General features: G+C 74.1%; 49 protein-coding genes (2 of these 49 running past the window's edge). 26 read left to right on the top strand and 23 right to left on the bottom strand.

All coding sequences use genetic code 11. From position 1 onward, the window contains the following. Together ACFVSN_RS10035 and ACFVSN_RS10030 are read right to left on the bottom strand one after the other, a co-directional pair. On the bottom strand, positions 1-837 hold the start of the coding sequence (locus ACFVSN_RS10035) for a cholesterol oxidase substrate-binding domain-containing protein (protein WP_387954691.1). Its footprint begins 972 nt before the window's first position; the window shows 837 of its 1,809 coding nt (coding positions 1-837); it begins with the start codon at positions 835-837; its stop codon lies beyond the left edge, outside the window. A gap of 325 nt (positions 838-1,162) precedes the next feature. Beyond that, the gene (locus tag ACFVSN_RS10030) at positions 1,163-1,486 is read right to left on the bottom strand and encodes a hypothetical protein (protein ID WP_387954411.1); all 324 of its coding nucleotides are present in this window, start codon (positions 1,484-1,486) and stop codon (positions 1,163-1,165) included. Between the two features lie 170 nt (positions 1,487-1,656). On the opposite strand from ACFVSN_RS10030, the gene ACFVSN_RS10025 reads away from it, so the two are divergent. Both ACFVSN_RS10025 and ACFVSN_RS10020 read left to right on the top strand, forming a co-directional pair. Next, positions 1,657-2,376 (top strand): carbon-nitrogen hydrolase family protein, encoded by a 720-nt coding sequence (locus ACFVSN_RS10025; protein WP_380445577.1) that lies wholly within the window; start codon positions 1,657-1,659, stop codon positions 2,374-2,376. Between the two features lie 115 nt (positions 2,377-2,491). Next, the gene (locus ACFVSN_RS10020) at positions 2,492-3,955 is read left to right on the top strand and encodes a class II fumarate hydratase (RefSeq protein WP_380445576.1); all 1,464 of its coding nucleotides are present in this window, start codon (positions 2,492-2,494) and stop codon (positions 3,953-3,955) included. Between the two features lie 151 nt (positions 3,956-4,106). Here the strand turns inward: ACFVSN_RS10020 and ACFVSN_RS10015 are convergent, their stop codons facing one another. After that, complete coding sequence (locus ACFVSN_RS10015) at positions 4,107-4,577, bottom strand: SPW repeat protein (RefSeq protein ID WP_329930749.1); 471 nt, start codon at positions 4,575-4,577, stop codon at positions 4,107-4,109. A 186-nt stretch (positions 4,578-4,763) separates the two neighbouring features. Between ACFVSN_RS10015 and ACFVSN_RS10010 the strand changes: the two genes are divergently transcribed. Together ACFVSN_RS10010 and ACFVSN_RS10005 are read left to right on the top strand one after the other, a co-directional pair. Beyond that, complete coding sequence (locus ACFVSN_RS10010; protein ID WP_380445575.1) at positions 4,764-5,363, top strand: PadR family transcriptional regulator; 600 nt, start codon at positions 4,764-4,766, stop codon at positions 5,361-5,363. A gap of 167 nt (positions 5,364-5,530) precedes the next feature. After that, positions 5,531-7,231 carry an acyl-CoA dehydrogenase family protein gene (locus ACFVSN_RS10005; protein WP_387954409.1) on the top strand — a complete coding sequence of 567 codons (1,701 nt, stop codon included), beginning with the start codon at positions 5,531-5,533 and terminating at the stop codon, positions 7,229-7,231. A gap of 79 nt (positions 7,232-7,310) precedes the next feature. Here the strand turns inward: ACFVSN_RS10005 and ACFVSN_RS10000 are convergent, their stop codons facing one another. Both ACFVSN_RS10000 and ACFVSN_RS09995 read right to left on the bottom strand, forming a co-directional pair. Then, positions 7,311-8,138, bottom strand: a complete 828-nt coding sequence (locus tag ACFVSN_RS10000; protein WP_387954408.1) for a M28 family metallopeptidase — start codon at positions 8,136-8,138, stop codon at positions 7,311-7,313. Positions 8,139-8,589: 451 nt separating this feature from the next. Beyond that, positions 8,590-9,468 (bottom strand): response regulator, encoded by an 879-nt coding sequence (locus ACFVSN_RS09995; RefSeq protein ID WP_387954407.1) that lies wholly within the window; start codon positions 9,466-9,468, stop codon positions 8,590-8,592. 267 nt (positions 9,469-9,735) lie between these two features. Between ACFVSN_RS09995 and ACFVSN_RS09990 the strand changes: the two genes are divergently transcribed. After that, entirely contained in the window at positions 9,736-11,955 is a 2,220-nt protein-coding gene (locus ACFVSN_RS09990; RefSeq protein WP_387954405.1) for a sensor histidine kinase, read from the top strand. 146 nt (positions 11,956-12,101) lie between these two features. Here the strand turns inward: ACFVSN_RS09990 and ACFVSN_RS09985 are convergent, their stop codons facing one another. The 4 genes from ACFVSN_RS09985 to ACFVSN_RS09970 form a co-directional block, all read right to left on the bottom strand. Next, on the bottom strand, positions 12,102-12,293 hold the full coding sequence (locus tag ACFVSN_RS09985; RefSeq protein WP_387954403.1) for a hypothetical protein: 192 nt from the start codon (positions 12,291-12,293) through the stop codon (positions 12,102-12,104). Between the two features lie 153 nt (positions 12,294-12,446). Continuing rightward, positions 12,447-13,109, bottom strand: a complete 663-nt coding sequence (locus tag ACFVSN_RS09980) for a cupin domain-containing protein (protein WP_387954401.1) — start codon at positions 13,107-13,109, stop codon at positions 12,447-12,449. Positions 13,110-13,153: 44 nt separating this feature from the next. Next, positions 13,154-13,576: a hypothetical protein gene (locus ACFVSN_RS09975; RefSeq protein WP_387954400.1), complete on the bottom strand. Its 423-nt coding sequence runs from the start codon at positions 13,574-13,576 to the stop codon at positions 13,154-13,156. Then, a complete protein-coding gene (locus tag ACFVSN_RS09970; RefSeq protein ID WP_380499971.1) occupies positions 13,573-13,932 on the bottom strand; it encodes a hypothetical protein in 360 nt (119 codons plus the stop codon). The genes ACFVSN_RS09975 and ACFVSN_RS09970 overlap by 4 nt, the downstream gene beginning before the upstream one ends. A 335-nt stretch (positions 13,933-14,267) precedes the next feature. Between ACFVSN_RS09970 and ACFVSN_RS09965 the strand changes: the two genes are divergently transcribed. The 7 genes from ACFVSN_RS09965 to ACFVSN_RS09935 all read left to right on the top strand — a co-directional run bounded on the left by ACFVSN_RS09965 (position 14,268) and on the right by ACFVSN_RS09935 (position 22,563). Beyond that, positions 14,268-15,611, top strand: a complete 1,344-nt coding sequence (locus ACFVSN_RS09965) for a phosphoribosyltransferase family protein (protein WP_387954398.1) — start codon at positions 14,268-14,270, stop codon at positions 15,609-15,611. A 208-nt stretch (positions 15,612-15,819) separates the two neighbouring features. Continuing rightward, positions 15,820-17,034, top strand: a complete 1,215-nt coding sequence (gene hppD / locus ACFVSN_RS09960; RefSeq protein WP_380445566.1) for a 4-hydroxyphenylpyruvate dioxygenase — start codon at positions 15,820-15,822, stop codon at positions 17,032-17,034. A gap of 95 nt (positions 17,035-17,129) precedes the next feature. Continuing rightward, positions 17,130-18,332, top strand: a complete 1,203-nt coding sequence (locus ACFVSN_RS09955; RefSeq protein ID WP_380445565.1) for a homogentisate 1,2-dioxygenase — start codon at positions 17,130-17,132, stop codon at positions 18,330-18,332. After that, positions 18,299-19,183, top strand: a complete 885-nt coding sequence (locus ACFVSN_RS09950; protein ID WP_380445564.1) for a hypothetical protein — start codon at positions 18,299-18,301, stop codon at positions 19,181-19,183. The genes ACFVSN_RS09955 and ACFVSN_RS09950 overlap by 34 nt, the downstream gene beginning before the upstream one ends. Continuing rightward, complete coding sequence (gene fahA, locus ACFVSN_RS09945) at positions 19,180-20,400, top strand: fumarylacetoacetase (RefSeq protein WP_387954397.1); 1,221 nt, start codon at positions 19,180-19,182, stop codon at positions 20,398-20,400. The genes ACFVSN_RS09950 and fahA overlap by 4 nt, the downstream gene beginning before the upstream one ends. Before the next feature lie 176 nt (positions 20,401-20,576). Then, positions 20,577-21,623: an enoyl-CoA hydratase/isomerase family protein gene (locus ACFVSN_RS09940; protein WP_387954396.1), complete on the top strand. Its 1,047-nt coding sequence runs from the start codon at positions 20,577-20,579 to the stop codon at positions 21,621-21,623. 154 nt (positions 21,624-21,777) lie between these two features. Next, positions 21,778-22,563, top strand: a complete 786-nt coding sequence (locus tag ACFVSN_RS09935; RefSeq protein ID WP_329930762.1) for an enoyl-CoA hydratase — start codon at positions 21,778-21,780, stop codon at positions 22,561-22,563. Between the two features lie 126 nt (positions 22,564-22,689). On the opposite strand, the gene ACFVSN_RS09930 is transcribed toward ACFVSN_RS09935, so the two are convergent. Continuing rightward, the gene (locus tag ACFVSN_RS09930; protein ID WP_387954395.1) at positions 22,690-24,609 is read right to left on the bottom strand and encodes an NAD-binding protein; all 1,920 of its coding nucleotides are present in this window, start codon (positions 24,607-24,609) and stop codon (positions 22,690-22,692) included. A 184-nt stretch (positions 24,610-24,793) separates the two neighbouring features. Here ACFVSN_RS09930 and ACFVSN_RS09925 point away from each other — a divergent pair, with 184 nt between their 5' ends. Beyond that, entirely contained in the window at positions 24,794-25,393 is a 600-nt protein-coding gene (locus tag ACFVSN_RS09925) for an HdeD family acid-resistance protein (RefSeq protein ID WP_380490029.1), read from the top strand. 70 nt (positions 25,394-25,463) lie between these two features. Here ACFVSN_RS09925 and ACFVSN_RS09920 read toward each other — a convergent pair whose 3' ends face one another. Both ACFVSN_RS09920 and ACFVSN_RS09915 read right to left on the bottom strand, forming a co-directional pair. Then, the gene (locus tag ACFVSN_RS09920; RefSeq protein ID WP_387954394.1) at positions 25,464-26,183 is read right to left on the bottom strand and encodes a DUF6461 domain-containing protein; all 720 of its coding nucleotides are present in this window, start codon (positions 26,181-26,183) and stop codon (positions 25,464-25,466) included. A gap of 31 nt (positions 26,184-26,214) precedes the next feature. Further along, on the bottom strand, positions 26,215-27,723 hold the full coding sequence (locus ACFVSN_RS09915; RefSeq protein WP_387954392.1) for a CoA transferase: 1,509 nt from the start codon (positions 27,721-27,723) through the stop codon (positions 26,215-26,217). Between the two features lie 167 nt (positions 27,724-27,890). Between ACFVSN_RS09915 and ACFVSN_RS09910 the strand changes: the two genes are divergently transcribed. Next, positions 27,891-28,586, top strand: a complete 696-nt coding sequence (locus ACFVSN_RS09910) for an N-acyl homoserine lactonase family protein (RefSeq protein ID WP_380499983.1) — start codon at positions 27,891-27,893, stop codon at positions 28,584-28,586. An 87-nt stretch (positions 28,587-28,673) separates the two neighbouring features. On the opposite strand, the gene ACFVSN_RS09905 is transcribed toward ACFVSN_RS09910, so the two are convergent. Beyond that, on the bottom strand, positions 28,674-29,981 hold the full coding sequence (locus ACFVSN_RS09905; RefSeq protein ID WP_387954390.1) for a cytochrome P450: 1,308 nt from the start codon (positions 29,979-29,981) through the stop codon (positions 28,674-28,676). A 302-nt stretch (positions 29,982-30,283) separates the two neighbouring features. On the opposite strand from ACFVSN_RS09905, the gene ACFVSN_RS09900 reads away from it, so the two are divergent. Beyond that, the gene (locus tag ACFVSN_RS09900; RefSeq protein WP_387954388.1) at positions 30,284-31,234 is read left to right on the top strand and encodes a hypothetical protein; all 951 of its coding nucleotides are present in this window, start codon (positions 30,284-30,286) and stop codon (positions 31,232-31,234) included. Positions 31,235-31,517: 283 nt separating this feature from the next. Here the strand turns inward: ACFVSN_RS09900 and ACFVSN_RS09895 are convergent, their stop codons facing one another. Continuing rightward, positions 31,518-31,760, bottom strand: a complete 243-nt coding sequence (locus ACFVSN_RS09895) for a zf-HC2 domain-containing protein (RefSeq protein WP_387954386.1) — start codon at positions 31,758-31,760, stop codon at positions 31,518-31,520. A 100-nt stretch (positions 31,761-31,860) separates the two neighbouring features. Here ACFVSN_RS09895 and ACFVSN_RS09890 point away from each other — a divergent pair, with 100 nt between their 5' ends. The 4 genes from ACFVSN_RS09890 (at position 31,861) to ACFVSN_RS09875 (ending at position 36,766) form a co-directional block, all read left to right on the top strand. Next, positions 31,861-32,424: a sigma-70 family RNA polymerase sigma factor gene (locus tag ACFVSN_RS09890; protein WP_380490044.1), complete on the top strand. Its 564-nt coding sequence runs from the start codon at positions 31,861-31,863 to the stop codon at positions 32,422-32,424. Positions 32,425-32,740: 316 nt separating this feature from the next. After that, the gene (locus tag ACFVSN_RS09885; RefSeq protein WP_387954385.1) at positions 32,741-34,135 is read left to right on the top strand and encodes an MFS transporter; all 1,395 of its coding nucleotides are present in this window, start codon (positions 32,741-32,743) and stop codon (positions 34,133-34,135) included. A 62-nt stretch (positions 34,136-34,197) separates the two neighbouring features. After that, positions 34,198-35,667 carry a cytochrome P450 gene (locus tag ACFVSN_RS09880; RefSeq protein WP_387954383.1) on the top strand — a complete coding sequence of 490 codons (1,470 nt, stop codon included), beginning with the start codon at positions 34,198-34,200 and terminating at the stop codon, positions 35,665-35,667. Between the two features lie 136 nt (positions 35,668-35,803). After that, complete coding sequence (locus ACFVSN_RS09875; protein WP_387954381.1) at positions 35,804-36,766, top strand: L-tyrosine/L-tryptophan isonitrile synthase family protein; 963 nt, start codon at positions 35,804-35,806, stop codon at positions 36,764-36,766. On the opposite strand, the gene ACFVSN_RS09870 is transcribed toward ACFVSN_RS09875, so the two are convergent. The 3 genes from ACFVSN_RS09870 to ACFVSN_RS09860 form a co-directional block, all read right to left on the bottom strand. Then, positions 36,751-37,578: an ABC transporter ATP-binding protein gene (locus ACFVSN_RS09870; RefSeq protein WP_387954380.1), complete on the bottom strand. Its 828-nt coding sequence runs from the start codon at positions 37,576-37,578 to the stop codon at positions 36,751-36,753. The genes ACFVSN_RS09875 and ACFVSN_RS09870 overlap by 16 nt on opposite strands. Beyond that, positions 37,575-38,609, bottom strand: a complete 1,035-nt coding sequence (locus ACFVSN_RS09865) for a FecCD family ABC transporter permease (protein WP_387954689.1) — start codon at positions 38,607-38,609, stop codon at positions 37,575-37,577. The genes ACFVSN_RS09870 and ACFVSN_RS09865 overlap by 4 nt, the downstream gene beginning before the upstream one ends. 96 nt (positions 38,610-38,705) lie before the next feature. Then, positions 38,706-39,800: an ABC transporter substrate-binding protein gene (locus ACFVSN_RS09860; RefSeq protein ID WP_387954378.1), complete on the bottom strand. Its 1,095-nt coding sequence runs from the start codon at positions 39,798-39,800 to the stop codon at positions 38,706-38,708. A 227-nt stretch (positions 39,801-40,027) separates the two neighbouring features. Here ACFVSN_RS09860 and ACFVSN_RS09855 point away from each other — a divergent pair, with 227 nt between their 5' ends. Both ACFVSN_RS09855 and ACFVSN_RS09850 read left to right on the top strand, forming a co-directional pair. Beyond that, entirely contained in the window at positions 40,028-40,876 is an 849-nt protein-coding gene (locus ACFVSN_RS09855) for a helical backbone metal receptor (RefSeq protein ID WP_380436191.1), read from the top strand. Between the two features lie 50 nt (positions 40,877-40,926). Then, positions 40,927-41,967, top strand: a complete 1,041-nt coding sequence (locus tag ACFVSN_RS09850; RefSeq protein ID WP_387954377.1) for a transglycosylase SLT domain-containing protein — start codon at positions 40,927-40,929, stop codon at positions 41,965-41,967. Between the two features lie 72 nt (positions 41,968-42,039). Here ACFVSN_RS09850 and ACFVSN_RS09845 read toward each other — a convergent pair whose 3' ends face one another. The 3 genes from ACFVSN_RS09845 to ACFVSN_RS09835 form a co-directional block, all read right to left on the bottom strand. Then, positions 42,040-44,277 carry a hypothetical protein gene (locus ACFVSN_RS09845; RefSeq protein ID WP_387954375.1) on the bottom strand — a complete coding sequence of 746 codons (2,238 nt, stop codon included), beginning with the start codon at positions 44,275-44,277 and terminating at the stop codon, positions 42,040-42,042. A gap of 204 nt (positions 44,278-44,481) precedes the next feature. Further along, a complete protein-coding gene (locus ACFVSN_RS09840) occupies positions 44,482-46,053 on the bottom strand; it encodes a lipase maturation factor family protein (RefSeq protein WP_387954687.1) in 1,572 nt (523 codons plus the stop codon). Positions 46,054-46,308: 255 nt separating this feature from the next. After that, a complete protein-coding gene (locus tag ACFVSN_RS09835) occupies positions 46,309-47,373 on the bottom strand; it encodes a GAF domain-containing protein (RefSeq protein ID WP_380500494.1) in 1,065 nt (354 codons plus the stop codon). A gap of 423 nt (positions 47,374-47,796) precedes the next feature. Here ACFVSN_RS09835 and ACFVSN_RS09830 point away from each other — a divergent pair, with 423 nt between their 5' ends. The 5 genes from ACFVSN_RS09830 (at position 47,797) to ACFVSN_RS09810 (ending at position 53,368) form a co-directional block, all read left to right on the top strand. Next, complete coding sequence (locus ACFVSN_RS09830; protein ID WP_380436183.1) at positions 47,797-49,074, top strand: acyl-CoA dehydrogenase family protein; 1,278 nt, start codon at positions 47,797-47,799, stop codon at positions 49,072-49,074. 540 nt (positions 49,075-49,614) lie between these two features. Next, positions 49,615-51,933 (top strand): sensor histidine kinase, encoded by a 2,319-nt coding sequence (locus tag ACFVSN_RS09825; protein ID WP_387954374.1) that lies wholly within the window; start codon positions 49,615-49,617, stop codon positions 51,931-51,933. Beyond that, positions 51,933-52,364 carry a roadblock/LC7 domain-containing protein gene (locus tag ACFVSN_RS09820; protein WP_359957272.1) on the top strand — a complete coding sequence of 144 codons (432 nt, stop codon included), beginning with the start codon at positions 51,933-51,935 and terminating at the stop codon, positions 52,362-52,364. The genes ACFVSN_RS09825 and ACFVSN_RS09820 overlap by 1 nt, the downstream gene beginning before the upstream one ends. Then, a complete protein-coding gene (locus tag ACFVSN_RS09815) occupies positions 52,361-52,741 on the top strand; it encodes a DUF742 domain-containing protein (protein WP_380436179.1) in 381 nt (126 codons plus the stop codon). Before ACFVSN_RS09820 ends, ACFVSN_RS09815 begins: the two co-directional genes overlap by 4 nt. A gap of 54 nt (positions 52,742-52,795) precedes the next feature. Continuing rightward, on the top strand, positions 52,796-53,368 hold the full coding sequence (locus ACFVSN_RS09810; RefSeq protein WP_380436177.1) for an ATP/GTP-binding protein: 573 nt from the start codon (positions 52,796-52,798) through the stop codon (positions 53,366-53,368). 53 nt (positions 53,369-53,421) lie between these two features. On the opposite strand, the gene ACFVSN_RS09805 is transcribed toward ACFVSN_RS09810, so the two are convergent. The 3 genes from ACFVSN_RS09805 to ACFVSN_RS09795 form a co-directional block, all read right to left on the bottom strand. After that, entirely contained in the window at positions 53,422-53,877 is a 456-nt protein-coding gene (locus ACFVSN_RS09805; RefSeq protein WP_380436175.1) for a MarR family winged helix-turn-helix transcriptional regulator, read from the bottom strand. A gap of 187 nt (positions 53,878-54,064) precedes the next feature. Then, entirely contained in the window at positions 54,065-56,071 is a 2,007-nt protein-coding gene (locus tag ACFVSN_RS09800) for a hypothetical protein (protein WP_387954372.1), read from the bottom strand. Next, positions 56,068-56,645 carry the 3' end of a DUF5682 family protein gene (locus tag ACFVSN_RS09795; RefSeq protein WP_387954371.1) on the bottom strand. The gene runs 3,412 nt beyond the window's last position, so only the last 578 of its 3,990 coding nucleotides appear in the window; the start codon falls outside the window, past its right edge — the gene reads right to left on this strand; the stop codon is at positions 56,068-56,070. Before ACFVSN_RS09795 ends, ACFVSN_RS09800 begins: the two co-directional genes overlap by 4 nt.

Below are 56,645 nucleotides of genomic sequence, written 5' to 3'. Positions count from 1 at the left end.
CGGTGGGCCGCCGCCGAGCAGGCCGCCCAGGAGTCCGCCGCCGCCGGTGTCGCCGGGACGGGCGAAGAGTTCGCTCGCCGGGATGTCGAGGCGGCTGACACAGCGCAGCGGCCGGTCGGCGCCGGCCCGCAGGACGACCTCGGTGAGGAACGCCCGGCCGAGGTGGACCAGGAAGGCGGCGCTGTCGGCCTCGGAGCGGTCGAACGTGCGCAGGGCGTAGCGGCCGGTGGCCGGGTCGAGGACGACGGCGGTGAGCCGGGTGACCTGGTTGCTGACCGATCCGTAGCCGTGCCCGTCCTGGCGGGTCTCCCCGACTGCCGGGACGGCGGTGCCGTGGCCGCCGATGGCGAGGACGCCGCCGACGGTGAGCTCGCCGGGCGCCGGGCAGGCGGTGAGGCCGAGGCCCCGGCCGGCCAGGTGGGCGAGCAGGTCCTCCATGGTGGCGCCGGTCTGGACGCGCACGGTGGTCGGTGAGTCGGCCGTGATCGCGGTGAGGTGGCGGCTCGTGTCGACCAGGAGGACGCGGGCGCTGTCGGGGGTGCCGTTGGCGACGGTGAGCGGCGCCCAGGTGTGGCGGTAGCCGGTGGCGCGCAGGCGCCAGCCGTTGGCGTGCGCCCAGTCGGCGAGGGCGGGGACCTCCTCCGGGGTGCGGGGGGCGCACGTCCACAGCTGGTCGGTGCGGATCTCTCCGGACCAGTTCTGGAAGACCCGCTGGTACAGCTCGGTGCCGGCGGGCAGCCCGGGCGGGACGGGCGTGGCGGCATCGGCGCTGTCCGGGCCGACGGTGCCGCGCAGCAGCCAGGCCCCCGCGCCGAGCGCCGCGGACGCGCCGAGCATCTGCCGCCTGGTCAGGCCGCCGCCGTGCGCTCGTGCCCCGTCGGCGGAGCCCGGATCCGCCGCCCGCACCGCTTCGCCGTCCCGACCGCCGCCGGCTCCGCGCCACCGTCCTGTGGTCAACCGTCCCGCCCCCTGAGCTCGTCGCCCGGGTGTCCGTCGTCGGCCCCGGGTCCGGGCAGGAGCGTACGAAGTGGCGGACGGCCGTTTGAAGCGTTCCAGCCGATCATTCACCCGTACGAGTGATCATGGCTCATGCCGATGCGCGGCCGGGGCCGCCGGAGTGGCCCGGGGCCCGTCAGCGCGGCGAGGGCGGGCCCGGGGCCCGTCAGCGCGGCGCGGCGAGGGCGGCCTCCGCGTAGCGCTGCCACTGCCCGGCCGCCGATTCGGGAAGGCAGACCCAGTCCTTCATCGGCCGCCCGTCCGCCGGGTCGAAGAGGTGCGCCCCCTGCGTCGCGAGGGCCTCCGCGTGCTCGGCCGAGTCGCGGCCGAGGCGGCAGACCAGTTCGCCGCTGTGCAGTCCGGCGAAGGCCTTGCCGTTGACGTCCTTCAGGCAGGGCATGCCGAACATCTTGCTCCGGTGGGCGCCGCGCGGCGCCAGTTCGTCGGCGATGGCCTCGTAGCGGGCGGTGGCGCCCTGGTCGTTGGTCATGCGGCTCATAGTGGCGTGCCGGCGTGCGGCTGACCAGCCGTGCCGGAGCGCGACCCCGGTTCCGTCCTGCCTAGCCCTCTACCTGGATGGCCGCCCGCCGAAGCCTCTTGTCGGGCCATCGGACGACCGCATACGTTGATCTTTTCCGCCTCGCGCCCGGGAGCACCGCCATGCCCGCATCCCTGACCGTCGCCGTCGCCCAACCCGTCTGCGAGGAGCCCGGCCGGCCGGACACCGTCTCCGGCAACGCCGCCCGGCACGCCGCGGCCGTCCAGGAGGCCGGAGCGCGGCTCGTGGTGTTCCCCGAGCTGTCGCTGACCGGCTACGACCTCACCGCCCCGGCCCTCGACCCGGCGGACGCGCGGCTCGCACCGCTGATCGCCGCCTGCGCCGAGACCGGCGCCACCGCGCTGGCCGGGGCCCCGGCCGCGGACGCCGACGGGCGCGAATACATCGTGACCATGGCGGTCACCGGCGAGGGGGTCTCCGTCGTCTACCGGAAGATGCGGCTGCACGGCGAGGAGCTGAACCGTTTCACCGCCGGGGACGCACCCGTCGTCCTGGAGCTGGACGGGGTCAGGCTCGGCCTCGCGATCTGCGCGGACGCCGCCGATCCCACGCACGCCGAGGAGACGGCGGCCCTCGGCATCGACGCCTACGTCGCGTCCACCCTCTACGGCCCCTCACCCGAATCCGCAGCCCGCCGCGACGAGCACCTCGGGGCCAGGGCCGCCGCCCACGGCGTCTGGAGCGTCCTCTCCACCAGCGCCGGGGCCAGCGGCGACTTCCCGGCCACCTCGGGCGGCTCGGGCTTCTGGGCACCGGGCGGCGCACCGGTCGCCCAGGCCGGCACCGCGCCCGGCGGCCTGGTCCGCGCCGAACTGCCGTAACCCCCGGGGGTGAACGCGCGGGCCACCGGAAATACCCGGGGCCCGCGCGCGGCTGTCAAGATCGGAGACCGGGACGGGGACGCCGTTCGGGACCGTTCAGGAGGTGCAGCACGCGATGGGTGATCAGCAGGGCCACGGACAGCGGGCCGACCAGAACCACCGGGGCCACCAGGCCGGCCAGGTCCACGAGGCCGGGCAGGAGTACCGCGTCGAGCACGACTCGATGGGCGAGGTCCGCGTGCCCGCGGCCGCCAAGTGGCAGGCGCAGACGCAGCGAGCGGTGGAGAACTTCCCGGTGTCCGGGCAGCGCCTGGAGCGCGCGCACATCGCCGCGCTGGCCCGGATCAAGGCCGCGGCGGCACGGGTGAACGCCCGGCTCGGCGTGCTGGACGAGGAGACGGCGGCGGCCATCGCGGCGGCGGCCGAGGAGGTCGCGGAGGGCCGCTGGGACGGCGAGTTCCCGGTGGACGTCTTCCAGACCGGCTCGGGCACCTCGTCCAACATGAACGCGAACGAGGTCATCGCGACCCTCGCCGCCGAGCGGCTGGGCCGGCCGGTGCACCCGAACGACCACGTCAACGCCAGCCAGTCGTCCAACGACGTGTTCCCGTCCTCGATCCACATCGCCGCCACCGCCGCCGTCACGCACGACCTGATCCCCGCGCTGGAGCACCTGGCCGAGGCGCTGGAGCGCAAGGCCGCCGAGTTCGCGCAGGTGGTCAAGTCGGGCCGCACGCACCTGATGGACGCCACGCCCGTCACGCTGGGCCAGGAGTTCGGCGGCTACGCCGCCCAGGTGCGGCACGGTCGCGAGCGGCTGCTGGCCACGCTCCCCCGGGTCGCCGAACTCCCCCTCGGCGGCACGGCGGTGGGCACGGGCATCAACACCCCGCCCGGCTTCCCGGCTGCCGTGATCGAGGAGGTGGCCCGCGCCACCGACCTGCCGCTGACCGAGGCCCGCGACCACTTCGAGGCACAGGGCGCGCGCGACGCCCTGGTCGAGCTGAGCGGTCAGCTGCGCACCGTCGCGGTCGGGTTCACCAAGATCGCGAACGACCTGCGGTGGATGGGCTCGGGCCCGCGCACCGGCCTCGGCGAGATCAACCTGCCGGACCTCCAGCCCGGTTCGTCGATCATGCCGGGCAAGGTGAACCCGGTGCTGCCCGAGGTGGTGCTGATGGTCGCGGCACAGGTGGTCGGCAACGACGCGACGGTCACGCTGGCCGGCGCGAGCGGCAACTTCGAGCTGAACGTCATGCTCCCCGTCATCGCCCGCAACGTGCTGGAGTCGGTGCGGCTGCTCGCCAACAGCGCCCGGCTGCTGGCCGACCGCACGGTGGACGGCATCACCGCCAACGTCGAACGGGCCCGGGAGTACGCCGAGTCGTCGCCGTCGGTGGTCACCCCGCTGAACCGGTACATCGGGTACGAGGAGGCGGCGAAGGTCGCCAAGCAGGCCCTGGCGGAGCGCAAGACCATCCGTCAGGTGGTGCTGGAGCGCGGGTACGTGGAGGAGGGGAAGCTCACCAAGGAGCAGCTGGACGAGGCGCTGGACGTGCTGCGGATGACGCGTCCGTAGCGGGGGCCGTCACGGACGGGTGCGGCGACGGGCTCGGCGGCGCTTGCCCGTACGGCGGGCGTGCGGCCGGTGTACGTGCGGCCGGTGTGCGCCGGGGCGCGGAGGGCGGCGGGCCGCCGGTCCGTGCCCCGGACGCGGGCTGCGGGGAAGGTCAGCCCTTGGCGCGGCCGGCCCGGCCGAGTCGCATCGCTGCTCCGTTCGACGTGATCGTGGCCATCGAGATCGCCGCGAGGCCGAGCAGGAACATCACGGCGCCGACGATGACGCAGGTGACGATGTTCTTGCCGTGCGCGACCGATCCGGAGACGGCCCAGGGGGAGATGATCGTCCAGATGCCGAGCGCCGCGGCCGCCCAGGCCCGCGCGTGGGTGCGCTCGTAGGCCGACCCGTAGCCCGCCATCAGCAGGGTGTAGGCCAGACCCACGATCAGGCAGGTCACGGTGAGGGTGCTGAAGGCGGTGAAGCCGACGATCCAGGGCGATGCGGCCAGGAACAGGCCCGCCAGCACGGCCAGGGCCTCGATGCCCTGGGCGCGCGGGGTCGAGGTGACCCGCTCGTAGTGTTCGCGTAGTTCGACGATGTCCGGATGGTGCTCCATGCCCATCGGGGTGTGGGTTGACACCGATACCACCTCCTGTGGTTCGGATCGTGGAAGGCGCTTGCCCCGTACCCATTCTGGCGCTTCTCGAACGTTTTGCACCTAATAGTCCGAAAAGGTCGATAACCATCCGATCACGGCGGTGACCTGCGTCTCACCGCTCCGGCGCGCCATTGCCTATGCAACTCGTTGCATAGCAGGATGCGGGGCATGGCACTGGAGCACGCGATCCTCGTCTCACTGCTGGAGCAGCCCGGCTCCGGCTACGAGCTGGCCCGGCGCTTCGACCGCTCGATCGGCCGCTTCTGGACCGCCACCCACCAGCAGATCTACCGGGTGCTGCGGCGCATGGAGGCGGACGGCTGGATCGCCGCCGAGGAGATCGCCCAGGACGGCCGGCCGGACAAGAAGGTCTACTCGGCGGCCGGGCCCGGCCGGGCCGCGCTCGCGGACTGGCTGCGCGAACCGGTCGAGCCGGAGACCGTCCGGCACGAGCTCGCGGTGAAGATCCGCGCCGCCGCCTTCGACGACCCGGCCGCGCTGATCTCCGAGGTCGAGCGCCACCGCGACGGCCACGCCGCCCTGCTCACCCGCTACCTGCACGGCGAGCAGCGCGACTTCCCCGACCTCACCTCGCTCGACACCGCTCAGGAACTCCAGCACGTGGTGCTGCGCGGCGGCATCGAGTACGAGCGGATGACCCTCGCCTGGCTGGACGACGTGCTCACCACCCTGCACCGCCTCGTCGCCGACGGCACCGGCCCTGACGACGCGACAGGCAACGGGGAGCGGACGGCGGCGAACAGATGACGGCCGACAGATGACAGAAGACAGATAACAGAGTTTGAAATCTGTTATCTGTTATCTGTCCGTCGTCGGCCGTCGACCGCCCTCCCGCGCCGCCCCTGGCCCCACCCCACAGCCACCCCACAGCCACCCCACAGTCACTCCACACCCTCGACCCCCGGGAGCCCGTGATGCTCTTCAACCCGCGTACCTACGACCCCGCGCAGTTCGACGAGCCGACCCGCCGGCTGCTGCGCGCGACCGTCGACTGGTTCGAGTCGCGCGGCAAGAAGGCGCTCATCGACACCTACATCGACCGCACCTGGTACGGCGACTTCCTCGAATTCGCCGCCAAGGAGGGCCTGTTCGCGGAGTTCCTGACCCCCTCCGCCGCCGACCCGGACAAGCGCTGGGACACCTCCCGGATCGCCGAGCTGAACGAGATCCTCGGCTTCTACGGCCTCGGCTACTGGTACACCTGGCAGGTCACCATCCTCGGCCTCGGCCCGGTGTGGCAGAGCGAGAACGAGGCCGTCCGCGCCCGCGCCGCCCGCCTCCTGGCGGAGGGTCACGTCATGGCCTTCGGCCTCTCCGAGCGCACCCACGGCGCCGACATCTACTCCACCGACATGATCCTCACCCCGGACGGCGAGGGCGGCTTCACCGCGACGGGCCCGAAGTACTACATCGGCAACGGCAACGTCGCCGGCCTGGTCTCGGTGTTCGGCCGCCGCTCGGACGTCGAGGGCCCCGAGGGCTACGTCTTCTTCGCCGCCGACAGCCGCCACGAGGCGTACCACCTGGTCAAGAACGTCGTGAACAGCCAGATGTACGTCAGCGAGTTCCGGCTGGAGGACTACCCGGTGCGCGCCGAGGACGTGCTGCACACCGGCCAGGCCGCGTTCGACGCCGCGCTGAACACCGTCAACGTCGGCAAGTTCAACCTGTGCACGGCGTCGGTCGGCATCTGCGAGCACGCCATGTACGAGGCGGTCACGCACGCCCACAACCGCGTCCTGTACGGCCGCAAGGTCACCGACTTCCCGCACGTGCGCCGCGAGTTGACCGACGCGTACGCCCGCCTCGTGGCGATGAAGCTGTTCAGCGCGCGGGCCGTGGACTACTTCCGCACCGCCTCCCCCGAGGACCGCCGCTACCTGCTCTTCAACCCGATGACCAAGATGAAGGTCACCACCGAGGGCGAGAAGGTCATCGACCTCATGTGGGACGTCATCGCGGCCAAGGGCTTCGAGGCGGACACCTACTTCGACAAGGCCGCCAAGGACATCCGCGGCCTGCCGAAGCTGGAGGGCACCGTCCACGTCAACCTGGCGCTGATCCTCAAGTTCATGGCCAACTACCTGTTCGCCCCGGCCGATTACGCGCCCGTGCCGACCCGCAAGGACGCCGCCGACGACGTCTTCCTGTTCCACCAGGGCCCCGCCCGCGGCCTCGGCGCGATCCGCTTCCACGACTGGCGCACCGCCTACGACCGGCACGCACACCTGCCGAACGTCGCCCGCTTCCGCGAGCAGGCCGACGGCTTCTGCGAGCTGCTGCTCACGCACGCACCGAGCAAGGAGCAGCAGGCGGACCTCGACTTCCTGCTGGAGATCGGCCAGTTGTTCGCGCTGATCGTCTACGGCCAGCTGGTGCTGGAGCAGGCCGAGTTGACCGGCCTGGAGGCGGACGTGCTGGACCAGGTCTTCGACGCGCTGGTCCGCGACTTCTCCGCGCACGCGACCGAGCTGCAGGGCAAGGCCTCGGCCACGGAGGAGCAGGCCGCCTGGGCGCTCGCGCACGTGCGTCGGCCGGTGGCCGACGCCGAGCGGGCCGCGAAGGTGTGGGCGCGCGTCGAGGCGCTGTCGGGCGCGTACGAGATGCAGCCGTAGTCCTGCGGACGGCTACGCAGGGCCCGGGGGTGCCGGTCGGCGGACCGGCACCCCCGGGTGCCCTCGCGGGCCGGCGGGGTCAACTCCCGTCGGCCGAGAGCGTCCAGAGCGCGTGGGCGATGGCGTCGGTCATCCGCCCCAGCGCGGTGTCGTCGATGTTGGCGCTGGTGTCGCACGCGGCGTGGTAGCAGGCGTCGAACGCCTGGCCCGCGGTGCCGCCCCACTTGGCGGCCTGGTCGGCCGTCTTGATGTAGTCGGCGCCGCTGAACAGCCCTCCGACACGGATGCCCGCATCCTGGAAGGGCGCGTGGTCGGAGCGGCCGTCGCCCTCGAAGTCCTGCTCGGTGGCGATGCCGCGGGCGGCGAACCAGTCGTGGAACAGGGCGTCCAGCGCCGGGTCCTGGCGGTAGGTGAAGTAGCCGGGGTTCGGCGAGCCGATCATGTCGAAGTTCAGGTACGTGTCGATCGACGAACGGTCGGCGGGGGAAAGGCCGTTGGCGTAGCTCCGGGAGCCGACCATGCCGTTCTCCTCGGCTCCCCACCATGCGAACCGGAGGTGCTTGGCGGGCTTGAGCCCGGCCCGCGAGACGGCCAGGGCGGTCTCCAGGATGCCCGCCGTGCCGGAGCCGTCGTCGTTGACGCCGGGGCCGGCCTGGACCGAGTCGAGGTGGGCTCCGGCCATCACGACGTGCGCGGAGTCGCCGGACGGCCAGTCGGCGATCAGGTTGGCACCGCCCGCGCCCCCGTCGTCGAACTGCTGGACGGCGGTGGTGAATCCGGCCGCGTCCAGCTGCGCCTTCACGTAGTCGAGCGAGGCCTGGTAACCGGAGGTGCCGTGGGCGCGGTTCCCGCCGTTGGCGTCGGCTATGGACTGCAGTTGCGCGAGGTGGGCCTTGACGTTGGCCACGGGTATGGCGGGGGCGCCCTGAAGTTCCTTGAGACCAGCTGGTTTTACCCAGACGGCCGGGGCAGCGGGGGCGGCTGCGGTGGCCGGGGCGGCAGGGGCATAGAGGGCGGCGGCAACCAGGCCGGCCAGTGCGGTAGGCAGAACGGCGCCGCGAAGGGCTGCACGGCGGAGGACTGTACGACGAGGGACAGCACGTCGAAGGACAGCACGGACGCCGTGCGGGGTGGGCTCGGTCACGGGAGGCTCCAGGTTCCGGTGGGGCAGAACGGGAAGGCGTAACCTCGCGGACGCGCACCGGGGTTGGGGACTCCGGGCGGAACACCTGATGTGGGGTCGGGACGAGTCACGATCGCAAGGTTGACGCGTTCATGAGGATCCGGCCGGGCCCCGGGGTCGTCAAGGGGTGGCGCAGCGGTCGGCCGTCGGCCAAGGCCTGGACCGGCCGGGACGGTCAGCCGTCGCCGAGGCCCATGTCGCGGGCGCGGGCCACCGCCTCGGCGCGCGTGCCGACGTGCAGCTTCTCGAAGATGTGGGTCACGTGGTTGCGCACCGTCTTCTCCGCCACGACCAGCTCACGCGCGATCCGCCGGTTGTCCAGTCCCCGCGCGACCAGGTCCAGCACCTCGGCCTCGCGGGCGGTCAGTTCGGGGAACAGCTGTCCCGCCTCGCGCATCCGCGCACCCGCCAGCAACTCGGCGATCCGCCCCGCGACCTCGCCCCCGAAGACCGCGCCGCCCGCCGCGACCGTCCGCACCGCGTGCAGCACCTCCTCCCGGCCGGCCCCCTTGATCAGGTAGCCGCGGGCCCCCGCCTGGAGGGCGGCGAGAAGGTTCCCGTCGTCGTCCGACATGGTCAGCATCAGCACGGGCGGGGCCTGCTCGCGCCCCGCCAGTGTCCGGAGGGCTTCCAGACCGGAGCCGTCGGGCAGCGAGAGGTCCATGATCACGACGTCCGGCGCGGACCGCTCGACGGCCCCCGGCACCTCGGCGATCCGCTCGGCCTGCGCCACGACGGAGATGCCCTCGGCGCTCTCCAGTGCCGCCTTGAGGCCCTCGCGGAACAGCGGGTGGTCGTCGACGACCAGGACACGGACGGGCCTGACTCCCTGCGGCTCGCCAGACCCCGACTCCGCGGGCTTCGGCTCTGCAAGTTTCGGCTCCGCGGGCATCGGGTCCTCGGGCAGCGGGTCCTCGGGTTTCGGCTCATCACGCCTCGGCTCATCACGCCTCGGCTCATCACGCCTCGGGCCCTCGGGTCGCAGCGTGCCGGGCTGCGACAGGTCCGGCTCCGGCGCGTTGGGCTGCGGTTCGTCCACCCGGTGTTCGTTCACCCGGCCGACGCTACCAGCGACGATCACGTGACTTTCCGTGACATGCTCCGGGGTCATCCGGGCGGCTGACCGGCCGGGCCGGAGCAACGGGACACCGGCGGTGACCCGCTGCGGGCCGCGGACGAGACCCCTGCCCCATGCGCCCGGGACACCGGGCCGCCGAGACTGGAACGCGGCCCACGGAACGGCGGCCACCCCTCGCCGTCCCGGGCCGGAGCCCCGAGTACCCGAAGCCCACGTCCACCTTCGAGCCTCCGAGGCGGTGCCATGACCACGGCGTCCTCCCCCCGGCCCCGGACGGCGGCACGGCAGCAGCTCACGGCGGCGGCGGTCGTCACGGCGGTCTGCCTGGTCGTCGCCACCGCCTGGATCTGCTACGTACTCGTCCACCTGGGGGACCCGAGCGTCGTCACGCCCAGGAACGAGCTCGGCATCCTCATCTACGCCCTGCCGACCGCCGGTGCCGGGATGCTGCTCCACGCCCACCGCCCCGGCAACCCGCTCGGCTGGGTCATGCTGGTCTACGCGGTCACGCTCGTCCTGCCCAACGCCGCCGCGGCGCCGGTCACCGTCCAGGTCGCCGACCCCGGCGTCGTGGGCGCCGCGGCGGTGTTCCAGGTCCTCTGCGACACGGTCAACTCCACGCTCTTCTACGTTCTTCCGCTCTGGCTGCCCACCGGCCGCCTGACCACGCGCCGCTGGTGGTGGTACATCGCCGCGGTCGCGCTCTGGGTGCTGCCGGGCTCGCTGTCGTTCCTCGCCAGGCCCGAGGTGTTCGACCGCCCCGACCCGCTCGCGGACAGTCCGCCCGCCCGGTTCTTCGGAGCGCTCGGGGAGCACGTGTACGGGTACTCGGACGCCGTCAACTACCTGCTCGTCGGCATCGCCGCCGTCGTCCTGCTGGCGCGGATCCTCCGGCCGGCCGCCCCGGCGGCGGGGCAGCGGCAACCCGTCGCGCGGCACCGCGCGAACGTCGCGGCGATGCTCGCCGCCTACCTGTTCTGGGCCGGCATGCAGGACTTCTACCGGCGGATGTACCGGGAGGCGTTCTGGCTCAGCTACGCGCTCTTCGCGGCGGCCGGGCTCGCCTGGGCGGTCGCCGTCGGGTACCTGGTCGTCCGGGACCGCGGCTGGCGGCTCGACCGCGCCGCGCGCAGCGTCCTCAGCGGGCTGCTGCTGGCCACCGGGATCACCGCACTGTTCGTGGCGCTCGCGGCCGTCCTGTCCGGCCGGCTGGCGCCCGGGCACAGTGGGCCGGCGCTGGTGCTGATCGCCCTCGTGTTCACGCTCGGTGCCGGACTGCCGCGGGCCACCCGGTGGGCCGTCTCGCTCGTGGACCGGCTGTACTACGGCGAGCGGGCGCAGCCGTACCAGGTGCTGCGGCGCCTGGCGGGGCGGGTGCGGCAGGTCGTCGACCCTGCGGAGTTGCCCGCCGCGCTGTGTGCGACGGTCGCGGAGGAACTGCGACTGCCCGGGGTCGCGCTCACCGTCAGTACGCGGGCCGGGCGGCGCCCGCTCGCCTCGGTGGGGCGGTTGGACGGGCGGCGGGAGCAGGGCTTCGCGCTGGTCCACCACGGCGAGCAGATCGGCGAGTTGACGGTCGGGCTGCGGGACGGCGAGGAGCGGCTGGACCCGAGCGACATCGACATCCTGCGCTCGCTGGCCGACCAGGCCTCGCCCGCAGTCGCGTCGCTGCGGCTGCAGGAGGACCTGCAGGCGAGCCGGGAGCAACTCGTCGCGGCGCGGGAGGAGGAGCGGCGCCGGCTGCGCCGGGACATCCACGACGGGCTCGGTCCGGCGCTCGCGGGGCTTCGGCTGCGGGTGGACAACGCGGCGTCGGCTCCCGCGGCGTCGGCTCCTGCGGGATCAGGAGGTGCAGGGATTCCGGCGGCGTCCGTCCTGGACGGCGGCCTCGGCGGGACGCTGCGGGGGATCTCCGCCGACCTCGGGATGGCGATCAAGGAGGTGCGGCGGATCACCGAACGCCTCGGGCCCGCGCCGCTGGGCGAGTTCGGGCTCACGCGGGCCGTGCGGCAGCTGGCCGGGACGTTCAGCGGTGCGGGGCTGAGGGTGACGGCCGACGTGTCGCCGGACCCGCTGCCCGACCTGCCCGCGGCGGTCGAGGTCGCGGTGTACCGGATCGCCGCCGAGGCCCTCAACAACGTGCTGCGGCATGCCCGGGCGCGCCACGCCAGGGTGACGGTCCGGGTGGACGCAGAGGCCGTCACCCTGGCCGTGAGGGACGACGGGGTGGGGCTGGTCGGGGACACGGCCCGGGAGGCCGGCCGGGCCGGAGGGGACAGAGGGGACGGAGAGGCCGGCGGGGTCGGGCTGCGGTCGATGGCGGACCGGGCCGCCGAGGTCGGGGGCAGGTGCACCGTCGGGCCCCTGCCGGAGCATGCGGGGACGGAGGTGCGGGCGACGCTGCCGCGGTCGCCCTCCCGAGAGCACGGCACGGACGGCTCGGGTTCCGCGCCCGGGGTGTGAGACGTCGGGGTGTGAGACGTCGAGGCGTGAGCCGTCGGGGTGTGCGCCGTCGCGGCCGGTCGGCAGGCCACCCGCCACCCCACGGCACGGCCCTCGGCGCGGGGGGCGCCGAGGGCCATCAGGGGGATCGGGGACAGGGCCGACTGTCAGGTGTGGCCGGGCCTGCACTTCTGGCCGAGCTGGCAGCCCTGCGGCGACTCCCCGATGCCCGGCGCCGAGCCGGTGCCGGACGCCGACGCCGACGATGAGCACGCGCTCTTCAGCGCGACCGCTGCCGCGATCGCGCCGACGGCGGCGCCGGCCACACAGAGCGCCTTCGTGGTGGTGTTCGTTGCCATGAGTGGTACTCCCGCTTCTTCCGAACGGCCGAGTCGATCGATCGGTCACCCCCCACTGTGCGCACGAGTGAGCCCCGGCCGCATGGGACCGCCGTCCCGTTCCGGTCCCAGAGGGGTGGTCCCGGCCCGGGGCGGCGGAAGGACGGCGATGGCTCAGTGCGACCGGCAGGGGCGCGGCCGGTCGCTGTCGGCGAGGTGGTCGGTGGGCGGGTCCGGGCATCCGACACGGCCCAGAAGCGCCGTGACCGGCCCTTGCGGACCGGCCCGGAGGCCGTGCCGCTCCCCCGCCCGGACGTATGCCAAGTCACCGGGGAAGAGGGAGACTTCGCCGTACTCGCCGAGAAGCACGCCGGTGCCCGACATGACGACGATGAACGCATCGGACGCCGGGTAGCGGAGGAGCTCGTGGCCTTCACCTGCGGCGAGGGTCATCGATGTGACAGCAACCCTCCGCCAGGCCATCCGTTCCGAAGAACTCCTGGGCTGGGAAGGGATGTTGACCGACTCTTCGGCCCCCACCGGCTGGACGGTGAGGATGGCGGTCGGTGCACCCCGGAGGGCGGTGAGGCGGCAGACGCTGTCGGGCGCGTGGTGGAGCGCCTCGCCCGGACCGAGGATCCGGCCTGCCGCGGCGAGGCGGCCCGCGAGCACCACGGTCACCGATTCGGCGCCTGCCGGCGGGCGTTGCTCGATGTGGGCACCGGGCGGCAGCGTCTCGATGGTCAGGCCGGCGAGTACGGGCGAGCGGCGGCTCGCGTCGATCGGACGTTGGAGGGCGGGCGCGGTGCGGGGCACGGCGGCGGGGACGACAATCACGCGGATGACCTCCGAGGGTCATGTGCAGGTGAACGGCACTGGGGTCAAGGGCGGTTGTGGCACACGTGGCGCCGTTCGGCACGGCGGCGGGCGAGACTCTCTCGCGTCCCCGCGGTGCGGCGGGGAACGGCGAGGGTGAGGCAGAGCAGCTCCGCGCCGAGCGGGCCGGCTTCGAGATGGAGCGTGCGACCGCTCACGGCCAGGAGGAGGTCGCCGTCTGATGCCAAGTGGCCTGGCTCGTCGGCCTGTTGGCCGATGGTGGCGGTGCCGCGCAGGACGTGGAGCACGGTCTCGGCGTCGGCGCGTCCCGACAGGACGTGGTGGGCGCCGGGGCTCAGGCGCAGGTGGTCGAAGGACTCGCAGGCGCTCGTGAGCATGTCGCGACGGGCGAGGCAGCGGACGCGGACGCGTTCGCCGTTCGGGCCGAGGATGACGGCGGCGGAGGCCGTCGCACTGGAGACGATCACCGGGGTTCGCCTTCTTTCGGGGCTTGGGCGGGATGCGGGACGGCGAGGACCGCGTGGAAGTACTCCATCCCGGCGGTGCCGGCGGTGAGGACGGTCCGCGCGCCGATCGGGAGGGTGAGCGCGGTGCCCTCGACGAGCGGGATGCCCGCGTCGGGGGCGCCGGCCTCCCCGGGTTCACCGGCCAGGCCGGACCCGGCGGTGACGTAGAGCATGTGCTCGACGGTGTCGGCGCCCACCTCCGCGCTGCGGCCCGGGTCGAGCCACTGCAGGCCGACACCGCGGAGGGGGCCGGCGAGCAGGCGGCCGGGGTCGACGGCGCCGTGTCGGCGCAGGTCGGTGAGGACGGTGCCCGGCATCTCGGGGCTCCTTCGGGTCGCGGCGGGCCCCGGCGGCCCGCCTTCGACATCACGGTCCGCCGCCCGCCGTCCCGGCCGCACGGGGGCTGGGTCCCGTGCGGTTCCCGGCTCGCGCCCGGGCCGTGCCCGTCCCCCGCCCGGGCGGCGAGCGGGACTCGGCCAGGACGGGGGCGGGACAGGTGGGACGGGTGGGACGACGGATAGCCGACAGCCGACGGCTGGCGACGAACAGATAACAGCTGACAGATAACAGATTTCGAAATCTGTTATCTGTCAGCTGTTCGCCCACCCCCGCCCCGCCCACCCGACGTACCGTGGAACTCGGAGGCTGCGCGATGCACGTCACCGGTACCCACTTCACCGACCGCACCGACGCGGGCCGCCGGCTGGCCGCCCGCCTGGGGCACCTGAGCGGGTCGGACGCGGTCGTGGTCGCCCTGCCGCGCGGCGGGGTGCCCGTGGCCGCGGAGGTCGCCGCGGCGCTCGGCGCGCCCCTGGACATCTGTGTGATCCGCAAGCTCGGCGTGCCCTACCAGCCCGAGCTCGGCATGGGCGCCATCGGCGAGGACGGCGTCCGGGTCCTGAACGACGAGGTGATGCGCCTCGGCGGGATCGCCCCCGACCAACTGGCCGACGTGGAGCGGCGCGAGCGCGCCGAGCTGGAGCGCCGCGCCCGCCGCTACCGGGGCGACCGCCCGCCCGCCGACCTGCGCGGCCGGACCGTCATCGTCGTCGACGACGGCATCGCCACCGGCTCCACCGCCCGGGCCGCCTGCCGGATCGTGCGCGCCCGCGGCGCGGCCCGCGTGGTCCTGGCCGTCCCCGTCGCCCCCCGGGACTGGACGGACCGCCTGGCCGACGTCGCCGACGAACTGGTCTGCGTCGCCACGCCGTCCCCGTTCTTCGCGATCGGCGAGTTCTACGGCGACTTCTCCCAGACCGGCGACGACGAGGTCCTGAGCCTGCTGGCCGAGGCCCGCGGCGAGCGCCCGCCCGCGCCCGTCGCCCTCGACCGCGAGGTGGAGCTCTCCGCCGCCGGCGTCCGCCTGCCCGGCCACCTGACCGTCCCCGCCGACGCCCGCGGCATCGTCGTCTTCGCACACGGCAGCGGCAGCAGCCGCCACAGCCCCCGCAACCGGCACGTCGCCCGCCACCTCAACCGGTCCGGCCTGGCCACGCTGCTGTTCGACCTGCTCACCGAGGCCGAGGAGCCGGACCGGAGCAAGGTGTTCGACGTCGGCCTGCTCGGCTCCCGCCTGACCGCCGTCGCCGAGCGGCTGACCGCCCTGGAAGCGACCCGGGCCCTGCCGCTCGGCCTGTTCGGCGCGAGCACGGGCGCCGCCGCCGCGCTGCACACCGCCGCCGACCTCGGACCCGGGGTCGGCGCCGTGGTGTCACGCGGCGGCCGCCCCGATCTGGCCGGGCCGGACGCCCTGGGCCGGGTCACCGCCCCGACCCTGCTCGTCGTCGGCGGCCTCGACGGCACGGTGATCGACCTCAACCGGCGGGCGCGGGCCCGGCTGCGCTGCGAGAGTGAACTCGCGGTGGTCCCCCGAGCGGGCCACCTGTTCGAGGAGCCGGGCGCGTTGGACCAGGTCGCCGAGCTGGCCGGGGACTGGTTCCGGCACCACCTCGGAGCACCGGGCGACCCCTTCGAACCGGTTACGCAGAGTTCGTGAATCGACCCCGATCAGCAGCGCATATTGCGCAGCCGAACGCGGGATTTCCTGATCAGCTTGTACACATTGAACAGTGAAAAACCGACCTGTTGCCCAACCACCCGGACAGGAGCAAGCTCTCCGCTCAGCCGCACCGCCCACCCCCATCAGCGGCGCGGCCGCCTCAAGCGGACGCCTCAGAGCCGAGGCCCAAAGTGGAGGAAGACCGATGACCCCGCAGTCCCACGCCCTTGAGCTGACCCCCGAGGAGCGCGAGGCCGGTCTCGACGCCGACCAGCTGCGCCGCCTCGTCGGCCTCGTCGAGCACGACCCGGCCACCGACCCGTTCCCCGTGACCGCCCAGGACGCGGTCGTGTTCGTGGTCGGCAACGCCACCCAGACGGCGCAGTTCTACCAGGCCGTGTTCGGCATGGAGCTGGTCGCCTACTCCGGCCCGGAGACCGGTCGCCGCGACCGCAAGGCCTTCGTGCTCCGCTCCGGCTCGTGCCGCTTCGTGATCAAGGGCGGCGTCCAGCCGGACAGCCCGCTGCTGGACCACCACCGCCGCCACGGCGACGGCGTCGTCGACCTGGCGCTGGAGGTGCCGGACGTCGACAAGTGCATCGAGCACGCCCGCGCGACCGGCGCCACCGTGCTGGAGGAGCCGAACGACGTCTCGGACGAGAACGGCACCGTGCGCCGCGCCGCGATCGCGACCTACGGCGAGACCCGGCACACCCTGATCGACCGCTCCCGCTACCACGGCCCGTACCTGCCGGGCTACGTCGTCGCGGAGAGCAGGGTCAAGCACCCGGAGGGCTCGCCGAAGCGGCTGTTCCAGGCGCTGGACCACGCGGTCGGCAACGTCGAGCTCGGCAAGATGGACGAGTGGGTCTCGTTCTACAACCGGGTCATGGGCTTCGTGAACATGGCCGAGTTCGTCGGCGACGACATCGCCACCGACTACTCCGCGCTGATGTCGAAGGTCGTCGCGAGCGGCAACCACCGGGTGAAGTTCCCGCTGAACGAGCCGGCGATCGCCAAGAAGAAGTCGCAGATCGACGAGTACCTGGAGTTCTACACCGGTCCGGGCTGCCAGCACATGGCGCTCGCCACCAACGACATCCTCACCACGGTCGACATCCTGCGGGCGCGCGGCGTCGAGTTCCTCAACACCCCGGACGCGTACTACGACGACCCGGAGCTGCGCGCCCGGATCGGCAAGGTACGCGTGCCGATCGAGGAGCTGAAGAAGCGCGGCATCCTGGTCGACCGCGACGAGGACGGCTACCTGCTGCAGATCTTCACCAAGCCGATCGGCGACCGCCCCACCGTGTTCTACGAGTTCATCGAGCGCCACGGTTCGCTCGGCTTCGGCAAGGGCAACTTCAAGGCGCTGTTCGAGTCCATCGAGCGCGAGCAGGAGGCCCGCGGCAACCTGTGAGGGTCGCGGAACTCTGAACACGGTCGACGTACCGTGAACGCGGTCGACGTACCGTGAGCACGAGCGGCTGAGCACGGTCGAGGAGGAGCAGGGAGATGGCGTACTACCGGCAGCTGGGCAGCATCCCGCCCAAGCGGCACACGCAGCACCGCACACCCGAAGGCGGGCTGTACTACGAGGAGTTGATGGGCGAGGAGGGGTTCTCCTCCGATTCCTCGCTGCTGTACCACCGCGGCATCCCGTCCGCCGTGGTGAACGCGGTGCCGTGGGAGCTGCCGGACCAGTCCACGGTGCCCAACCATCCCCTGCTCCCCCGCCACCTGAAGCTCCACGAGCTGTTCGCCGGCCAGGAGTGGAAGGCCGCGGACGTGGTGGGCGGCCGCCGGCTGGTCCTCGGCAACGGCGACGTGCGGATCTCCTACGTCGCGGCCGGGGCGCCGAGCGAGCTGTACCGCAACGGGCTCGGCGACGAGTGCGTGTACGTGGAGTCCGGCTCCGGCACGGTGGAGACGGTCTTCGGCGCGCTGGAGGTCGGCCCGGGCGACTACGTGATCATCCCGCGGGCGACCACGCACCGCTGGGTGCCCTCCGGGGACGAGCCGCTGCGGGCGTACTGCATCGAGGCGAACAGCCACATCACGCCGGTGAAGCGCTACCTCTCCAAGTACGGGCAGCTGCTGGAGCACGCGCCGTACTGCGAGCGGGACTTCCGCGGGCCCGTCGGGCCGCTCGTCGTCGACACCCCCGGGGACGTCGACGTGCTGGTCAAGCACCGTGGACCGAACGGGATTTCGGGCACCCGCTACACCGTGCCGCACCACCCCTTCGACGTGGTGGGCTGGGACGGCTGCCTGTACCCGTACGTCTTCAACATCCGGGACTTCGAGCCGATCACCGGGCGGATCCACCAGCCGCCGCCGGCCCACCAGGTGTTCGAGGGCAACAACTTCGTGATCTGCAACTTCGTTCCGCGCAAGGTGGATTACCACCCGCTGTCGATCCCGGTGCCGTACTACCACGCGAACGTGGACAGCGACGAGGTCATGTTCTACTGCGGCGGCGACTACGCGGCCCGCAAGGGCTCGGGCATCGGCCAGGGTTCGATCTCGCTGCACCCGGGCGGGCACACCCACGGCCCGCAGCCGGGCGCGTACGAGCGCAGCATCGGCGCGGAGTTCTTCGACGAGCTCGCGGTCATGGTGGACACGTTCCGCCCGCTGGAGCTGGGCGAGGGCGGCCGGGCCAGCGAGGACGCGAACTACGCGTGGACGTGGTCGGGCCGGGGGCCCGGGCGATGAGCGCCGGCGGCTCCGCGATCCCGGACCTGTTCCGCGGACTCTTCGACGACGCGGCGGTGTTCCCGCCGGGGAACCTGCCGGTCGCCGAGGCGGTGCCCGCGCACCGCGCCCACCGCACGGCCTGGTACGCCGACGCGGTCGGCCCGTTCCTGTGCGGGGCGGGCCGGCTGGGCGAGCTGGCCGCGGCGGTGGAGGGCACCGGGCCGCTGAGGATCGGGCTGGTGCTGCCGGGGGGCAGTGCCGAGCTCGGGCCGGCGCTCGCCGCCGCCGGGCCGTTCGAGGTCGCGGGCGTCGAGCTCGCGACCCGGGACGTGCACGAGGCGGTGGCCGAGCTGGACCGGCTGCTGCCGCCGGACGTGCCCGCCGCCGTCGAACTGCCGCGCGAACTCCTGCACGGGGACGGGCTGGACGAGACGCTGGACGCCCTGGTGGACAGCGCCTACCGGGCGAAGTTCCGCACCGGCGGGGTCGTCGCGCAGGCCTTCCCGGGCGAGGACGAGCTGGCCGCGTTCCTCACCGGCTGCGCGCGGCGAGGCCTGCCGTACAAGTGCACGGCGGGGCTGCACAACGCCGTCCGGCACACCGATCCGGTGACCGGCTTCGAGCACCACGGCTTCCTCAACGTGCTGCTGGCCGCGCAGGAGACGGACCGCGCCGCAGCCGCCGAGGTGCTGGCGGAACGCGACGGCCACGTGCTGGCCAAGGCCGTCCGCGCCCTGAGCGCGCACCAGGTTACGGTGATCCGCAACTCGTTCACCGCGTTCGGCACCTGCAGCATCGCCGAACCCCTGGACGACCTGGCCGCGCTCGGCCTGCTGTCGCCCAGCCCACTCGCCCAGGAGGACCGTTGAGCACCCCCCGCAGCTGGCTCGCCAGCGCCCAGGACTCGCCGTTCGGCGTGCACAACCTGCCGTACGGCGTCTTCACCGCCGCCGACCAGCCCGGGCGGCGCCGGATCGGCGTGCGCGTCGGGGACTTCGTGCTCGACGCCGGGGCCGCCGCCCGCGCCGCCGGGTCGCCGTCGGTGCTGCTGGCCGCGGACTCGCTCAACCCCCTGATGGCCGCCGGGCGTTCGGCCTGGACGCAGGTGCGGGCCGACCTCACGCTGTGGCTGACGGACGAGTCCTACCGCGAGGTGCTGACCCCGGCGCTGCTGCCGGCGGGCGAGGTCGAGCTGCACCTGCCGTTCGAGGTCGCGGACTACGTCGACTTCTACGCGAGCGAGCACCACGCCACCAACCTGGGCCGGATCTTCCGCCCGGGCTCGGAGCCGCTCACCCCCAACTGGAAGCACCTGCCGATCGGTTACCACGGGCGGGCGGGGACGGTCGTCGTGTCCGGCACCCCGGTCGTGCGCCCGCACGGGCAGCGCAAGGCGCCGGCCGACGCGGTGCCGTCCTTCGGGCCGACCCGCCGGCTCGACATCGAGGCCGAGGTCGGCTTCGTCGTCGGCGCGCCGTCCACGCTCGGGCGGCCGGTCGCCCTGGACGACTTCCGCGACCACGTGTTCGGCGTGTGCCTGGTCAACGACTGGTCCGCGCGCGACATCCAGGCCTGGGAGTACGTGCCGCTCGGCCCGTTCCTCGGCAAGTCCTTCACGACCTCGGTCTCGCCATGGATCGTCCCGCTGGACGCCCTCCAGCACGCCCGCGTCAGCCCGCCGCAGCGCGACGTCGAGCCGCTGCCGTACCTGGACGACCGCGGCGGCGAGCCGTGGGGCCTGGATCTGGCGATGGAGGTCCGCCTGAACGGGCACCTCGTCTCCCGGCCGCCGTTCGCGTCGATGTACTGGACGGCGCAGCAGCAGCTCACCCACATGACGGTCAACGGCGCGTCGCTGCGCACCGGCGACCTGTTCGCGTCGGGGACGGTCAGCGGGCCGGAGCCGGACACCCGGGGTGCGCTGATCGAGCTGACCTGGAACGGCGAGGAGCCGCTGAAGCTGGCGGACGGCACGACGCGGACGTTCCTGGAGGACGGCGACGAGGTGACGATCACCGCGACGGCTCCGGGCCCGGACGGGACGGTCATCGGCTTCGGCGAGGTGACGGGGCGGGTCGAGCCGTAGCCGGGTCGTAGTCGGGTCGTAGTCGAGTCGTACGACCGGCGCGTGACGGCGAACAGATGACAGATGACAGCTGACAGATTTCGTTTTCTGTCAGCTGTCATCTGTTGCCCGTTCGGCCTAGTACGGTGGGCGACAGGGACGGGGATCTTCGACACCGACGAACGGGAGCGGGCCCGATGAGCGGCGAGGTGCAGGACTTCCAGGACGGCTGGGCCGGGCGGATCGTGCTGAACCGGCCGAGGGCGCTCAACTCCCTCACCCGCGGCATGATCACCGCCGTCCGGGAGGCGGTGGACGCCTGGACCGCGGACGACACCGTGCGCACCATCGTCCTGACCGGAGCCGGCGAACGCGGCCTCTGCGCCGGCGCCGACATCCGGGCCATGCACGACGACGCCAAGGCGGGCGGCGCCGGCGCCCGGGCGTTCTTCCGCGACGAGTACCGGCTCAACGCCCTCATCGCCCGCTGCCCCAAGCCGTACGTCGCGGTCATGGACGGCATCACGATGGGCGGCGGCGTCGGCCTCTCCGCCCACGGCTCGGTGCGCATCGTCACCGAGCGCTCCGTCATCGCCATGCCCGAGACCCGGATCGGCCTCGTGCCGGACGTCGGCGGAAGTCGCCTGCTGGCCCACGCCCCGGGCGAGTTGGGCACCCATCTCGGCCTCACCTCCGCGTCGATGGGCCCCGGGGACGCCCTCCTGTGCGGCTTCGCGGACCACTTCGTCCCGTCCGCGAAGATCCCGGCCCTGCTCTCCGCCCTCGCGGACGCCCCGGACGCGGACGCCGTGACCGCCGTGGTCGTCGCCGCCGCCGAACCGGCGCCGCCCTCCGCCCTCGCGGCCCAGCGCGAGTGGATCGACGCCTGCTACGCCGCCGACACGGCCGAGGAGATCGTCGAACGCCTCCTCGACTCCGGGGTGCCCGAGGCGAAGGAGGCCGCCGAACTGGTCCTCGCCAACTCGCCGACCGCCGTCAAGACCACCCTCGCCGCACTGCGCCGGGCCCGGCCGCTGCCGTCGCTGGAGGCGGTGCTCGACCAGGAGTACCGCATCTCCTGTGCGGCGCTGGACAGTCACGACCTGGTCGAGGGCATCCGCGCCCAGGTGATCGACAAGGACCGCAACCCGCGCTGGTCCCCCGCCACGCTCGCCGAGGTGACGGAGGCCGACGTGGCCCGCCACTTCGCCCCGCGCGAGGGCGACGAGCTCGGCCTGGCCTGACCCGCGCGCCCTCCGCCCACCGCTCGGCCGCGGGCCGGACCCGTGACGACTGTCTCGCATGCCAAGACTGGCGCGAGGCGGGGCGCTTCGTAGATCGTTGGGTGGTCAGGGCGCGCCCGTGCGGCGCCGAGCAGCGGAATGGGAGTCGACGGCGATGACCGAGACCGAGACCTACGAGACGATCCTGGTCGAGCGCAAGGGCCGGGTGGGGCTGATCACGCTCAACCGTCCGAAGGCGCTCAACGCGCTGAACACGCAGCTGATGAACGAGGTCGTCGAGGCCGCGACGCGGTTCGACCGGGACCCGGAGATCGGCTGTCTGGTGATCACCGGGTCGGAGAAGGCCTTCGCGGCGGGCGCCGACATCAAGGAGATGCAGGGCAACCAGTTCCCGGACGTCTACCTGGACGACTGGCTGGGCCCATGGGACCGGCTCGGCCAGCTGCGCAAGCCGGTCGTCGCGGCGGTGGCGGGCTTCGCGCTCGGCGGCGGCTGCGAGCTGGCCATGCTGTGCGACATCCTGCTGGCCGCCGACACCGCGAAGTTCGGGCAGCCGGAGATCAAGCTCGGCGTCATCCCCGGCATCGGCGGCTCGCAGCGGCTGACCCGGGCGGTCGGCAAGGCGAAGGCGATGGAGCTGTGCCTGACCGGGCGGATGATGGGCGCCGAGGAGGCCGAGCGCGCCGGCCTGGTCTCCCGGATCGTCCCGGCCGACCAGCTGCTGGCCGAGGCGCTGGCCACGGCCGAGACCGTCGCGGCGATGTCCGCCCCGGCCGCGATCATGATGAAGGAGAGCGTCAACCGCGCCTTCGAGACCACGCTGGCGGAGGGCGTCCGTTTCGAGCGGCGCCTGTTCCACGCCGCGTTCGCGACCGCGGACCAGAAGGAGGGCATGAACGCCTTCGCCGAGAAGCGGCCGGCCGCGTTCATCAACCGCTGAGCACGGACCGCGCACCCGGGGTAGGGCGGCAAACGCCTGACGGGTGACAGATGACGAGTGACAGATGACGGCGAACAGATAACAGATGATGAAATCTGTCATCTGTTATCTGTTCGCCGACTCCCGTCAGCCCTCCTCCGCCAGCACCGTGTTGAGCCGGGCGAACCCGCTGCGGGTCGCGGCGACGACGATCTGGTCGCCCGGGCCGAGGCGGCGGGTGCGGTCGGCGTAGTTCCACTGCAGGTGCGGACTGCGGGCGACCCGGGCGGCGATCACCCGGACGCCGCCCGGGTCCTCCAGGTCGTGCCGGTTCATGCCGATCAGCCCGCTGCCGTCCTCCACCGTCAGCTCCGCGATCAGCAGCACGTGCCGGAACACCGAGAGGGTGCCCAGCACCTCACGCCCCATCAGGGCGGCGGCGAACGCGGGCGCCGCCAGGTAGGAGACGGACCGGGACGCCGCGTTGTCCAGCGTCGCGTAGAAGTGCCCGGCGAAGTCGTCGTCGAACAGCCGCACCACCACCCGTACTTCGGGATTGCCGTGGCGCGCCTCCAGCGCCGCCTCCAGGTTGGTCGCGTCGTCGCCGCTGACCGCGACCACCGCCCGGCTGTGCTTCAGCCGGGCCCGGCGCAGTTGCTCCTCGAACGGGCCATCCCCGAGGACGACCGGGATGCCGAGCGCCCGGACGGCGGCGATGCCGCGCGCCTGCGGGTCGCGCTCCATGCACACCACCGGCACGCCCAGTTCGTGGAGCTGGCTCGCGACGCGGGTGCCGACGTTGCCGAGGCCGACGACGATCACGTGCTCCCGGGTGCCGGCGCTCGGGTTGCGGGGCTGGCCGCGCCGCCCGGAGGCGAGCGCCTCGACCACGATGGCGGTGGCGACCGGCGCGAACGTGATGCCGCACAGCGTGATCACCACCTGCGCGACCCGCTGCCACAGGCCGCCCGTCCCCGTCCCGGCGGCGATGTCGGCGGGCTGGTCCGGCTGGGCCGCGCCGGCGAGGTCGAGCAGCGAGATGTAGACGGTCCAGCCGAAGTCCCGGCTCAGGTACCAGAGGACGGAGAAGGCCATCAGCACGGCGGCGAGCGCGATGAGCAGCACCAGCCGCATCCGGGCGCTGGTGAAGTAGCGGGCGGTGTCGAGCAGTCGCCAGCGCAACCGCCGTGCCCAGCTGATCGGTTCGCGCGGCTCGACCGGCAGCGCCTGGAGGGCGGCGATCCCGCCCTCGTCGTCGACGGCCGCGGACACCGCTCCGGTCGCTTCCTCCTGCGCGACCGCCCCGGCTGACTCGGCGGGCGCGGCTGCCCCGGCGGGCTCGGCAGGCTCGGCAGGCTCGGCGGCTTCGGCCGGGCGGCGCGGGGCGGGGACCTCGGCGCCGCCGGCGCGCACCGGACCGTCGTCCCCGAACTCGCTCGCGAGCCGGACGAACTCGGCCGAGCCGCCCTCCTGTTCGGGCATCAGCCGGATCCTGCTGACATCCTGGCGGTCGATGCGGTCGGCGACGATGCAGAGCCGGTCGGAGGTGATCGCCTCGTCGAAGGCGATGTGCAGGAAGCGTCCGCCGACCGCGACCGAGTTGGGCCGGCCCAGCGCCGCAGCCGCGAACGCCGGTGCCGCGGTGGCGGAGCCCGAGAGCGCGGCACCGTTCCTGAGGAGGCGTTCGATGTTCTCCCCGAGGCGCTGGTTGAACATCCGCAGGACGATCCGGATGTTCGGGTTGCGGCCCTGGGCGCTGAGCGCCGCGTGGATGTTCTCCTGGTCGTCGCCCTCGACGAGGGCGAGGCCGCGCGCGGTCCCGATGGACACCGCGCGCAGTGCCTCGTCGGTGATGCTGCTGTACTCGACCACGGCCGACACGCCGGTCAGCTGCTCGATCTGCGGCGCGTGGTCGTGGTCGCGGTCCGCGACCAGGACGACGACCGGGACCTCGTAGTGCTCGACGAGTTCCAGGACCAGCCGGTGGGCCAGCGCGTTCCCGCCGCGGACGACGAAGTGCTGGCTGATCGGCTCGACCGGAGGGGTCCCCCACCCTTCAGAAGTCATACCGACGGATGATATCCACGCCAGGTGTTCGGAAGGTGTCGTTCCGGGAACCGCGGGACCCCCGAACGGCGGTACCGCACGGGCGGTTCGCGGCCGGTGCGTCGAGGGTGGGTGTCGTCCCCCGTCCGCTTCCGACGCGTTCCGTACCCGTTCCCGGCTCGCCCCGGCCCGAGGAGGCACCACCGTGGTCCCCCCGATCATCACCCCCGACGGCACCGAGGTGCAGGGCCCGCTCGGGCTGCTCGCCAAGGCCGCCTGGCAGGTCCTGCTGCTCGCCGGTCTGGCCTCGCTCGGCCTCGGCATCGTCGTCTTCGCGTGGCCGCGCGAGACCCTGCTGGTGGTGGGCGTGCTCTTCGGCCTCTACCTGCTGGTCATCGGGATCGTCCAGCTGGTCGCGGCGTTCGGCACCCACGCCACCACCGCGCTGCGGGTGCTGGCGTTCATCAGCGGCGCGATCTGCGTGCTGCTGGGCCTGCTCTGTTTCCGCAGCGCGGCGCAGTCGCTGCTGCTGCTCGCGCTCTGGATCGGCATCGGGTGGCTGTTCCGGGGCATCACCCAGCTCGCGGCCGCGTTCTCGGACCCGTACATGCCCGCGCGCAGCTGGCAGGGTTTCGCGGGCGTGGCGAACACGCTGGCCGGTGTGCTGCTGATGGTGTGGCCGGTCGGTTCGATCGCCGCGCTGACGGTCCTGGCGGGCTGCTGGCTGCTGATCCTCGGCCTGATCGAGATCGTGACGGCGCTCCAGATGCGCGGCCGGGCGAAGCGGATCCCGTCCGGCGTGTAGCCCGAGCCCGCTCGGGTGTGTAGCCGAGCGGGCTCGGGCGTGCGGCTGTCCCGTGCGGGCCGGGCGCGCGTCACGGCCTGGGCGCGTAACCGATCCGGAAGGTCGCCGCCTCCAGGCGGCCGGCGCCGATCCGGACGTCCGTCAGCCGCTCGGCGAGGGCGAAGGCGGACTCGGTGTTGAGCTCGGTGTTCTTGTCGTCGAGGCGGAAGCCGCAGGCCGTGAGCAGGTCCGGAATGCCGGAGGCGTCGGCGTCGGCGTCGGTGCCGTGCCGCTGGTCGGGGAAGAGCGGTTCGAAGTGGAGTCGGCAGGTGGGGCCCTCCCACCAGTTGAAGGCGTCGACCGCGTTGACGTTGCGGAAGTGGGAGACGGCTCGGGTGCCGTCGGCGAGGCGGGGCAGGATGTCCCAGAGGCTGCCGAGGTAGCCGTAGGGCTCGACGGCGAGGGCCCAGCCGTCGAGTTCGGTGACGGCGACGAAGAGGCGGTCGGCGTACTCGTCGTCGTCATCGTCGGACGGGCCCTCGGCCGCCTCGTCGTCGTCCTCGTCCTCGGCCTCGTCGTCCTCGTCGTCGTCGAACAGGTCCTCGTCGTCCGTCCCGTCCTCACCGTCGTCGAAGGTCTCCCACGCGGCGACGACCGCTTCCAGGCCGGTGACCTCGCCGCCCGGGGCGGCGTCGAAGCGGCGCAGCAGTTCGTCGGCGCCGATGCCCTGGACGTACGTGAGGCAGTAGGCCTCGCCGAGCACGGGGTGGCGCTCGGCGAACCAGGTGAAGTCGGTGGCGTGTGCGGTCATGGGGCGATGCTGCCAGACGGCTGTGACAGCGTCAGAGCCAGGTGGGCCGGTCGGTTCCCCAGCGGCCGGGCGGGCGGGACCAGTTGGTGGGCGCACCGTCGTAGGCCACGGGCGGGAGGGCGTGGCGCAGGCGTCCGTAGGCGGAGTCGGTCTCGGCGAGGTACGGCGCCGGGTCGTAGGGGGTGGCGTCCGACGGACCGTCGGGGCCGGTGCGGGCTTCGGAGCGCGGGATGTCGTGGAGGAGCCAGGACGCGGTGCCGGCGAGGGAGAAGCGGAGGTGGCGTCCGCCGGGCCGGCCGGTGCGCTGCTCGGTGAGGGCGTGCAGGACGGCGGCGGCGATGAGGTAGCCGGTGCCGTGGTCGAGTGCCTGGGCGGGGAGCACCCCGGGGTGGCCGTCGAGGTGGCCCTCGGGGGCGGCTTCGTGGGCGGCGATGCCTACGCCGGCCTGGACGAGGCTGTCGAAGCCGCGGCGGCCGGCCCAGGGCCCGGTCCAGCCCCAGGCGCACAGCTGGGCGACGATCAGGCCGGGGTGGCGGTCGAGGAGGGCGTCGGGGGCGAGGCCGTGGGCGTCCAGGGCACCGGGGCGGTAGCCGGAGATGACGGCGTCGGCGGTGGCGAGGAGTTCCTCGAAGGTGGCGCGGTCGGCCGGGTCGGCGAGGTCGAGGAGGACGGAGCGCTTGCCGAAGCCGGTGTCGGCGTGGGCGTCGTCGGCCTCGGGGAGGTGGGGGGAGTCGATGCGCAGCACGTCGGCACCGAGGAGGGCGAGGGTGCGGGTCGCGACTGGGCCGGCGATGACGCGGGTGAGGTCGAGGACGCGGATGCCGGCGGCGGGCAGAGGGGCGGGGCCGAGCGGGCGGGGTGCGGCGGGCGCCGGGCCGTTCGGGGTCACGATGCGGGTCTCGATCAGGGGGTGAACGGTGTCGCCCACCGGTACGACGGCCACCGCGAGCGCCCCCGCCTCGTACGCGCGCTCCTGGACGAGTTCGGCGGGCTGTTCGCTCAGCACCGCCGCGAGCTGTTCGGGTCCGGCGTCGCCGGGCAGGCCGAGGGCGGTGAGCAGCCGCGTGCGGTGGTGCGGGTAGTTGGCGTGGGTGCGGATCCAGCCGTCGGCGGTGCGCCAGAAGCCGGAGTGCGGGGCGAAGCTGACGGGTGCGCGGCCGTCGACGGTCAGGTGGCGTTCGCTGACGAAGGCGGTGGCGACGGCGCCCTGGTCGATCCGCACGGCGGGGACGGGGCCGCCGGCGCGGAGGGCCGCGAGTTCGGCGGCGGCGAGGGAGCAGGCGGCGACGGTGGCCCGGGCGAGGCGGCGCACGGGCAGGCCGGAGGGCAGGACGGTGTCGGGGCCGTGGAAGGCGACCCGGTCCAGCAGGTCGGCGGAGCCGCCGAGGGCCGCCCAGGCGTGCGCGGTGGGGCCGTCGGCGTCGGCGGGTGCCTGGGCCGGCGGGTTCTGCCCGAGGGGCGCCGGCCCGGCGGGCGTCGGCCCGTGGGTCGTCTGGACGGCGGGGATCTGCTCGGCCGGGGGCGTCGGACGCTCTGTCATGTGCCGCATTGTGCTCCGCTTCCCGGACGTCCGCCGTGACGGCCGCCACCCCGCCTCGCCGACGTGCCCGCCGGAGCCTGCCGATCGACGGATTGAACGCGCACAGCCAACGGGTAGGGTGCGGACCGGGCGCCGGTGCGGCGCACAAACGCGTCCGGGGGGCCTGAATGCACGCGATCCGCCGTCTCGACCTTGGCTACTTCGTCCGGCCCGCCGCCGAGGCGGGCGAGCCGCAGCCGCGCGTCGAGCCGGTGCTCGCCTACCTGGTGCGGCGTCCCGAGGGACTGCTGCTCTTCGACACCGGCATCGGCGGCGGCGATCCGGAGACCGAGGCCCACTACCGCCCGGTCCGACGCCCGCTGCCGGAGGCGCTCGCGACGGCCGGTGTCGCGCTCGGCGACCTCGACCTGGTGGTCAACTGCCACCTCCACTTCGACCACTGCGGCGGCAACCCGCTGCTGGCCGGCACGCCGGTGCTCGTCCAGGCGGAGGAGCTCGCGGCGGCCCGCGAGGGCGACTACACGATCGACGCGCTGGTCGACTTCCCGGGCGCGGACTACCGCGTGCTGGACGGCGAGGCGGAGGTCTGGCCGGGAGTGCGGGTCGTGCCGACACCCGGGCACACGGCGGGGCACCAGTCGCTCGTCGTCGAACGCCGGGACGGCGCGATCGTCCTGGCGGGCCAGGCGTACGACTTCGCGTCCGGCTACGGGTCGGCGGTGCTCGCCCGGCGCGCGGCGCTCGACGGCGTGGCGCAGCCGCTGCCCGACCACCCGCGGTGGCTGGACCGGCTGGCGTCGTTCGGGCCGCGCCGGGTGCTGTTCGCGCACGACAACGCGGTGTGGGAACCGTCGGCCGGGTAGGCGTTCGCGGGCTTCACGTGACGGCCGGGCGCACAGGGCTCGGAACGTGCAGAGCTCGGAAGGTGCAGGCCTCGGAAGGTGCGGAGCTCAGAAGGTGAAGCGCAGCGACCGCACGCGGTTGTCGAAGTTGGACGGGACGAGGTCGGGCCCGCCGACCGACCGGAGTCCGGGCAGGCGGGTGAACAGTTCGCGGAACAGCACCTTCATCTCCTGCCGGGCCAGGTGCGCCCCGAGGCAGTAGTGCGGACCGCCGCCGCCGAAGCCCAGGTGGGGGTTGGGGGTGCGCATGATGTCGAAGGCGTCCGGGTCGGCGAAGACCGTCTCGTCGCGGTTGGCCGAGCCGAAGAAGAGGACGGCCTTCTCGCCGGCCCGCAGGAGTGGCCCGCCGGGGCCGCCGAGCTCGTGGTCGACGGCCAGGGTGCGGCGGAACTGGATGATCGGGGTGGCGTGCCGGACCATCTCGTCGACCGCGCCGCCGAGCCGCCCGTCCAGGTCGTCGAGGAGCAGGGCGCGCTGGTCGGGGTGGGCGGTGAGCAGGTGGAGACCGTGGGCGAGCGCGTTGCGGGTGGTCTCGACGCCGGCGACGAGCAGCAGGGAGAAGAAGGCGCCGAGCTCGCGGCCGGTGAGCCGGCGTCCGTCGACGTCGGCGGTGACGAGGGCGGTGATCAGGTCGTCGGCGGGTGCGCTGCGGCGCCGGCGCCCGATCGCCGCGACCATGAGCTGCATCCGGGCGAGCGCCGCCAGCCCGCGGCCGGGCACCCGCAGGCGGCTGCGCAGCGGCCGGGCGACGCCGGTGTGTTCGGAGGCGTGGTTGACCTGGTCGAGGATGGCGCGGCGGGGCCGCTCGGGGATGCCCATCAGATTGCAGATCACCTGGAAGGGGAGTTCGGCGGCGACGGCGGTGACGAAGTCCTCGGGGCGGTCGCGTTCGACGACGTCGACGAGGCGGGTGGCGACGCGGCGGATGTCGTCCTCGGCTCCGGAGAGGAGGCGGGGGGTGAAGGCGCGGGAGATGACGCGGCGCAGCTGGGCGTGGCGGGGGTCGTCCAGGTTGACCATCGAGTCGCCGAACAGGGCCCGGACCCAGCGGGGCGGTTCGGGGGTGGTGACGCCGGGGGCGCTGCGGAAGACGGCGGGGGTGCGGCTGGCCTCGACGACGTCGGCGTGGCGGACCAGGGCGTGGTAGCCGCGGCCGCCGGCGCGGTCGCCGACGTAGAGGGGGGTGGGGCGGCGGCGCAGTTCGGCGAAGGCGGCGGCGCGGGCGGGGGCTGGGAGCTGCCAGAAGCCCGGATCGGCCAGGTCCGGGGCACTGCCGGATGCGGGGCTTGAGCCGGAGCGGGAGGTAGCGCCGGGGCGGGCTCCGGCCGAGGCCGGCCGGCCGGTCGTGGTGTCCATGGCCGTGCCTCCTGGTGGTCCGCTGTGCCGACACTGGTGCCGGGCTCCGGCGCCGGCGTGTGCGCATCGTACGGGGTTGTGCACATTTAGTGACCAGGGGGTGGGAGATGTCAAATCACCTCGATGGTCGTGCGAGCGGCTGTTCGTATCGTCGGCTCGTCGGCCGGTTGGGCCGGGCGGTTCTCGGCCGGGCACGTCCGGTGAGGAGACGGCCTTCGGCGACGCGGCCGGGCATGGTCTCACGCGGCGGAACCGGCCAATACCGGAGGGTGCGGTACGGGCGCGGGCCGGCGGGTGCGACGATGAGTGCCATCGTGATGACCGACCGGATCCGCTCGCTGCGCGCCGTGGTCTTCGCCACGCTGTGCGTGGCGCTGGCCGCCGCGGCGCACGTCGCCATGGGCGGGGCCGGGGTGTCGCCGTCGGTCCTGGCCGGCGCGTCCGGCGCGGTCCTCGGCGTGACCTGGCTGCTCGCCGGGAAGCGGCGCGGGCTCGGGGTGATCAGCGCCTGGATGGTCGCGGCGCAGACCGCGCTGCACCTGCTGTTCGAGCGCGCCGGAGCGCTCGCACCGACGGGCGGCGGACTCGGGCGGCTGACCGGCACGGACTGGGCCGCCCTGCTGCTCTGCAACCCCGGCCGGGTACCGGGCGGACCGTCTCCCGCGGACCTGGCCAGGATGGCCGGACTCGACCCGGACGCACCACCGGCCTCCGGGCTGCACGCCGTGGCCGGACTGCGGCACGGCGCGGGTTCCGCCGCGGGCTCGGGAGCCGGTCTCGGCGACGGCACGGGCATGGACGTGACCGGCATGGCCGGGATGGATGGAATGAGCGGCATGCCGGGGATGCCGGGCATGCCAGGGGTGCCGGGCATGACGGGGACGTCCCCGGCGCACAGCATGGCCGACGCCTCCGGGCAGGCCGCGGCCACCCACGGGATGGCGCACGGCATGGCCCACGGAATGTCCGTGGGGATGGTCGCCGCCCACGTGCTGGCCGCGCTGGCCTGCGCCCTGCTGCTCTGGCGCGGTGACGCCGCGCTGGTGCGGATCTTCGAGCTGCTCGGCGCGCTCGGCGCCGTCGTCGCGGGCGCGCTGCTCGTTCCGCTGCTGACCCTCTTCGCGCGGCCCTTCGGCTTCCGCCCGCCGGCCCCGCCCCGGCGCGCCGCCCGGCGGACGCGGCAGCCGCGACAGGTGCTGCTCACGCACGCCGTCGTGCGGCGCGGGCCGCCCGCGCTCGCCCTCGCCTGCTGACGCGCCCGTCTCCCCGCGTTCCACTCGCTCCACCCGGTCGGCCACTGCCACCGGGGGCACTCCGACGGGCAGGTCGCCCTGCCGTCCGGCCGAGCGCGCTGCGCCGCCGTGCCGCCAGGGCCCGGGCCCGCGCCTGCCGCCGCTCCCCCTGGGTGCGGCGTGCGGCGCGGACGGCCCATGGACACCTGCGGTGCCACTCAAAGCGGTGCCGCTCCCAGCCCTTCTCTCAGGACCCTTCATGCCTGACTACGACGGCGCACCGGCTCCGGCCGGCGCCCTCGTCCTAACGCTGCGGGCCGCCCGGCCCGTCCTCCTCCAGCCGGGCCAGCAGGCTCGCGGACCAGTCGGCGGACGGGCCGTCGGCCGCGCTCGCCGCCACCCGGCCGCGCAGCCGTTCGGCCTGCTCCAGCCAGTCCCGGCAGCCCGCGCAGCGGGCGACGTGACCGTCCAGACGGCCGTCCGGGAGCCCGGCCGCCTCGCCGTCGAGGCGGGCGGACAGGGCGGTGCGGAACTGCGCGCATCTCATATGGTCATCGTCCCTCACGGCTTCGACGGGCGGCGCGGCCGGGTCCGCCGGACTCACCGGACCGACGGGCGGCTCCACGGACGGCGCGACGGAGGCCGCCGTGGATGACGACCAGCTCACCGCGCTCGCCCTGACCGCCCGGGCCGGACGGGCACCGGACGTCGAGGCCTTCATCCGCGCCACCCAGCGGGACGTGTGGCGCTTCGTCGCCCACCTGACCGACGTGCAGTCCGCCGACGACCTCGCCCAGGAGACGTTCCTGCGGGCGCTGCGCAGCCTGCCCGGGTTCGCGGGGCGATCGTCGGCCCGCACGTGGCTGCTGTCGATCGCCCGGCGCACCGTGATCGACCGGTACCGGACGGCCGCCGCCCGGCCGCGCCTGGCCGCGCTGCCGGACTGGCAGGAGGCGGCGGAGCGGCAGGGCTCCGGGCCGGCGGCCGGGTTCGAGGACGGGATCGCGCTCGGCGACCTGCTCGACCGGGTGCCCGCGCAGCGGCGCGAGGCGTTCGTGCTCACGCAGGTGGTCGGCCTGAGCTACGCCGAGGCCGCCGCAGTGGCGGGCTGCCCGGTCGGCACCGTCCGGTCCCGGGTGGCCCGGGCCCGGGAGGAGCTGATAGCCCGCCTCCGGGCGGCCGATGGCGGGGAGCTCGCGGCGGCGTGCTGAGCACCATGGCCGGGGGGCGAACGGCAGCGGGCCGTGAGCGGCGTGCGGCGTGCAGCGAGCAGCCGATGAGGACCGGCGACTGACAGCCGACAGCTGACAGCTGACAAGTTTCAGATGACAGATAACAGATTTCGAAATCTGTTATCTGTCATCTGTCAGTTGCCCGCCGCCGTCCCCCGCCCGCCCCCCTCGTGCGGGTTTCGGAAAAATTCCTCCAAGTGTTCGGGAACCCCGCCCCCTCCACCCCCGACTGCTGTACCGGACGCTGCCACCGCGGTGGCAGCGTCCGGTACGCAGCGGGGGAACGGAGGACTCCATGGCCGCGCAACACGGCCTGCCCGAAGCCAAGTTGAGGCACAGCACAGGAAACCCGGACGGTCCGGCGGACCGGTGGAGCCTCGTCGTCGCCGCCGGGCTGCTCTCGTTCGTCGCGATGCTCGACATGAACGTGGTGAACCTCGCGCTCACCGACATATCCGCCGGCCTGCACGTCTCCCCCGGAGTCGCCCAGTGGGCCGCGCTCGGCTACCAACTGCCGCTCGTCGCCCTGCTGTTGCCCGCCGGACGATGGCTGGACCAGGTGGGCACGCGCTCGGCCCTCCTGCCGGCGGTCGGCTGCTTCGCCGCGTGCAGCGCGCTCGTCTCCCTCGCCCCGTGGGCGAGTTGGCTGATCGCGGCGCGCTTCGCCCAGGGCGCCTTCGGCGCGGTGCTGTTCGTCCTGATGCCGGTGCTCGCCGCCACCGCCGTCCGGCCCGAGCTGCGCGGGCGGGCGATGAGCGTGCCCGCCACGCTCGGTCCGCTCGGGGCCGTCACCGGTCCGGTGATCGGCGGTCTGCTGCTCGACCACGTGGGCTGGCGGGCCGTGTTCCTGGTCAAACTCCCGGTCTGCCTCGCCGCCGCGCTGATCGTGTTCCGCCACGCCCCGCGCACCGGCAGGCTCTCGCCGCCCGACCGCAGTTCGCTCGGCGACGCCGCCCTGATCGGCTCCGCCGTCGCCTCCGTCCTGCTCGCGCTCACCCTCGCGCCGAAGGCCCCGCTGTGGCTCCTGCTCGCGCTGCCCGCCGCGCCGCTCGTCGCCGTCTGGCTGCGCCGCCCCGGCGGCCGACCGGTGGCCGAGACGCTGCGGGCCGCCGGCACCACCGGCGTCAACGCCTCCGTCCTCGCCCTCGCCGCGGGCTTCGCCGCCTGCCACTACCTGCTCGCCCAGCACCTGCGCGGCCAGGAGGGCGAGAGCGCCACCCGCACCGCACTCACCATGCTGGCCTTCCCGCTCGGCATGGTGGTGGCCGGCCGCTTCGGCGGACGGCTCGCGGACCGCTGGGGCGCCCGGCCGACCGCGCTGAGCGGCGCCGCCGTCACCACCCTCGGTCTGCTCCTGCTGCTCCCCCTGAACGGCGGCTGGACCAACGCCGACATCGCGTGGCGCCTCGCCCTCGCCGGCGCGGGCATGGGCCTCAACGGCGGCCCCACCCAGGCCCTGGTCATGACCGCCTCGCCGCCCGGCCGGCTCGCCACCGCGGGCTCCGCCGTCCAGCTCGCCCGCAGCCTCGGCTTCGCCCTCGGGCCCGCCCTCGCCACCGCGGCCACCCTGGCCGGCGACCGCGCGACCACCGGCACCCGCGCCGGGATCGCCCTGGCCGTCCTGGCCGCCGCGAGCGCCGTCGCCCTCCTCGCCCTGCACCACCACCGCGCCCACCGCGCAACGGCGTGACACGGCCGCCCTGGCCGACCGCCACCCCCTTGGAACACCGTACGACCGGAGGTTCACCGCACATGACCGACATAGACACCGACTTCGATCCTGCCGCCGTCCGCCCGCCGAACCCGGCAGAACCGGCAAACCCGGCAAACCTTTCGGACCCTGCGGACCCCGCGGACCCGGCGGCTCGCTGCCCGTTCGGCTACGGCCTCCCGTCCGACGGCGGTGGCGACAACGGTGGCGACAACGGTGGCGACGACGACCGCGACGGCACCCGACTCCCCTCCCCCGTACCGCTCTACGGGACGGAGTACAAGCGCGACCCGTACCCGCTGTACCGGCGGATGCGCGAGGCGGGCCCCGTCCACCGGGTGGAGTTCCCGAGCGGCATCCACGCCTGGCTGGTCACCGGCTACAAGGCCGCGCACGCGGCCCTCAACGACGGCAGGCTGGGCAAGAACCACGCCCTGGGCAACGAGAACTGGCGCCGGCTCGCCTCGATCATGCCCGAGCCGCAGCACTCGCAGCTCCAGGTGCACCTGCTCCACCAGGACCCGCCCAAGCACACGACGATGCGCCGGCTCGTCGTCGACGCCTTCGCGCCCCGCCGGGTCGAGGCCCTGCGGCCGCGCCTCCAGGAGCTCGCCGACGCCCTGGTCGACGAGCTGCCCGCCACCGGCGGCGCCGATCTGGTCGCCGGGTTCGCCGCGCACTACCCGTTCCGCGCGCTCGCCGAAACCATCGGCCTGCCGCCCGAGTTGGCCGTGCGCTTCGACCGCGACTGGGGCAAAGTGGTGCAGCCGGTCGGCCCGCTCGACCCCGGCCGGCCCGCGTACGAGGCGCGGCTGCGCGGCCTGCAGACGTACATCGCGGACGTGGTCGAGCACAAGCGCGCCCACCACGACCCCGCCCGGGCCGAGGACGACCTGCTCGGCCGGCTCGTCGCGGCCCGTGACGCCGGCGAGCTGAGCCCGGAGGAGCTCGACTCGATCGTGTTCCAGCTACTGGTCGCCGGGCAGGAACCGGTCACCAACCAGATCACCACCATGCTGATCACCCTGCTGCGCCACCCCGGGCACCTCGTCCGGCTCGCCGAGGGCATCGCCGCCGACCCCGGCCTGCTCCCCCGCGCGGTGGAGGAACTGCTGCGCCACGACGCCGCGTTCGAGCTCACCACCTGGCGGTTCTTCGCCGAGGACAGCGACCTGTTCGGCACCGCGGTGCCGGCCGGCGACTCGGTCATCGTCTCGCTCTGCGCCGCCAACCGGGACGGCGAGCGGTTCCCGGACGCCGACCGGCTCGACTTCGACCGCACCCCGAACGCCCATCTCGCCTTCGGACACGGCATCCACTACTGCCCCGGCGCCGCCCTCGCCCGTGCCGAACTCCAGGTGGCCCTCGGCACGTTGCTCACCCGGCTCCCCGGGCTGCGTCCCGCCGGTCCGGCCGAGGGCGGTGACGGCCTGGACGCCCTGACCTGGATCCCCGCCGTCCTGGCCCGCGGTGTGAACGAGCTGCCGGTCGCCTACGACCGGCGCGTCTGACCGGCGGCGACCACCACCCCCTGGCCCGCGACCGCACCGCCGGCCAGGACACGGCCACGCCTGCTTGCAGCCTGTAGCCCGTAGCCCGTAGCCCGCACCCATTGCCCTTACGACAACGTCCCGCTGGAGGACCACCATGCCGCCCGTCGGCACCATCACCGCCCGCGAGCCATCCACCCACACATACGAAGCCGCCGAGCACCTCGCCGCCCGCGTCCTCGGCCTGCTCCTGCCGCACCGCCGCGCCTCCGACCCCGAACTCGCCGCAGGGCCGCACCACTTCCCGCTCCAGCTGGCGCAGCTCGCGGACTTCATCGCCGCCGGCGAGCCGATCGTGTTCACCCTGCCCGGTTTCCCCTGCAAGTCGCCGAACCCGGCGAAGGTGCTCGGCCACCTGCCCGACGAGGGCGAGCGGCTGTCGCTCACCTTCCTCGACGCGCTGTGCGAGCGGATCGGCGCGCTCCACGCGCCCGGTGCGCGAATCCTGATCTGCTCGGACGGCCACATCTTCGGCGACCTCATCCACGTCCCCGACGACCACATCGACGACTACTCCGACGCACTGGCCGCGATGATCGAGCGCGAGGGCCTGCGACACCTGGCCACCTTCGACCTGCGGGCCGTCCTCGGCGACCTGCCGTTCGACGAGAAGCGCGCCCGTGTGCACGCTCGATACGCGCCGAGCGTCGAGGAGTTGCGCGAGCAGGTGCTGACGGACGAGGAGACCCTGCGGCTCTACCGGGGCATCACCCGGTTCCTCACCGAGGACACCGTCGGCTTCACCGGCACCAAGTCGGCCCTCCAGCGCGAGTGCCGCCGCCGCGCGTACGGGGTGATCCAGCGCAGCCGCGCCTGGGGGGACCTGATCGCCGAGCACCACCCGGACGCGTTCCGGCTGTCCATCCACCCGCAGCGGGCCGGGGCGCCGAAGTTCGGCATCCGCCTGCTGGAGGCGGCGGACGCGTGGACGACGCCCTGGCACTCCTCGGTGCTCCACCGGGCCGACGGCCGCTGGGAGTTGCTGCGCAGCGCGGACGCCGCGGAGCTCGGGCGGCTCGTCGAGAGCGACGGCCGCCCGAGCCACTACGAGACGGTCTGAGCCCGCGCCGCGTCGGCGTCCACCGGAGCACCGGCCGAGGACGCGGGCGTGCGGTGGTCGAAGGCGATCAGCGGGTCGCCGGTGAGCGGGTGTTCGACCACCGCCGCCCGCACGCCGAACACCTCGGCGAGCAGGTCGGAGGTGAGCACGTCGCGCGGTACTCCGGAGGCCACGAGGGCGCCGCGGTGCAGGACGTGCAGGCGGTCGCAGACCGAGGCGGCGGCGTTGAGGTCGTGCAGCGCGACCAGGGTGGTGCGACGCTGTTCCCGTAGCAGGGCGAGGAGTTCGACCTGGTGGCGGACGTCCAGGTGGTTGGTCGGCTCGTCCAGCACGAGGACGTCCGGCTGCTGGGCGAGCGCCCGGGCGAGCAGCACCCGCTGGCGTTCGCCGCCGGACAGCTGGGCGAACCGGCGGTCGGCGGCCTCCGTCATGCCGACGCGCACGAGGGCGTCGGCGACGACGCGGTGGTCCTCGGCGTCGTCGGCGGCGAATGCGCGCTTGTAGGGGGTGCGGCCCATGGCGACGACCTCGCGGACGGTCAGTTCGAAGTCGCCGCCGCGTTCCTGCGGGAGGGCCGCGATGTGCCGGGCGGACTCCGCCGGGGAGATGCCCTCCAGCTCCCGTCCGGCCAGGAGGATCCGCCCCGCGCTCGGCCGCAGGTGCCGGTAGACCGTGCGCAGCAGGCTGGACTTGCCGCTGCCGTTGGGTCCGACCAGTCCGGCGATCTCGCCCTCCTCGGCGACGAGGTGGACGCCGGCCACGACGGTGCGTCCGGCGAGGGCGACGCTCAGGTCTTCGACGGCGATCCTCAATTGCGCTCCAGTCGTCGGTCCAGCAGGTAGAGCAGGGTGGGGGCGCCGAGGACGGCGGTGACGACGCCGATGGGCAGTTCCTGGTTGTCCAGGGCGGTGCGGGCGAGGGTGTCGACGACGACGAGCAGCAGGGCGCCGGTGAGGGCGGACAGCGGCAGCAGGCGCCGGTGGTCGCCGCCGACGAGCAGCCGGCACACGTGCGGCACCATGAGCCCGACGAAGCCGATCGCGCCGGAGACGGCGACCAGCACGCCGGTGAGGACACTGGTGACGACGAAGATCTCGCGGCGCAGCCGGGTGACGTCGACGCCGAGTCCGGCGGCGGTCTCGTCGCCCATGAGCATCGCGTTGAGTGCGCGGGCGCGGGCCTGGAGCAGGGCGAGACCGAGGGCCACGGCGGCTGCGGGGATGGCGAGTTGGGACCAGACGGCGCCGCCGAGGCTGCCCATGAGCCAGAACAGGACGCCTCTGGTCTGCTGTTCGTCGCTGGTCTGGAGGACGAGGTAGCTGGTGATGCCGCCGAGGAACTGGGCGATGCCGATGCCGGCGAGGACCAGGCGCAGCGGGGAGAAGCCGCCGCCGCGCCGGGCGAGGAGCCAGACGAGGGAGAACGCGGCGAGGGCGCCGGCGAAGGCGGCGAGGGAGACGGTGAGGCCGAGGGCGCTGCCGAAGGAGAGCTGGAGCCCGAGGGCGGTGCCGAGGACGAGGGTGGCGACGGCGCCGAGGGATGCGCCGGAGGAGATGCCGAGGAGGTAGGGGTCGGCGAGGGGGTTGCGGACGAGGGCCTGGACGGCGGTGCCGACGAGGCCGAGTCCGGCGCCGACGACGGCGGCCAGCAGGGCGCGGGGGACGCGCAGTTGCCAGACGATGAGGTCGCGGGTGCCGGGTTCGGGGGCGCGTCCGGTGAGCCGGCGGGCGATGACGGCCCAGACTTCGCCGGGCGGGACGTCGACGGCGCCGAGGGAGACGGCGGCGGTGAGGGCGAGGAGGAGGGCGGCGCCGAGGGCGGCGGCCAGCGGCCCGGCCCGCAGGGAGCGGGCCGGGCGGCCGCCGGCGGCAGCAGCGGCAGCAGCGGCAGCGACGGAGGTCGCGCCGGGATCCTCGCCGGTGACGGACGGAGGCACGGTCTACTGCCCGTTCTTGACGAGGTCCGGGTGGACGGTGGCGGCGATCTGCCGGACGGCGTCGGCGTTGCGCACGCCCGCGATGGTGGTCACCTCGGAGCCGAGCCGCACGAAGTGTCCTTCCTGGACGGCCTTCAGGCCCTGGGTGGCGGGGAAGCCCTTGAGGAACGCCTCGGCGTCGTCGTAGGCCTTGCGGGTGGCCTCCTCGCTGCCGCGGTTGCGGACGGCCAGCTGGATCCAGTCCGGGTTCTTGGCGACCACGTCCTCCCAGGAGCCGGGCTTGAAGTCGGCGTCGCAGTCGCCGAAGACGTTGCGGGCGCCGGCGAGGGTGATCACGGCGTTGGCGACCTGGCGGCCGCAGACGGCGGTGGGCTGCTTGGTGCCGGCGTCGAAGTCGAAGACGAAGTAGCTCGGCCGCTTGTCGTCCGGCACTCCGGCGAGGGCGGTCCGCACGTCGCCCACGCGCTTCTCCATGCCGGCGACGAGTTCCTCGGCGCGGGCGGCGGTGCCGGTGACGGCGCCGAGCCTGCGGATGTCGTTCTCGACCTGGGCGAGGTCGGTGCGCGGCGCCTTGGCGGCCTTCGGGGTGCCGGCGCAGGCGGTGGAGAGGAGGTAGACGTGCTGGATGCCGGCCGCGGCGAACTCCTCCGGGCTCGGCCCGGTGGTGCCGCCGCCCATCATCGGCATGGCGCCGAAGGTGTCGACGTAGAGGTCCGCGCCGGAGCCGAGGAGCTTCTCCTTGGAGATGACGCGGTCGCCGAGGACGGGCACCTTGGTGCCCTGCTCGGCGAGGTCCGCCGGGAGGCTGCCCTTGCCGGGCGGGAAGCCGGTGCCGATCAGGCGGTCCCCGGCCCCGAGTTGGAGCAGCATCTCCAGGCTGGAAGCGTTACTGGTGACGATCTTCGAGGGGGCCTTGGCGATGGTGGTCTCCTGGCCCGCGCAGTCGGCGACCTTGACCGGGAAGGATCCGGCGGGCGCGGCCTTGGCCGTCGCCTGCGCGTCCGAGCCGCCGCCCCCTCCTCCGGTGCTTCCGCAGGCCGTGGCCGTGGCGAACAGGGCGACGACGGCCGCGACGGCGCGGGCGGTGCGAGGGCGCATGGGAACTCTCCTGGTGGGTGCTCGTGCTGGGGGTCCGTCCTGCGGACCCGGACCAGGTAGTCGGCCGGCTCGCGCGGCGGGTTCCCGCGGATCTCGGGGAGTTCCGCGCCGGGCCGTCTCCGCACGGCCCCTCCGGCGCGACCCCGTCCGCTCACGCGCGGGCTCAGGCGCGGGCGTAGGCGCGGGGCGTAGGCGCGGGGCGTAGGCGCGGGGCGTAGGCTGGCCCGATGGCCGAACCCACCGTCCTGCGGGACGATCTCGACCTGCCCGTCCGGCTCGGTCCGGGCCCGGTGCGGCGGGTGGTCTCGCTGGTGCCGTCGCTGACCGAGTCGCTCGCCGTCACCGCCCCCGGCCTGCTGGCCGGCGCCACCGACTGGTGCACCCACCCGGCCGGACTGGACGTGCCGCGGATCGGCGGCACCAAGAACCCGGACGTCCGGCGGATCCTCGCCCTGGCCCCTGACCTCGTCCTCGCCAACGACGAGGAGAACCGTCGGCCGGACCTCGACGCGCTGCGGGCGGCCGGCGTGCCGGTCTGGGTGACCGACATCCGCACCGTCGACGACGCGTTCCGCTCCCTGGAACGGCTGCTGACCCTCGCGTGCGGCCTCCCGCGGCCGGGGTGGCTGGACGAGGCGCAGGCGGCGTGGCGCGGGGTGGACGGTCGGCGCAGCGGGCAAAAGATCGACGGACGGCGGAGCGGGCAGAAGACCGACGGTCCGCGGGCGATCGTGCCGATCTGGCGGCGCCCGTGGATGGTCCTCGGCCGCGACACCTTCGCCGGGGACGTGCTGCGGCGCCTCGGAGTGCGGCTCGTCCACGCCGGCCACGCCGAGCGCTACCCGGCCATCCCGCTGCCCGAACTGCTCGCCTGCGCACCCGACTTGGTCGTCCTGCCGGACGAGCCGTACCGGTTCACCGCCGGGGACGGCCCGGAGGCGTTCCCCGGCGTGCCGGCGGCGCTGGTCAGCGGACGTCACCTCACCTGGTACGGGCCCTCGCTCGCCGAGGCCCCGGCGGTGCTCGGCACGGCGCTCGACCACCCGTTCGTACAGGGTGGGAACACGCCCCCGTAGGATGACCGCCACTCGCCGGGACCACCGGCGATCAAGTGGGGGAACCACACATGGCAGTGAGCACATCCCGGCGTGCGCTGGTGATGGTGTCGGCCGCGGCCGTCTCGACCGCCGTCCTGGCCGGGTGCGGGAGCAAGTCCGCGACGACCGACACCCGTGCGGCGCCGGGCACGACGGCTCTGGCCGCGAGCGCCTCGCCCGCCGACACGGCTGGCGCGAGCGCGTCCGCGAGCCCTGCCGCGAGTGCGACGCCGTCGCCTGGCGCGAGCGCCACCGGCAGCCCGAGCGCGAGCGCGTCGGCGGGCAAGTCGGCCAAGGCGAGCCCGAGCCCGGGCCCGACGGCGAGCGGTGCCAAGCCCGGCGCGGCCAAGCCGTCCACCGGCAGTGCCGAGAAGGCCCCCGCCCCGGCCGCCGCCCCCGTCGCCGCGGCCCCGGCGCCGACCGCCAAGCCCGGCCCCGTCGCTCCCCCGCCGCCGCCCGCGCCCGAGGGCCCGCACGCCCCGCCGCTGCAGAGCAGTTGCAAGCCGAGCAAGCCGCAGCCGGACGAGGCCAAGGACGCCGTCGGCGCGGCGCTCACCGCCGCGGCCGGCCAGGCCCGCACGCTCACCCTCAGCAGCGGAGGCACCGACAAGCTCCCGCCGCTGCCGGTCAACCTGGTCAAGGCCATCGCCTGGCAGGAGAGCGGCTGGCAGTCCGGCATCCTCGCCTGCGACGGCGGGATCGGCACCATGCAGGTCATGCCGAACACCGTGAGCTGGATGAACACCAAGTTCGGCACCGTCTCCGACGCCAAGACCCTCGCCGGCAACGTCCAGCTCGGCACCCAGCTGCTCGACTGGCTGGTCGCCTACTTCGGCGACTCCGGGTTCGGCGGCACGTACGACCTCTCCCCCGACCCCGCCACCGGGAAGACCCCGCTGCTCGACCTCGTCATCTCCGCCTACAACGCGGGCGCGGGCAACGTCCACTACAACACCGCCACCGACCCGGCCACCGGCGCGACCGTCGGCAGCCTCGTCATCCCGAACCCGGGCTACGTCGCCAACGTCAAGGCGCTCATGGCGAGTCAGCCCTGGAACAAGGCCGGCTGAGACCGGAGAACGCCCGAGGGGCCCGGAACGCCGACGTGCGTTCCGGGCCCCTCGGGCACTGCGGTGGGTCCGTCAGCCACGCGCGGCGGTGACGGCGGCGCCCAGCGCCTCCTTGATGCGCGGACCGAGGCGGCCGAAGCCCAGCTCCTTCATCGCGGCGCGCAGCAGCTCCTCCTCGCTGCGCTCGACCCCGTCGCCGTCCACCCAGCGGACGACCGCCAGCAGCTCCTCCGCCGAGTAGGCGGTCACAGGCCGCCCGGGCGTGAAGTCCGGCTTCGCCGGGCGACCGGCGGACGCGGCCGGCTCGACGGGCTGCTCCTCCGCCTCGACCGCCACTGCCTCGGCGGCGGACTCCTCCTCCACCGGGGCCGGAGCCTCGGCGGCGGGCTCGACGGCGGCCTCCGGCTCGTCCGTCACCTCGGCCTCGACGGCCACCGGCGCCTCAACGGCCTCCGGGGCCTCGGCGATCGGCTCGGGGGAAGCCTCGGGGGTCGGCTCGGCAGCGGCCTCGACCTCGGCGACCGGCTCGGCGACCGGCTCGGCCTCGACGGCGGCCTCGGGCTCGACAGCCTCGGGCTCGGCCTCGACGGTCGTCTCCGGCTCCACCGCCTCTGCCTCGACGCCGGGCTCCTCCTCCACCACGGCGGGAGCCTCGACGACGGCCTCGGGCTCGGCGACCGCAACCTCAACGGCGGGCCCGGCCACGGCCTCGGCCTCGTCGGCCGTCTCCTCGACGACCTCCACCGACTCGGCGGCCACCTCGGCCACGACGGCCTCCGGCTCCACAACCTCAACCGGCGCCTCGACGGCGGCCTCGACGGTCACCTCGGCCACCGCCTCCAGCTCGACAGCCTCGGCCTCAACGGCCGTCTCCTCGACGACCTTCGGCTCCACAACCTCAACCGGGGCCTCGACGGCCGCCTCGGCGGTCACCTCGGCCACCGCCTCCAGCTCGACAGCCTCGGCCTCGACGGCCGTCTCCTCGGCGACCTCCACCGACTCGGCGGCCACCTCGGCCACGACGACCTCCGGCTCCACGACCTCAATCGCGGCCTCGGCAGCCTCAACGGCGGTCTCCTCGACGGCCTTCGGCTCCTCGGCCTCGACCGGCGCGTCCTCGGTCTCGACGAGCGCGGCAGCGGCGGCGGCCACGAGGTCGTCGGCCGCCGGGGACGGCGCCGGGAGGGAGACGACGGACGGCTCGTCCCCGATCTCCGCCTCGACCTCCGCCTCGGCCACCGGCTCCGCCGAAGTCTCGGCCTCGGCCTCGGCCTCGGTCACGGCCTCGGTCACGGCCTCGGTCACGGCCTCGGCCGCCTCGGCGGCCTCCTCCGCGACGACAGCCGCGGCAGGAGCCTCCGCCAGCCCGTCGCGCTGGCCGCCGGCCAGGGCCTGGCGGGCCGCGTAGGCGGCGTCGGCGGCGCGGCGGTCGGCCCTGGCGGCGGCGAGCTCGGCGAGCAGGTCGCCGAGTCCGGCCTCTTCCAGGGTGGTGCGCAGGCTGTGGATGGTGGGCAGGCGGTAGAGGGTGCCCTCGTCGGCAGCGAGGCGCTCGACGAGGTCGACGAGCTCGGCGAAGGGCAGGCCGTCGAGGTCATGGTCGGGCAGGACGCGGGCGAGTTCGCGCAGGCCGGCGTTGATCGCGTCGAAGGTCTGGGCGGTGCGCTCGACGAGGGTGCCGTCGCCGGGGGCGGTGGGCAGGGTGCCGGAGGGGGCGAGGGCGGCCCAGGCGCGGCGCTCGACCTCGGCGGAGGCGAGGGCCTCGTGGAGGTCCTCGCGGCGGGTGCGGCGCTCGGTGGCGAGGGCGGTGGCCTGCTTGCGCAGGGCGCGGGCGCGCAGCCAGGAGAGCTTGACGCCGCGCTCGCGGCGCCAGGCGCCGTCGGCCGTGGCGGCGGTGAGGGCGTCGAGGTCGGCGTCGTAGGCGGCGGCCGTCAGGGTGCCGGAGGTGCGGTGGACGCGCTGGAGGAGTTCGACGAGGAGCACGGTCTTGGCGACGGTGTCGGGTTCGTCGAGCTTGGCGTCGGTGGCGAGCGCGGTGACGGCCTCCCAGGTCCGGGTGAGGTCGTGGCCGCGCAGTTCGGCGAGGGCGCTGCTGGCGGCGCGGGCGTCCTCGGGGGTGGCGACGGTGTCGAGGGCCGCGTACCAGGCGTGGGTGTCGGTGGTGAGGGTGAAGGCGCCGAGTTCGGCGTAGCGGCCGAGGTCCTCGCGGAGGTCGGGCTCCGCGGCGGCGTCCTGGGGGTCCTTGACGTCTGCGGCGTCGGCGACGTCCGCCGGGTCGGCTGCGTCGGCGTTGCGCGAGTGAAGCACTGTCATGTGAGGTCCGGTTCTGGGCGACGGCGGCGGGGCTGGCGGCGAGGGGGCGACGGACCGTTCGCGCGGGGTGCCCCGGGGCCGGGGCGGGGGGCGCGCGGTCGAACCGCCGGTTGTGGACGCCCAGAATACGGGTGCCCGTTCGAGCCTTGCACGCACCCACCGTCCGACGGGCCGGTGTCGCGTGCCATGACGCCCGGCTGGGCGCTACTCGGGAGGTCCGGGCGGGTGACCGCCGGCGGGGCCGGGCGGGTGGTGGTGTCGGCCGTCCGGGCGACGGAGGCGATCGAGGGGGACGGTGCGGGTGCGCCGACCGGGCGGTGGCCGGTGGCCCGGGGGCGGGCGGTGGCCGGCTCGGGCGAGGGCGGCGAGGTCGACGGGGGCGAGGTATTCGGACAGGGGGGTGCGGTGCCACCACGCTCCGGTCCGCCGCAGTTCGCGCCATCCGGTGAACCGGTAGAGGTGGAGGGTCGCCCGGACGTGGGTCGGCGGGGCGTCGGGGAAGGGGTTGTGGCGCAGCAGGCGCAGGGTGGCGGGGTCGCCGGTGAGGAGGCGGGCGGCGAAGGGCAGGAACCAGGGGCGGGCGTAGCCGGGTGAGATGCCGGCGAACCACATGAGCCAGTCGAGCCGTAGATGGTAGGGGGCGTACTGGCGGGGCAGGCGGCGGACGTCGCCGGGTTTGCCCTTGAAGCCGTATTCGCGCCAGACGGTGTCGGGGGTGAGGACGGGTTCGTCGGTGCCTTCGACGACGACCTCCTGGCGGACGCGGTTGATGCTGCCGAAGGCGCCGTAGGTGTTGACGAGGTGGAGCCGGTTGAAGGAGCGGTTCATGACCTGGCCGCGGGAGAGCAGGTTGCGCACGGGCCAGTAGCTGAGGACGGCGACGGTCGCGGTGAGGGCGAGGACGAGGGCCTCGTACCAGGCGGGGGTGGCCGGGTAGGTGCGGGTGTGGACGGGCAGGCCGATGCGGGCGGGGTCGACGGCGGCGAGGGCGAGGGCGATGGTGAGCCAGTTGAGCCAGGCGAAGTTGCCGGAGGCGATCAGCCACAGCTGGGTGGCGGTGATCAGGCAGGCGGCGTAGGTGGCGACCGGCTGCGGGAGGAAGAGGCCGAGCGGGACGACGAATTGGACGACGTGGTTGGCGGCGGCCTCGACGCGGTGGAGGGGGTCGGGCAGGTGATGGAAGAACCAGCTGAGCGGTCCTGGCATGGGCTGGGTCTCGTGGTGGTAGCGCAGGCAGGTGAGGTCGCGCCAGCAGCTGTCGCCGCGGATCTTGATCAGTCCGGCGCCGAACTCGACGCGGAAGACCAGCCAGCGCATCAGCCACAGGACGGGGGCGGGCGGGGCGGTGTCGGCGGTGCCGAGGAAGGCGGCGAGGAAACCGGCTTCGAGGAGGAGCGACTCCCAGCCGAAGGAGTACCAGGTCTGGCCGACGTTGACGATGGAGAGGTAGAGGACCCAGAGCAGGGCCCACGGCAGCGGGGAGGCCCAGAGCGGGAGGGTGTCGCCGAGTCCGGCGGCGAGGGCTGCGGCCGCGGCGGCTCCGGTCCACGCGACGGCGGCGAAGTAGCGGTCGCTGTAGTGGAGGTGGAACAGGCTGGGTGCCCGGCGGAAGGGGACGCGGGCGGTGAAGCGCGGCACCGGGAGCATGCCGTGGACGCCGATCAGGGCGCGGAACTGGGCCGCGGCATTGAGGAAGCCGATCAGGTAGAGGCCGGCGAGCATCCGCTGGACGAGCAGCCGGCTCGGCCAGTAGTCGGGGGCGGCGAACCAGTCCATGCGGCCCATGCCTACCACCGCGGGCGGCTGGTCGGGCCCGAACGGGCGGGCGGGGGCGGGCGGTTCACCCGCTCGGTGGCGGCGGATGGCGGAGTTCGAACGGCAGGCGGCAGGCGGCAGGCGGTGGCGTACGGACGATCGGGGCCCGGGCCCGGACGGCAGTGGGGCGGGGAGCCTCTCCTCGGGGGTGAGAGGCGCCCCGCCCCACTGGACGGTCCGGTGATCTCGACGGTGCCGCGGACGGCCGCTCGGCGTTCAGCCCGGCAGGACCATTCCGCTCTCCCCGGCGATGCCCGGGCGGCCGGCGGATCCGTTCTGCTGGAGCCGGTCGACCAGGAGGGCGGCCAGCGTGCCGAGCTCCTCCTCGGTGCGGGACTGCGCGGTGACGTCCATGCCGACGGTGAGGACACCGTTGACCTGGCCGGTGCGGGCGGTGCGCATCGGGGTGCAGGTGAAGCTGAAGATCTGCTGCCCGCGCTGGTCGGGGCGCCCTGACTGGATCCGGACGTCGCCGAGGACGGTGGCCCGCCCGGTGTGGTAAGCCTCGGCGACGGCCTGCTGGAGGCCGGCCGCACCGAGCTGCGGGTAGGCGGCGCCGACCGCGCCGTACGCCACCGGGGCTCCGAAGGTCTCGGCGTGCTGGGCGTTGGCGTAGCGGATCTCCTGGCCGGGGCCGTCGGTGAGCATGATCGGGAAGGGCGAGCCGTCGAAGGCGGCGAACATCTCCTGCTGCTGGGCGAGCAGGGTGTCGCGCAGCCGGATCTCGGAGAGGAGGGCCTCGGCGAGGTGCTGGATGTCGCGCAGGCGCTCGCGCCCCCACTGGCGGGGTTCGCGGTCGAGGACGCAGACGGTGCCGATGACGGTGTTGGTGTCGTCGACGAGCGGGGCGCCCAGGTAGGCGCGCACGCCGAGTTCGTCGACGACCGGGTTCCCGGCGAACCGGGGGTAGGCGAGGATGTCGTCGAGGGCGAGCGGGGAGCGCTGGGCGACGACGTGGGGGCAGAAGCCGTGGCTCAGCGGCATCTCGCGCGTGGGGAGGTCGAACGCGATGCCCCGGTCGGCCCAGGAGGCGCCGTCGTCGGAGGCCGTGTCGGAGGAGTTTGGCGGAATGTAGAGCCCCCGGAACATCTGGCGCTCGTCGTTGATGAAGTTGACCATCGCGATGGGGGCCCGGGTGATGCTGGCCGCCAGGTGGGCGAAGCGGTCGAAGGCTTCGTCCGCGGAGGGTTCGTTGAGACCGAGGGTGCGCAGTCTGCGGGTGCGCTCGGACTCGCCGGCGGCACCCGGGAACTGGCCTTGAGTGCTCATCACATCAGTCATGGCGCACATGTAATCAGACATCCGGGGGGTTCGGCGCCCCCGGGCCGGGTGGTTCTGGTTGCTGATGGACAGTCAAAGCCGCATGTGAACGGCCGCTCGGCAGGTTGCCGCGGGGACGAAGATCACTTCCCATCCGGTCACATGGCGAAACCAAGCGAAATTCGGACGATCTTTTTCGCGCCAATCCAAGATCGGCTCTGGGTGACTTCCTTATGCCCATATGACAATGAGCCCTGCCGAAGACACGGACGGTAGCCCCAACCCCCGGGGATCCCGGCCGGAGTTCCGCACGCACCGGTTGCAAAGGGGCGAACGAGGGCAACCGGCCGCCACCCACGACCCCACACCCCACCGCAGCGGCGGCCGGCGCGGCATCGACGGCACGGACGGAGGCACGACACCCCGAAACGAGAGGACCCCGGCATGACCATGGACTACTTCACCGACGAGCGCCACGAGAGCCTCCGGGCGGAGGTGCGCGAGTTCGCGGAGAAGGAGATACGTCCGCACGTGGCCAGAATGGAGGCCGACCGGCAGGTGGAGTTCGAGCTGTCGCGCGAGATCGCCCGCCGGGGCTGGATCGGTGTGACGATCCCGCAGGTCTTCGGCGGGCTGGGACTCGGGCACCTCGCCAAGACCGTCATCGTCGAGGAACTGGCCCGGGTGAGCGGTGCGATGGGCGCCGTGGCCCAGGCCTCGCAGCTCGGCGTGGCCAAGGTCCTCCACTACGGCTCGGACGCCCAGCGGCGCAAGTGGCTCCCGAAGTTCGCCTCCGGGGAGGCCCTGCCCACCATCGCCGTCACCGAGCCGGAGTCCGGCGGCCACGTGCTCGGCATGGCGGGCACCGCGCGCCGCGAGGGAGACGAGTACGTCCTCAACGGGCGCAAGTGGTTCGTGGGCAACTCCCACATCGGCGACGTCCACGGCGTCGTCCTGCGCACCGACCAGGGCAGCCGGGGGCTGTCCGCGTTCCTCGTCGAGAGCGACCGCCCGGGCTTCCGCACCGGCACCCGCGGCTCCCAGAGCGGGCTGCACGGCTTCAGCTTCGGCGAGATCGTCTTCGAGGACTGCCGCGTCCCGGTGGGCAACCGGCTCGGCCGCGAGGGCCAGGGTCTGGACGTCGCCTACTCGTCGTCCACGCTCTACGGACGGCTCAACCTGGCCGCCGTCGCCCTCGGCATCCACGTCGCGATCGTCGAGGACACCGCGCGCTTCGCCGAGGAGCGGGTGCTGTACGGCAAGCCGCTCAACCAGCTGCCCAACATCGCGCTGAAGCTCGGCGAGATGCAGTCCCGGCTGATGACCGCCAAGCTCGCCGCCTACCACGCCTCGCACCTGCTCGACCACGGCAAGGCCTGCGACGCCGAGCTGATGAACGCCAAGCTCATCAACACCGAGTACGCGCTCGACTCGGCGCGCAACGCCATGGAGATCCACGCGGCCCGCGGCCTGCACACCGACTTCAACATCGAGCGCTACCAGCGGGACGCCACCCACGTCTACCCGCCGGCCGGCACCTCGGACATCCAGCGGCTGCGGCTCGGGCAGATCGCCTCGGGCACGTACGGCAAGCAGTGGTCGGCCGAACTGTCCGGGCCGGCCAGCTGGGCGTGGACCGAACTGGCCCAGCGGGAGGCGCAGCTGGAGGAGGAGGCCGAGCGCCGCGGCGGAGAGGTGATCACGATGCCGCTGGCGGGATAGCGGCCGGGCCCGGCACCGCCGTCGACCCCGATCGGACCGACCACCCCTGTTCGCCGGTCCGCCCACTCGTCGACCGTCCGCCGACGCCCCTGCCGATGTCTCAGCCGATGTCTCTGTCGGTGCCGCTGCCGATGCCTCTGTGGCCGACCCTTCAGCATACCGACGTTTGACCTGTTCCTGACGGCTCCGCGGAAGGATCCCCCGACCTCCCGCGGAGCCGTCCCCCTCACCGGGAAAACGGTTCGACCTGCGACGATCCGTCACCGCACCATCCGACGGAGGGTGTTCGCTTCTGCCATCAGCCGGTCACATATCGTCAGTTGATGTTGCGATGAGGGCACCTGGGGCTGGTAGCGTTCCTGCCGTCGGCGGCCGTGCTGCACCCCGCCCGGACACTGACACCGAGTCACCCCCGTGACACCGCGTCATGATCGTGACACTGCGTCACCCCCGTCCGGCAACCCCGGCCGTGGCGCCCCGAAGCCCCGGCCGGACCGCGCGCGGGCACAACCGCCGTTCGGCCCAGCAACAAGGAATCAGATGCCAGGCATATCGGCCCCCCGCACGGGCCACCGCGCCGGCCGGTCCGGCTCCCTCCGCAGCTCGCTCCTCCTCCTCGTGCTGGTCCCCAGCGTGGGCCTCGCCGCCGCCTGGGGCTACGCCGCCTACCTGCTGCGCGACGCCGGGCAGAACACCGCGCTCGCCGCCGGCAGCGCCGCCGTCGCACTGGTCCTGCTGGTCAGCCTGGTCCGCGGCATCCGCGCGGCCCGCTCGCTGCCGGCCCGCCTCGCCGGACTCCGCGCCGACACCCTCGCCCTCGCCCAGCAGGAACTGCCCGCCGTCGTCGGACGGCTGCGCTCCGGCGAGCCCGTGCCCGTGCCGCCGACCTGGTCCCCGTCCCGGCGCACCGGCGACGAGGCGCAGCAGATCGCCGACGGCCTCGCCGCCGTCCGCCAGGCCGCCGTCGCCGCGATCGTCCACCAGGCACAGGGCCGCGAGGGCACGAAGAAGGTCTTCCTCAACATCGCCCGCCGCACCCAGATCCTGATCCACCGGCAGATCAGCATGCTCGACGCGCTGGAGCGCGAGCACGAGGAACCCGAGCTGCTGCGCGAGCTGTTCGCCGTCGACCACCTCGCCACCCGCATGCGGCGCAACGCCGAGAACCTGGTGATCCTCGGCGGCGCGCTGCCCGCCCGCCGCTGGCGCAACGCCGTTCCGGTCGTCAACGTGCTGCGCAGCGCCGTGTCGGAGACCGAGAACTACTCGCGCGTCGTCGTGCAGGGCGTGCCGCGCGCCTCCCTCAGCGGGCAGGCCGTCGCCGACGTCATCCACCTCGTCGCCGAACTGATCGAGAACGGCACCACCTTCTCGCCGCCTTACACCCAGGTGCAGGTCTCCGCGCAGGAGGTCCCGAAGGGGCTCGCGGTCGAGGTCGAGGACCGCGGCCTCGGCATGGGCGAGGAGGAGTACGAGCGGCTCAACGACTACCTCGCCAACCCGCCCGAGCTGGACGTCTCCGCGCTCGGCGACGACCTGCGGCTCGGCCTGTTCGTCGTCGCGCGCCTGGCCGCCCGGCACGAGATCCAGGTGACCCTGCGCCCCTCGCCGTACGGCGGCACCCGGGCCGTGGTGCTGGTGCCGGCCGTGCTGCTGGAGAAGGCCGAGCAGCCGGCCGCGGTGCCCGGGCTGCCCTCCGGCGCACGCGTCACCCGCACGCCCGTGCCGGGGCCGCGTCCGGCGGCGGCGGACGATCTCGGCGTGCTGGACGGGGAGTTGGTGGACGACCTCGGCGTGCTGGAGGACGTGGCCCCGGGGCCCTCGATGCCCGCGGTTCCGGCCGTACCGGTGGTTCCCTCGATGCCGTCCATGCCGTCCATGCCGTCCATGCCGACTGTGCCCCCGGCGTCCTCGATACCTCCGGGCGCTTCGGCGCCGCCGGTCGGCTCCGCGCCGTCGGCTGTTCCGGCGCCTCCCGCGCTTCCGGTGCGTCCGGTCGGCGGTGGCTCTGGGTCCGGGGCCGGCTCCGGCTCCAGCTCCGTCATCAGCGAGCTCCTCGCCCAGTACCCCGTGGACGACGACCGGGACGACGCGCAGGCCGCTCAGCCCGCCAACGGCGGCCTGACCGTGGGTGCCTCGATCCCCGGCCTGCCCGGCGCCGTCGTCGTCCCCCGGCCCGTGTACCCGCGCCCGTACGACGACATGGCCGAGAGCCACGCCGACGGCCTCGGTGGCGACGGCACCGGTGGGTCGAGCGGGACGGGTGGGGCGAGCGGGACAGGTGGGGCGAGCGACGCGGTCGAGTCCGACCTCGGCACCGTGTCCGCCGACCGGATCGCGCCCACCCACGAGCGCGCGGCCGACGCCCCGTTCGCCCACGACCCGGACGGCGAACTGCGCACCCCGCGCGTCCTGCCGCAGCGGGTCCGCAACGCCAGCCTCGCCGAGCAGTTGCGGGAGGCCAACGCGCCCGGCGGCATGGCGGGCCCGACCGGCCCCGTCGCCCCCGCCCCAGCTCCCCGGTACGGCGGGAGCGACGGCGGCAGCGTCTACAGCGACTTCGGGGACGCCGGGCGGGGCGACGGCTCCCGGGGCGACGGTCCCCAGGGCGGCGGCGCTCGCGGTTACGCCGACGAACCGTCCCCCCAGCGCTCCCGCGCCACCATGGCCGCCATCCAGCGCGGCACCCGGACCGCCCGCGCGTCCGACCCCGTGCCGGGCGCGCCGACCGCACCCGGCACGCCCACCACACCTGCCACACCTGCCACGTCTGCCACGCCCATCGCGCCGACCGCACCCACCACACCCCCCGCACCGGCCGCGCCTCCCGCCGCTAAGGAAGCCAAGGAACAGCAGTGATGACGCAGCACACCGACACCCAGCGCGACCTCAACTGGCTGCTGGACCAGCTGGTGGCGCGGGTACCCGAGACCCGGCACGCCATCGTCCTCTCCGAGGACGGCCTGCTGGTCGGCCTGTCCCAGGGCCTGGACCGGGCCGACGCCGAGCACCTGTCCGCCGTCGCCTCCGGGCTGCAGAGCCTCGCCCGCGGCGCCGGCCACCGATTCAACGGCGGACGCGTCCGGCAGACCGTGATCGAGATGGACCAGCTGTTCCTGTTCGTCACCACCGCCGGCCAGGGCGCCCGTCTGGCCGTGCTCACCAGCGAGCAGGTCGACGCCGGGCTGATGGCCTACGAGATCAACATGCTGGTCAAGCAGGTCGGCCAGTACCTCACCGCCGCGCCGCGCAGCGACGCCGGCCAGGTCGGCGTGGGTGGCGGTGCGTGACCGCCGACGCCGACGAGGCCTGGTTCTTCGACAAGGACGCAGGCCACCTGGTCCGTCCTTACGCGATCACCAACGGGCGCACCGGCCCGGTCCGTGACGGCTTCGCGCTGATCACCCTCGTGGTCACCGCCGACCCCCGCACCGACACCAGCCGGCTCACCCCCGAACCGGCCGCGATCATCGACCTGTGCCGCGAACGGCCACTGGCGGTGGCCGAGATCGCGGCCACGCTCGACCTGCCGGTGAGCGTGGTCAAGGTGCTCCTCGACGACCTGGCCGAGGCCCGGCTGATCCTCACCCGCGCCCCGGTCCAGCTCGCCGAGGCGCCGGACATCTCCCTGATCCAGGCCGTGATCGAGGGGGTCCGCCGGCTCTGAACCGGCGGCGGCCCCCTCACCCAGCAACTCCCACTCCCCTACCAGGAGACCGAATTGACGACCCAGAGCCTCGTGCCGGGCGCGGTCAAGATCCTCGTCGCCGGCGGCTTCGGCGTCGGCAAGACCACCATGGTCGGCTCGGTCAGCGAGATCGAACCCCTGCAGACCGAGGAGCGGATGACCCGCGCCAGCATCGGGGTCGACAGCCTCGAAGGCGTCCAGGGCAAGTCCACCACCACGGTGGCCATGGACTTCGGCCGCATCACCGTCCGCGACGACCTGGTGCTCTACCTCTTCGGCACGCCCGGGCAGTTCCGCTTCTGGTTCATGTGGGACGACCTCGCCCTCGGCGCCCTCGGCGCGATCGTCCTCGCCGACACCCGCCGGCTCGAAACCAGCTTCGCCGCCGTCGACTTCTTCGAGCAACGGGGCATCCCCTTCGCGATCGGCGTCAACTGCTTCCACGGCCGCCGCGACGCCACCCCGGAGGACGTCCGCCACGCCCTCGACCTCGGGCCCGAGGTGCCGGTCGTCCTCTGCGACGTGCGGGAACGGGCCTCCAGCAAGGAGCTCCTGCTCGCCCTGCTCGACCGCGTCCACCGCAACGCCCTCGCCGGGCGGCGCTGAGGCGCGGGGGTAATGACGGGTGGGGGTACTGACGGGCGGGGTGGGGTGCCGTTTCAGGCGGAGGCGGGCGTCTCCAGGGCCGCGAGCGCACGGACCAGCGGTGCCAGCTCCGGTACCTCCGCCGCCCGGGCCAGCGTCGCCTCCAGGGCGGCGTCGTGCACCGGGCGGGCGGCGGCGAGCAGTTCCCGGCCCTCCGGCGTCAGCTCGGTGTAGATCCCGCGGCGGTCGTCCGGACAGAGGTAGCGGCTGAGCAGGCCGCGACCCTCCAGCCGCGCCACCAGCCGGGTGGTCGCGCTGCTGCTCAGCGCCGCCGCCCGGGCCAGCTGCTGCATCCGCATGTGCCAGCCGTCCTGGCGCGACAGCGCGTCCAGCACCGTGTACTCGACCACCGAGAGCCGGTGCTCCGCCTGGAGCGCCTTCTCCAGCGCCGTGTCGATCAGCCCGTGCAGCGCGGCGAGCGTGCGCCAGCCGCCGGCCCGGATCTCGGCGGCGTCGTCACGGATCCCCATGGCTCGACTCCCTCTCGCGCGGTTCGGTCGCTCGTCCGCTCAGTATGACAGCCGACGCCGGTTACCTGTTTCTGCAATTACCTGGCCTTATGTGTCGGGCGCGGGGCGCCCGGTGTGGGCGGCTCGGGGAATCAGGCCCGGGGATTCAGGCTCAGGGAATCAGGCCCGGGGAATCAGACTCAGCGAATCATGCGTGGGCCTCCGGTGGGGTCCAGGCCGCCTGGCAGAGGGCCGTCGCCAGGGCCTCCGTGTAGTGCGCGGCGGCCAGCCAGGCGGTGGTGAACGTGCTGTGGTCGTCGGGGAGCACGCGGCCGAACACGTCGCGGCGGTGGTCGGTCGCGGCGGTGCGCAGCGCGTCGAGGAGGTCGGCGGCGGTCGTCAGGCCCGCCTCGCGCAGCCGGGCGCCATCGGCTGCGGTCGTGCTCGTCCCCGGGGTCAGGGCGCTCCGGCCGGAGGTGACGGTCTGCTCGATCCGACGGCCGAGCAGGTGCGCGGGCGGGTCCAGCGGGTGGGCGGACGGGTCGAGGGGAGGGGCGGGGACGCCCGGGGTCGCGGGGACGCCCGGGGTCACGGGGACGTCGGCGGCCTGGAGGCGTTCCAGGCCGAGGTTGACGCGGCCGGCCCGGTCGGCGGGGAGGGCGAGCGTCGGGGTGCTGGTCGGGGTGTCGGTCGGGCCGGCGTCCGGGGTGTCGGTGGACGCCTCGGCCACAGCGGTGCCGATCGCGAGCAGCCGCAGTTCGGGACGGACCGCGCGCTCCAGGCGGCCGATCACCCGCAGCCGCAGGCCGGGGGCGGCGGCGAGCAGGGCCAGGTTCGCGCGGTGGGCGAGCCCCGGGTGGTCGTGGGCGGCGCGCAGCGCGACCACCGGGCCGTCCTCGCCGCAGCGTGCCAGGAGGCGTGGTGCTCCCCCGGGCGTCTTCGCCGGGGCGTGCTCGGTGGGAGCGTCGCTCGTCGGGCCCAGCAGGGTGACGTCCAGGAACAGGAGGTCGCTCCCGGCCGGGCGCGTCTCGTACGGGACGGCCTGCGCCGCGAGCGCGCGCTCCACCTGGGCGGCCACCGGTTCGGCCCAGAGGCCGGCGACGGGCTCCGCCGTCCACGCCGCGCCCGCGGCCCGGACGGCGCGCACGGCGGCGCCGGCCCCGAGCCGTCCGCTCGCCGATCTGGTGGCGCCCTGGACGGCCAGCCCGGCGCGCGTGAACTCGCGGTGGCTCAGCGAGGTGTCGCCCAGCCGGACCGCCCGGTTGCCCGCCCCGACGGCCTGTGCGGCCGCCGCGTCGGGGTCGGCGTACGGCAGCACCTCGGAGACGGTGCTGAGCCGGCCGCCCGCGTCCACCGCCCAGCTGAGCACGCCCGCGTGCGTGGCCGTCAGCACCGGCTCGGCGAACAGCCCGTGCAGCCGCAGCCCGCCCGCGTCGCCGTACGCCTGGCGGGCGGTGCCGCGCAGCTCCGCGACCGGGCCGCGGACGGGACCAGTAGCGGAACCGGTGACGGAACCGGCGGCGGGGCCGGCGGCCGGGTCCGCGGTGAGGCGGCGGGTGAGGGTGAGCAGCTCGCGCAGGTCGGCGACGAGGTCCGCGAGGCGGTGGTCCGGCGCGCCGGAGCGGGCCGCGCGGATCCGCGTCGCCACGGTGACCGCCACCGCGGCCGGGCGGTACAGCCCCGCCGCGCGGGCGCTGTGGGCCGCCCGCAGCAGCTCCGCCTGGGCGACGGCTCCCGCCCCGCTCACGCCCGCCGCCAGGACGGCGGCCGCGGCGTGGTGGAGGTGGCGGGCGGCGCTCTGCTCGGCGGGGGTGAGGACGTCGTCGTCCGCCGCCTGTTCGGTGGGAGCGGCGGGATCAGCGGGTTCGGTGGGTGAGGCGGGTTCGGACGGCCCGGACGGCTCTGGATCGTCCGTGGCGTCGGCCAGCGGGCACAGCGTGACCGCCGCCGCCCGGTGCACGCACGCCGGGGCGAGCAGGCAGCCGCAGTGCACGCCGGACGGGTCGGCGAGCACCCCGCCCGGGGCGTGCAGGACGAGCACCGTCTCCTCGTCCACCTCCACCCGCCACTCGTCGCCGGAGCTCGTCACCGGACGCTCCGCCAGCTTCGCCGCCGCGCCGTCCAGCCGCTTCTGCAGCCGGGCGCTCAGCCCCGCCACCACCTCGGCGACCACCTCGGGCCGCACCCGCGGCCAACCGATCGACCCTGCCGTCATCGCACCTTCTCCCCCACCCAGCGGGCCAGTTCCAGCGGGCTCAGTGCCGCCACCGGCATGCCGGCCGCGACCAATCGGCCCGCGACCGCGGTCGAATACCGGGCCGTGCCCGTGTCGTCGAGCGCCGCGCAGCCGAGCACGTGCACGCCCGAGTCCACCAGCGCCCGGGTCTGCGCGAGCAGCGCGCCGACCGGGCCGCCCTCCTCGAAGTCGCTGATCACGGCGACCAGCGTGCGCGACGGCACCGTCACCAGCTCCCGCGCGTAGCGCAGGCCGGACGCGATGTCCGTGCCGCCGCCGATCCGCACCTCCAGCAGCAGGCCCAGCGGGTCCTCCACGCGCTCGGTCAGGTCGACGATCTCGGTGGAGAAGGCCACGAAGTGCGTGCTCAGCGACGGCACCCCGGCCAGGATCGAGGCGGTGAGCGCCGCCCAGACCGTCGACGCCTCCATCGAGCCGGAGACGTCCACCACGAGGATCAGCCGCCAGTCCGCCGACTTCCGCGCCCGCGTCCGGAACACCGGGCGTTCCGGCACGATCACGGTGCCGCCGTCCGGGGCGGGGCGGGCGGTGG

It is taken from the genome of Kitasatospora sp. NPDC057904, assembly GCF_042887925.1.
Classification (GTDB): Bacteria; Actinomycetota; Actinomycetes; order Streptomycetales; family Streptomycetaceae; genus Kitasatospora.
The sequence above is the reverse complement of the archived record's forward strand: the minus strand, read 5'-3'. Positions and strand labels throughout refer to the sequence as shown.

Coding starts and splice junctions, on each gene's coding strand:
- ACFVSN_RS09930 (WP_387954395.1), bottom strand. CDS start 24,609: ATGACTTCTGAAGGGTGGGGGACCCCTCCGGTCGAGCCGATCAGCCAG.
- ACFVSN_RS09875 (WP_387954381.1), top strand. CDS start 35,804: ATGCCGCCCGTCGGCACCATCACCGCCCGCGAGCCATCCACCCACACA.
- ACFVSN_RS09885 (WP_387954385.1), top strand. CDS start 32,741: ATGGCCGCGCAACACGGCCTGCCCGAAGCCAAGTTGAGGCACAGCACA.
- ACFVSN_RS09920 (WP_387954394.1), bottom strand. CDS start 26,183: ATGACCGCACACGCCACCGACTTCACCTGGTTCGCCGAGCGCCACCCC.
- ACFVSN_RS09965 (WP_387954398.1), top strand. CDS start 14,268: ATGCACGTCACCGGTACCCACTTCACCGACCGCACCGACGCGGGCCGC.
- ACFVSN_RS09835 (WP_380500494.1), bottom strand. CDS start 47,373: ATGACTGATGTGATGAGCACTCAAGGCCAGTTCCCGGGTGCCGCCGGC.
- ACFVSN_RS09910 (WP_380499983.1), top strand. CDS start 27,891: ATGCACGCGATCCGCCGTCTCGACCTTGGCTACTTCGTCCGGCCCGCC.
- ACFVSN_RS09845 (WP_387954375.1), bottom strand. CDS start 44,277: ATGACAGTGCTTCACTCGCGCAACGCCGACGCAGCCGACCCGGCGGAC.
- ACFVSN_RS09825 (WP_387954374.1), top strand. CDS start 49,615: ATGCCAGGCATATCGGCCCCCCGCACGGGCCACCGCGCCGGCCGGTCC.
- ACFVSN_RS09800 (WP_387954372.1), bottom strand. CDS start 56,071: ATGACGGCAGGGTCGATCGGTTGGCCGCGGGTGCGGCCCGAGGTGGTC.
- ACFVSN_RS10020 (WP_380445576.1), top strand. CDS start 2,492: ATGGGTGATCAGCAGGGCCACGGACAGCGGGCCGACCAGAACCACCGG.
- ACFVSN_RS09860 (WP_387954378.1), bottom strand. CDS start 39,800: ATGCGCCCTCGCACCGCCCGCGCCGTCGCGGCCGTCGTCGCCCTGTTC.
- ACFVSN_RS09850 (WP_387954377.1), top strand. CDS start 40,927: ATGGCAGTGAGCACATCCCGGCGTGCGCTGGTGATGGTGTCGGCCGCG.
- ACFVSN_RS09880 (WP_387954383.1), top strand. CDS start 34,198: ATGACCGACATAGACACCGACTTCGATCCTGCCGCCGTCCGCCCGCCG.
- ACFVSN_RS09820 (WP_359957272.1), top strand. CDS start 51,933: ATGACGCAGCACACCGACACCCAGCGCGACCTCAACTGGCTGCTGGAC.
- ACFVSN_RS10010 (WP_380445575.1), top strand. CDS start 4,764: ATGGCACTGGAGCACGCGATCCTCGTCTCACTGCTGGAGCAGCCCGGC.
- hppD (WP_380445566.1), top strand. CDS start 15,820: ATGACCCCGCAGTCCCACGCCCTTGAGCTGACCCCCGAGGAGCGCGAG.
- ACFVSN_RS09900 (WP_387954388.1), top strand. CDS start 30,284: ATGAGTGCCATCGTGATGACCGACCGGATCCGCTCGCTGCGCGCCGTG.
- ACFVSN_RS09830 (WP_380436183.1), top strand. CDS start 47,797: ATGACCATGGACTACTTCACCGACGAGCGCCACGAGAGCCTCCGGGCG.
- ACFVSN_RS09990 (WP_387954405.1), top strand. CDS start 9,736: ATGACCACGGCGTCCTCCCCCCGGCCCCGGACGGCGGCACGGCAGCAG.
- ACFVSN_RS09935 (WP_329930762.1), top strand. CDS start 21,778: ATGACCGAGACCGAGACCTACGAGACGATCCTGGTCGAGCGCAAGGGC.
- ACFVSN_RS09955 (WP_380445565.1), top strand. CDS start 17,130: ATGGCGTACTACCGGCAGCTGGGCAGCATCCCGCCCAAGCGGCACACG.
- ACFVSN_RS09940 (WP_387954396.1), top strand. CDS start 20,577: ATGAGCGGCGAGGTGCAGGACTTCCAGGACGGCTGGGCCGGGCGGATC.
- ACFVSN_RS09855 (WP_380436191.1), top strand. CDS start 40,028: ATGGCCGAACCCACCGTCCTGCGGGACGATCTCGACCTGCCCGTCCGG.
- ACFVSN_RS09805 (WP_380436175.1), bottom strand. CDS start 53,877: ATGGGGATCCGTGACGACGCCGCCGAGATCCGGGCCGGCGGCTGGCGC.
- ACFVSN_RS10005 (WP_387954409.1), top strand. CDS start 5,531: ATGCTCTTCAACCCGCGTACCTACGACCCCGCGCAGTTCGACGAGCCG.
- ACFVSN_RS10025 (WP_380445577.1), top strand. CDS start 1,657: ATGCCCGCATCCCTGACCGTCGCCGTCGCCCAACCCGTCTGCGAGGAG.
- ACFVSN_RS10030 (WP_387954411.1), bottom strand. CDS start 1,486: ATGACCAACGACCAGGGCGCCACCGCCCGCTACGAGGCCATCGCCGAC.
- ACFVSN_RS09905 (WP_387954390.1), bottom strand. CDS start 29,981: ATGGACACCACGACCGGCCGGCCGGCCTCGGCCGGAGCCCGCCCCGGC.
- ACFVSN_RS09840 (WP_387954687.1), bottom strand. CDS start 46,053: ATGGACTGGTTCGCCGCCCCCGACTACTGGCCGAGCCGGCTGCTCGTC.
- ACFVSN_RS09895 (WP_387954386.1), bottom strand. CDS start 31,760: ATGAGATGCGCGCAGTTCCGCACCGCCCTGTCCGCCCGCCTCGACGGC.
- ACFVSN_RS09985 (WP_387954403.1), bottom strand. CDS start 12,293: ATGGCAACGAACACCACCACGAAGGCGCTCTGTGTGGCCGGCGCCGCC.
- ACFVSN_RS09970 (WP_380499971.1), bottom strand. CDS start 13,932: ATGCCGGGCACCGTCCTCACCGACCTGCGCCGACACGGCGCCGTCGAC.
- ACFVSN_RS09915 (WP_387954392.1), bottom strand. CDS start 27,723: ATGACAGAGCGTCCGACGCCCCCGGCCGAGCAGATCCCCGCCGTCCAG.